We start from the raw sequence: 57,671 nt of genomic DNA on the forward strand, positions 1-57,671 counted from the left end.
CGCGTGTTGGCGATCGGCCGCCCGATCGGCACCGACACCCGCTCCGCCTCCCGCGAACAGTGCCAGGCGGTGACGTCCACCGCCGCCTCCGTCGGCCCATACAGGTTATGCAACTCCGCCTGCGGCAGCCGGCGGTAAAACTCCGCCACCAGCGCCGCCGGCAGCGCTTCCCCGCTGCACATCACCCGCACCACCTGGCCGCAGCGCGTCGCCGCCTGCCCGTCCGCCAGGAAGCTTTGCAGCATCGACGGCACGAAGTGCAGCGTGGTGACGCCGTACTGTTCGATCGCGCGGCTCAGGTAGTCCGGATCCTTGTGCCCTTCCGGCTTCGCCATCACCAGACGCGCGCCGACCATCAGCGGCCAGAAGAACTCCCACACTGAGACGTCGAAGCCGAACGGCGTTTTTTGCAGCACCGTGTCCGCCGCCGTCAGGCCGTAGGCTTCCTGCATCCACACCAGCCGGTTGACCACCCCGCGGTGCTCATTCATCGCGCCCTTCGGTTTACCGGTCGAGCCCGAGGTGTAAATCACGTACGCCAGGTGCGACGCCTGCGCGCGCCGTTCCGGGTTCTCGGCGCTCAGCGTATCCGGCAGCGCCGCCTCCAGCGCCAGCTGCGGCGTCGCAGGCTCGCCCAGCGCCGCCCGGCCGGCGGCATCCGCCAGCAGCAGCACCGGGTCGGCATCCTGCAGGATGTACTGCAGGCGTTCACCCGGATAGGCCGGATCGAGCGGCACATAGGCGCCGCCGGCCTTGAGGATACCGAACAGCGCCGTCACCATGTTCAGGCCGCGTTCGGCGCACACCGCCACCCGGCTGTCCGGGCCGACGCCGCGCGCTATCAGCGCGTGCGCCAGCCGGTTGGCGCGGGCGTTCAGCTGGGCGTAGCTCAGGCTTTCCGCTCCGCTCACCAGCGCGGTGGCGTCCGGCGTGCGGCGCACCTGCTGCTCGAACAGCGCCGCCAGCGTCTGATCCAGCGGGTAGTCACGCTCGGTGCGGTTCCAGCCATGCAGCAGCAGTTCGCGTTCCGCCTCCGGCACCACCGCCAGTGAACACACCGGCGTCTCCGGCGCCTGCTCCAGCGCTTGCGCCAGTGAGCTCAGCGCCTGCACCATATAGTCACACACCCGCTGAGCATCGACCGTCTCGGTCACCTGCGCCGTCACGCCCAGCGAATCGCCGCCGTCCTCCACCGATAACACGAACGGATAGTTGGTGCGCTCTTCGGCGCTCAGCAAGCTGACACCTTCCGGCAACGCCACTGCTTCGCCGTTGTTGTGGCGATAGTTGAGCAAGGCGCTGAACAGCGGCGCCCCAGGGCTGACGCCGCTGCAGCGCTGCGCCAATGCCAGCGGCGCATGTTCATGCGCCAGTAGCCCGCTCAGCCGCACGTGTGCCTCTCTTGCCGCCGTCTCCACGCCTCGCCGATCGATGTCCAGACGCAGCGGCAACGTGTTGATAAACAACCCCAATGCCCGTTCCGCGCCTTCGCCGCCCTGCAGACGCCCCAGCAATACGGTGCCGAACACGACCGCGTCTCGCCCGCTGACGCTCGCCAGCACCTGCGCCCAGGCCAGGTGGCACAGGCTGGCCAGGCTGACGCCCAGCCGCCGCGCCTGTCGCCGCAACCGCAGGTTCAGCGCCGAAGAGAGCGCCTGGTAGCGGCAGGCGATTTGCCGCCCTTCGCCGTGCACGTCGCTCAGGCCGAACGGCAGCACCGGCTCGCTGATATCCGCCAGCATGTCGCGGAAGAAGCTTTCGTGCTCCGCCTCGCTGAGAGCCAGGCGCGCCTGCGCCACCGCATTGCGGAACGGCTGGGCGACGCCCAACTGTGCCCCACGGCCGGCGAGGATCTCGCCGATCTCTTGCTCCATGAAGGCCAGAGTGGAGTGATCGCCAATCAGATGATGCCACTGCTGCAAGGCGCACCAGCTGCCGTCCTCCTCCTGCGTGACGGTAAAGTTGAGCAGCGGCGCGCGGGTCAGATCCTGCCGCTGCTGCAACGGATCAAAGCTGGCCGCCAGCTGTCGCCAAATCGGGCCGTCAGCCGGATCGAAACGCCGCTCGCTCAGCGCCAGCTCAGCCTTGCGCCACACCACCTGCACCGGCGAGGACATGCCCTGCGTGATGAACGCGGTGCGCAGAATGTCATGGCGCTCGATCACCTGCTGCACCGCCGCCAGCCAGGCGTCCAGGCGCGCACGGCTGTCGAAACGCAGCACCGCGGACAGCTGGTACGGGTCGCCCCGTTCCGCCAGCAGATGGTGGAACAAAATCCCCTCCTGCAGCGGCGACAAGGCGTAGATGTCCTGTACGTTGGCCACGCCGCCCGGCACCTGCGCCACCACCGTGTCGATCTCCGGCTGGCTCAGCGTCGCCAGCGGCAACATCTCCGGCGTAATGGAGGCCCCGCCCGGTAAAATCCGGTTTTCCGGTATGTCGACCTCACCTTGCGCGCTCATCGCCTGCGCCAGCGCCGACAGCGTCGGCGTTGAGAACAGCGTCTGCACGTTCGCTCCCCAACCGGCGCGCCGCAGCTGAGCCATCAGACTTGGTCAGACGCACCGCCAGCAGCGAGTGGCCCCCCAGCTCGAAGAAGTTATCGTGGCGCCCGACCCGCTCCACGTTCAGCAGCTCGCGCCAGATCGCCGCCAGCAGCGTTTCGTGTTCACCCTGCGGCGCTTCGTACGCCGCCTGGCTCTGCGCCCCCTGCGGCTCCGGCAACGCCCGCCGATCCAGTTTGCCATTCGGCGACAGCGGCAACGCCGCCACCACCACCCAGGCCGACGGCACCATATAGTCCGGCAGCGCCGCGCTCACATGCTGCCGCAGCGCGCCCGCCAGCGTTTCTTCCGCCACGTCCGCGGCCGGCACCACCCACGCCACCAGCCGTTTGTCGTCGCCCACCGCCCGTGCATCCACCACCGCTTCGCGCACCGCCGGGTGCGTCGCCAGCGCCGCCTCTATCTCCCCGCATTCGATGCGGAAGCCGCGGATTTTTACCTGCTGATCGTTGCGCCCCAGGTACTCAATGTCGCCGTTCGCCAGATAACGCGCCACGTCGCCGGTGCGGTACATCCGCCCGCCCGGCGCGAACGGATCGCTCAAGAAGCGCTCCGCCGTCAGTTCAGGCCGGTTCAGGTAGCCCCGCGCCACCTGCACCCCGCCGATATACAGCTCGCCCACCGCCCCCAGCGGCACCGGCTGCCCGCGCTCGTCCAGCAGGTAGATGCGCGTGTTGGCGATCGGCCGCCCGATCGGCACCGACACCCGCTCCGCCTCCCGCGAACAGTGCCAGGCGGTGACGTCCACCGCCGCCTCCGTCGGCCCATACAGGTTATGCAACTCCGCCTGCGGCAACCGGCGGTAAAACTCCGCCACCAGCGCCGCCGGCAGCGCTTCCCCGCTGCACATCACCCGCACCACCTGCCCGCAGCGCGTCGCCGCCTGCCCGTCCGCCAGGAAGCTTTGCAGCATCGACGGCACGAAGTGCAGCGTGGTGACGCCATACTGTTCGATGGCGCGGCTCAGGTAGTCCGGATCTTTGTGCCCTTCCGGCTTCGCCATCACCAGGCGCGCGCCGACCATCAACGGCCAGAAGAACTCCCACACCGAGACGTCGAAGCCGAACGGCGTTTTTTGCAGCACCGTGTCCGCCGCCGTCAGGCCGTAGGCCTCCTGCATCCACACCAGCCGGTTGACCACCCCGCGGTGTTCGTTCATCGCGCCCTTCGGTTTACCGGTCGAGCCCGAGGTGTAAATCACGTACGCCAGGTGCGACGCCTGCGCGCGCGGTGCCGGGTTCTCGGCGCTCAGCGTCTCCGGCAACACCGCCTCCAGCGCCAGCTGCGGCGTCGCAGGCTCGCCCAGCGCCGCCCGGCCGGCGGCGTCCGCCAGCAGCAGCACCGGGTCGGCATCCTGCAGGATGTACTGCAGGCGTTCGCCCGGATAGGCCGGATCGAGCGGCACATAGGCGCCGCCGGCCTTGAGGATACCGAACAGCGCCGTCACCATGTTCAGGCCGCGTTCGGCGCACACCGCCACCCGGCTGTCCGGGCCGACGCCGCGCGCTATCAGCGCGTGCGCCAGCCGGTTGGCGCGGGCGTTCAGCTGGGCGTAGCTCAGGCTTTCCGTGCCGCTCACCAGCGCGGTGGCGTGCGGCGTGCGGCGCACCTGCTGCTCGAACAGCGCCGCCAGCGTCTGATCCAGCGGGTAGTCACGCTCGGTGCGGTTCCAGCCATGCAGCAGATGCTCCCGTTCGGCGGGCGGCAACAAATCGATATGGGATACTGACCGTGGGCTATTCAGCGTCATCGCCCGCAGCGCCTGTACCAGGTAAACGCCGTAGCGTTCGGCGGTAGCGCGATCGAACAATGCCGTGGCGAAGTTCAGCGTACCGCTGATGCCTTCGCCGGTATCGGCCAGATCGAGCGTCAGATCAAACTTCGCCGCGCTGTATTCCAGCCCGGCCAGCTCGGCCTGCAGCCCAGGCAGCGGAATATCGCGCACCGAACCGTCCTGCCAGGCCAGCATCACCTGGAACAGCGGGGTATAGCCCAGATGACGCGGCGGATTGACCAGTTCCACCACCTGCTCGAACGGCAGATCGCGATTTTCCTGCGCCGTCAGCACCGTGTGGCGGATCCGCGCGATCAGCGTCGGCAGATCCGGATCGTCGCGAAGATCGATGCGCAGCGCCAGCGTGCTGACGAAGAAGCCGACCAACGATTCGGTTTCCAGCCGGCCACGGTTGGCCTCCGGCGTGCCGATCACCAGCTCCTGCTGCCCGGCCATGCGCGCCAGCACCAGGCTCCAGGCCGCCAGCACCGTCATGAACAGCGTGCCGCCATGCTGCCGGCTGAATTGCCGCAGCGCCTGCGTCAGCTCGGCGTCTATCGCGATCGGCACCTCCCCGCCGCTGAAAGACTGCACCGTCGGACGCGGCCGGTCAGTCGGCAGCGTCAGCAGCGCCGGCGCACCGATCAGCGTTTCGCGCCAGTATTGCGCCTGCGCCGCCAGCCGCTCCGGCGTCAGATAGCGACGCTGCCAGGCGGCATAATCCGGATATTGCAGCGTCAGCGGCGGCAACGGATCGGCATCGCCGCGACGCAAAGCACCGTACAACGCCCCCAGTTCACGCAGCAGAATGCCGGTCGACCAACCGTCGGAAATGATGTGATGACAGGTGAGCAGGAACAGGTGCTCCTCATCCGCCAGGCGGATCAGCGCGGCGCGCACCAGCGGCCCCTGCGTCAAATCGAACGGTTGAGTGGCCGCCTGACGGCACAGCTTGTCGGCTTGCGCGGGGTGACGTCGCAGATCGTGGAACGCAAGCGGCAGCCCGTTTGCCGGCAAAATCTGCACCTGTGGCCGATCTTCCCGGGTGATGAACCGGCTACGCAGCGATTCGTGACGCGCATAGAGCGCATCCAGACTATGTTGCAGCGCCTGCCGGTCCAACCGGCCATGCAGCCGCAGCGCCAGGGGGATATGGTAGGTTTCGCTCATCCCCTCCAACTGGGTCAGGAACCACAGGCGTTGCTGGGCGAACGACAGGGGCAAATCGCCGTCGCGCGCCACCGGCAGTATCGGCAGCGGTTCCTGAGCCGGCGCAACTTCCAGCGCCTGCGCCAGCACGTGCAGTACCGGGCTGGCGAACAGCGCCTGCAACGGTAACTGCCATCCGGCCTGTTGCACGCGGTTAGCCAGGCGCACCGCCATCAGCGAGTGCCCGCCCAGTTCGAAGAAGTGGTCATAGCGACCGACGCGCTCTATGCCCAGCAGCTCGCGCCAGATAGCCGCCAGCAGATTTTCTGCCTCGCCCTGCGGCGGCGCATAGGCTTCACGCACATAGGCGTCGACCTGCGGCACCGGCAGAGCCCGCTTGTCCAATTTGCCGTTGCCGGTCAGCGGCAACGCCTCCAGCCAAACGTAAGCCACCGGCACCATATAATCCGGCAGCCGCGCCTGCAGATGCTGACGCAGCCCGGTCGCCAGCGTAGCGCGTTCGGCTTCCGGCGCCGGAACCACCCACGCCACCAGTCGCTTGCCCCCGTCGCCATCGTCAATCGCGTCCACGGCTACGCTGCGCACGCGCGGATCGGTACTCAGCTGAGCCTCCACCTCGCCGCATTCGATGCGGAAACCGCGGATTTTTACCTGCTGGTCATTGCGCCCCAGGTATTCGATATCGCCACCCGGCAGATAGCGCGCCAGATCGCCGGTACGATACATGCGCGCACCCGGCGCCCGGTTGAAAGGATCATCGAGAAAACGTTCCGCCGTCAATTCGGGCCGGTTCAGGTAACCCCGCGCCACTCCTTCGCCGCCGACGAACAGTTCGCCGATCGCCCCCATCGGCACCGGTTCGCCGTCGGCGCCCAGCAGATACAAGCGCAAATCCGGGATGCGGCTGCCGATCGGACTGGTGGTGATCGCCGTATCCTGCGCCGACAGCGGTCGATAAGTCACATGCACCGTGGTCTCGGTGATACCGTACATGTTGATCAACCGTGTCTGCCGGTTCTCTGGACGAGCAAACCACGGCGCAAGATCGCAAGGCTTCAGCATTTCACCACCGAACACGATCTCGCGTAGCTGCTGGCGCGCTTCGCTGTGCGCCTGAGCCTGGATAAAGGCTTTGAAGGCGCTCGGCGTCTGGTTCAATACCGTGATGCCGCTGCGGCAGACGAAATGATAAAAATCCGGCGCCGAGCGGGCGATCGCCTGCGGTACGATGAACAGCTGGCCGCCATACAGCCAGGCGCCCCAGATCTCCCAGACCGAGAAGTCGAAGGCGAATGAGTGGAACAGGCACCACCTGTCGGCGGCGCTGAAGTTGAACCAGGCGTTCGTCGCGCTGAACAACCGCGCGACCTGCCGGTGCTCCACCATCACCCCTTTGGGTTTGCCGGTCGAGCCGGAGGTATAAATCACATATGCCAGGTGCGCCGGGCGCACCCCGACGTCCTGCAGATCGTCGCTTTCTCCCCTCAGTGGCTGTTCCAGCGCCAGCACCGGCACCTCGCAGTCACCCAGCGCTTGTCGGCCGAGCTCATCCGCCAACAGCAGCACCGGCGCTGAGTCCGCCAGGATGTACTGTAGCCGCTCGCCGCTATAGGCGGGATCCAGCGGCACATAGGCGCCGCCGGCTTTGAGGATCCCCAGCAGCCCGACCAGCATCGGCAGCCCGCGCCCGGCACACAGCGCCACCAGGCTGTCCGGCTGCACGCCAAGCTGTACCAGCCGATGGGCCCAGCGGTTCGCCTGGGTATTCAATTCCGCGTAGGTCAGGCTGTCATCGCCATACGTCACCGCGATCGCCTCCGGCGTCCGTTTGACCTGTGCTTCGAACAACCGGTGCAGACAGGCCGTCGGCGAATGTGAAGCGACGGTGTGGTTGAGGCCCTGCAGCAACTGCGCGCGTTCTTCCTCGGAAACCAGACTGAGTTCGCCGACGGTGCGACGATGAGAACCCGCCCTCACCGCGTCGTTGAGCAGCATCAGCAGATGTTGCGTCGCCCGCAACATCTGCTCGTCAGCCACGGAGGCGGCGTCGTAGACCCAACGGAAAGCGCTGTCAGCCTTGCAGATTTGCAATACCGCGCGCGAGCCGGAAGCCATGATGGCGGCAACCCCCTCGTCTTCAGGCTGCAAGCCCTGCGCCGAGCGCCGGCTGACGATCGATACCGCCGTCGGCCAAGTCTGAGGCGCTCGCAGGTCCGCATCGCGCGTCAGCAACGCGGGATGATAATCGGCATGAGCGCGCAGCTGGCTATATTCCTGTTCCAGCGCGGCCAACGCCTGCTGGAAATTGCCGGTGTGATCAACAGAGACCTGCAGCGGCAGCACGCGCGCGCTCAGGTGAGCCCAACGCCCCCAATTCCGATCGTCCGGGGTGATCCACCCCAGCTGAAAATCGGTTTCATTGCACATGCGCGCCAGATAAAGGGTTGCTGCCGCCAGCACCTGCTCGCCGGCAATTTTTTCCAGGCGCTGCCAGGCCGTCGCCTGCCAGCGTGCGGGAAGATCCGTCTGGCGGCCAGGCCCCGGCGGGAACGGCGCCGGATAATAACGCGTCAGGCGCGGTTGCCAAAAGGCGGCGCTATCGGCGCTGGCGCCATACGCCGCGCCTAACAGCGAGGCTTCGGCAGCGTTAATCGTCGGCAAGACCAAGCCGACAGACAGGCCGCAGGCCTGCGCCAGCGCATCGCCTGGCTGAGCCGAGCCGTCGGCGCGCAAGAACGGCCCGACGCGCACCACGCCGGGGTTCGCGGCAATTACCCAGCCGTCGGCCTCGACGTGCAGCAGGGTACCGGGTTCGGCCTGCCGCTCATCGCTCACCGCCTGCAGCGCCGTCACGCCCAACACGCGCTCCGCCAACAGCATCTTCGCCGCGCATCCCGCGCCATGGCTCAACGAGCTCACCAGGCGCTGCAGCGCCTCAGCCGGGCGATCCCAACGAATGATGCCGCCGGCAGGCGGTTGCCGACGGTTGGTGTAAAAGCTGCCGCCGGCTTCGGCATCCGCCAGCGCCGCCACTTGCCGATCCAACGCCTCGATCGTCCCCGCCGTTGATGCGTTCAGCGCCCGTAAAATAAACTGGAAACGGCGCTGCAAAACATCCAGATCGCCTAATGAATTTGCATAATCGGCGTCAGAAAAAGTGACGTCCAGCTCATTCGCCTGCTGGTCTTCATACAGCATAATCTGTAGATCGCCGGACGGAATATTCCCGCCATAATACCAACGGGTGCGGCATCCCCAGAAAGGATCGCCGTGGTCGAAAGAAACAATGTTAATTGAAGGGCCAAACCAGGCGGAATCCGTCGCGCCATTGTCACGCCGAATGTCCTCCCCACGATATAATTGATGACGAACCACTTTTGCTATTTCGGCTGCGACCTTTTGGATAAATTCGGCCAGACTCAGCTGGGGTTCAACCTTGATAATCAAAGGGACAACGTTAGAGGTCATACCAATACTGTTTCGTTCTCTCGTTCCGGTCACCGGCATGCTGAAATTAAGATATTCACTGCCGGTCAGGCTGTAGAAACATAATGCTACGGCGGCGGCCAATATATGTGCGCGGTGTACGCCGATATTGTCAGCTTGTTGCTGCAGCTGATCCAATGCCTCTTTTTCCAGCAGCTGCGTGTTGCGGTTCATCGCGGCGTCCGGGGTCAATATGGCTCTACGCGACAAACTCTGCGGCGCAGCGGCAGTATATTCCCGCCAAAAAGCCTGATCGGAAGAAAAGCGTGAGGAGTCGCGGTATTTGATGTCGTTTTCATAAAGCAGAGAGAAATTGCAGTTGGCGAATTCAGGGATGACGCCGCCGGACGCCAGCGCGTTATAGTAAGCCGCGATGCGCCGCATCACTTCCTCGGCACTGCGGCCGTCGGTGATCATATGGTGGAAACGCCGATAGAGGACATAGCGCTGCGGAGCGAGCGTAATCACATAAAAACTAAAAGGTTCCTCTCCCGTGGCGCGGCGCGGCAGCGCCGCATCCGCCACCATCCAGCGTCTGGCCGCCTGCAGGGGATCGGGTTCCTTACTGAGATCGAGTGTGAACAGCGGCTCATGTGTGCGTGGCGCGCGGTATTGATAAAGCTCACCGTCTTTTTCCACAAAATGCGCTTGCAGAGCCGGCGTTTCTTCGACGATAGCATCGATGGCTTGCCGCAGCAGCTTAACGTCGAGAGGCCCGTCAACCTGCCCATAGCCCCAGATATTGAACGACAACTCTTTGGAAATATTTTCCCCCAGCCAGAGTTCACGCTGGGCGATAGTCATTTCATGCAGTTCGACTTTCTCCGCCGCGGCCTGAGCACCCGTACGGAGTTCCCCACTCTTCACATCAGTTTGTTTGTTCATAATATTCTCTAGCACGTTTTCATTACGTTAATGAAAGGGACCGTCCGGATTTAGGCAAAGCCTGGCCGTCCGACAGTTCAGGTCAGAATAAAAAAACCGTAGAAAAGTTGGGTCTCCCCCCAACTAAGAAAGGATGAAATGGTTAATCCAGAGGTTCCCCCTGTGCCTCAATTTGTTGAGCTGTGAAGTATAGGAGAGGATATTTTTTTTGGCGAAATGTGCGAAAGGGAATAAATGACCATTTTATTTCCCCGATATTACTCAGGGATGACGAGCGTATTCCGCTTGTATTAATCTGAGATAATTAGAGAGGAACTCATATTCTTTTGTATTATTCACCGTAGTTAATGTGCAGCAATGCTTACGATAAGAGCCTCTCCATATCAATAAGTTATGCTTTATTGTTTTTATGGTAATAATTTATTGTTTAATTAATTCATTGCCATTTAAAATGAACGGCAATTTTGCTCGCGGCGCATCTATCGTTTTTTGTTATAACGATGGGAAAAATTATGCTGAAAAATTTCTTCGTTTTTTCGGGCGTCAATCAACGGCATCGTTCCCAATGCAGACAACGTAAAACGGGGCGGCAGAGCCCGCCCCGAGAGGTCTTACCACATCAGCCGACCGATCAGCGGCGCGGCCACCACCGTGATAATGCCGGCCAACATCATCACCAGGCTCGACACCACGCCCTCCTGCGGCCCCAGTTCATAAGCGCGGGCGGTGCCGGCGCCGTGCGACGAGGCGCCAAATCCGGCCCCCTTCGCCAGGCGGCTGCGCACCGCCAGCCGCAGAAACAGAATGTCGCCCACCGCCATGCCGAACACCCCGGTGATCACCACGAACAGCGCCACCAGATCCGGCTGCCCGCCCATCTGTTTGGCGGCCTCCAGCGCGAACGGCGTGGTAATCGAACGCACCGCCAGGCTGCGCTGCACCTCTTCCGGCAGCGTCAGCAGGCGCGCCAGCCACACCGAGCTGTACACCGCCACCAGCACCGCCGTCGTTACCCCGGCGGCCAGCGACAGCCAGTGGCGGCGGATGATGTGCAAATTCTCGTACACCGGCACCGCAAAGGCGATGGTCGCCGGCCCCAGCAGCCACAGCAGCCAGTGGGTTTCGCCGATATAGTCCTGATAGGAGATGTGGGTGACCACCAGCAGCAGCACCAGGATCATCGGCGTCAGCACCAGCGGCATCAGCAGTAACGTGCGGCGGCGGCGGTACAGCTTCTTGTTGGCGAAGTAAAGCGCCAGCGTCGCCAAAAAGCAGGCCAGGCTGAGGATAAAATCATTCATGGCGCTGCTTCCGCCGCTGCAGCCAAATCTCCAGCCGATACACCCTGTCCACCACCAGCCCGGTGGCGCCCAGCGTCAGCATGGTGCTGACCGCGATCACCAGAAAGATCTTCCAGCCCTCGACCATCAGCAGTTGGGCGTAGTTGACCACCGCCACCACCGCCGGCACGAAGAACAGCAGCATTTCCGCCAGCAGCCAGCGGGAACCGGCCTTGACCCAGCTCAGCGGCAGAATGCGCAGCAGGATCAGCGCCAGCAGAATCAGCATGCCGACGATATTGGCGGGGAGCGGCAGGTGGAATTGTTGCACCAGGCGATCGGCGATCAGGAACAGCGCCGCATACAACGCCACCTGAATCGGCACCTGCAAACGGGTCAGCAGGGAGGGGGCAACGCGACGTAACGCCAGAGACATGAAAGATGACCTCAAACAATAAATTGACGGCCTACAGTATACGCAGCCGGGAAACCACGCCTGAAATGAATTAAAATTATCGACATCATGCCGTCCGGGAATAGTTTCTCGCCGGTAGCGCCCTCAAGGAGGCCCCTAACGTGGATGTCCGCACCCTGCGCTACTTCGTTGAAGTGGTGCGCCAGCAAAGCTTCACCCGCGCCGCGGAAAAACTGTTCGTCACCCAGCCCACCATCAGCAAGATGCTGCGGCATCTGGAAGAGGAGCTGGAATGCACGCTGCTGATCCGCGAAGGCCGCAAGCTGCGCCTGACCGACAGCGGCCAGGCGGTGTATCAGCGCGGCCTGACGATCCTCGACGAATTCCGCCAGCTGGAGGCGGAGCTGGAAGACATCAGCTCGGTGAAAAAAGGCGTGCTGCGGCTGGGCATTCCGCCGATGGTGGGCAGGCAGATCGCCGATCTGATCCGCCGCTTTCGCCAGACCTATCCCGGCATCGAATTGAAAATTTCCGAGCTGGGCGGGCTGTCGGTCGAACAGGCGGTGATGTCCGGCGAACTGGATCTGGCGATGACGGTGCTGCCCTTCGATTCGGAACAGCCGCTGACCTTTCTGCCGCTGCTGGGCCACCCGATGTGCGTGGTGGCGCCGCGCACGCCGCAGTGGCTCAACCGCACCCGCATCAATATCGCCGAATTGGCCGACAGCCCGATCCTGATTTATAACGAAGACTTTGCGCTGTACAAGATGTTGATGAAGGCGTTTCGCCAGGCCGGTTTTGAACCGCAAATCGCGGTGCGCAGCGGCCAATGGGACTTTCTCGCCTCGATGGTGCAGGCCGGCGTGGGCATCGCCATGCTGCCGGAGCCGGTCTGCCGCTGGCTGGACAAGGAAAACCTGGTCTGGCTGCCGCTGGAGCCACGCATGGAGTGGAAAATCGGGCTGATCTGGCGCCAGGGCAGCTACCTGTCGCACAGCGCGCAGGCCTGGATCGCCTGCTGCCGCGACTACTGGCCGCCGCTCAAGTAGCCAAAAAACAAGGGCCGCGCAGGCGGCCCTTCGGGACAGAAATAGAGAGGAAAAACGTTAATTCCTCGTCTGAGGTTTAGCCTTCGCGCTCGATCAGCAGCGCTTCGAGCAAGTCGAGATCGTGCAGCAGTTTTTGCAGCGTCTCGTTGCTGATTTTCTGCGTGGCGCGCAGGTGGTACAGCTCGCCGCGCTCGGCGCGCAGCGCCGTCAGGCGGAAACGCCGCTCGAGGTTTTCCATCGCCAACGCATTCTCGATATCGTCTTTCGACGCAATGCGCCGCCGCAGCATGCCCGTCACCCGCGAACTGACCTCTTTCAACACCTGCGGATCGAGGTTCTCTTCGGTATCGGCAACCAGGCGCTCTTCCATTTTATTCACGCTCTCGATCGCCACTTCGGCCGCCATGGCGATCGCCATGCGCTCTTCGTGCTTGCTGGCGCTCTTGTCGGCCACCTGCACGCCGCGCAGCAGCAGCGGCAACGCCAGCACGCCGACGATCAACGACAGCAGGATCACCCCGGCGGCGATAAATACCAGCTGATAGCGCGCCGGGAAGGCGGTGCCGTCGCTCAGCAACAGCGGTATCGACAGCACACCGGCCAGGGTAATCGCCCCGCGCACCCCGGCGAACGACGCCACCCACAGCTCACGCGTGCTGTAGTCGCCGAACTGCAGCGGGCGCTTTTTCATAAAGCGGTTGCTGGCCTTCTTCATTACCCACAGCCAGGTGAAACGCAGCACCAGCAGCGCGGCGTAGATGGTGGCCACGTCGGCGAACAGGTACCAGGTCTGGATGGTCGGATCCAGCTCCGCCTGCAGAATGGAGGTCTCAAGAATGCCCGGCAGTTGCAGGCCCAACATGATGAATACCATGCCGTTGAACACGAATTCCAGCATCGCCCACACGCTGTTGGCGCGCAGGCGCATCGCCAGCGGCGCATTGCGGATCACGCCGGATTGGCTGATGGTCATCCCCGCCGCCACCGCCGCCAGGATGCCGGAAACGCCGATGTGTTCGGCGATCAGGTAAGAAGCGAACGGCAGCAGCAGCAGGAATACGATCTGGGTCGCCGGATCGTCGCCGCTCCAGCGGCTCATCACCCGCAGCGATTTACTGTAGGTCCAGGTGACCGCCACGCCGGCCAGCAGGCCGCCGATCGCCACTTTGAGGAACTCGAGGGTTGCGCCGCCCACGGTGAACACCATGGTGCCCATCGCCACCGCGATGGCGAACTTGAGCGACACCAGGCCGGACGCGTCGTTCATCAGCGCCTCGCCCTCGAGCACGCCCATGATCGGCTTGGGAATGCGCCCTTTGCCGACGATGCCGGACAGCGCCACGGCATCGGTCGGCGACAGCACCGCCGCCAGCGCGAAGGCCGCCACCAGCGGAATGCCCGGCACCATGGCGTAGATCAGATAACCGACGCCGACCACGGTGATCAGCACCAGCACCAGCGCCAGGCCGAGAATTTCACGCCCGTGGTGCAGGAATTCGCGCGTCGGCGTTTTCCAGCCGTCGGCGAACAGCAGCGGCGGGATGAACAGCACCAGGAACAGTTCGGGATCAAAGTCGACGTGCAGCCCGAAATGCGGCCAGGCCAACAGGGCCCCGATGGCGATTTGCATCAGCGGCAGCGGCACCTGGAACGGCAACATGCGCGTCACCACCCCGGACAGGGAGACCACCAGGATCAAAATGAGGATTGTAAAAAAGATTTCCATGCTTTCCTTAGACTCTACGATTCAGACGACATCGGCTCAGGGCCTGCGTTGGTCCCGATAGTAGATCACTTTTTTTACAGCCGTTAAAGCTTGTTGTGCCTTTCAAAACGCGGTGCAGAGCAGAAGAAGACTTATCTTAAGAAGGGAATTGCCGTGACAGCTTCCCTCGCCCGCCGGGCGAGGGAAACCCGAGGGCTTAGATCGCCCAGCCGCCGGCGTAGAACGCCACCAGCGCCACGGCGATCAGCACGGTGCCGATGTTCAGCTTGCGCCATTCGCCGGAGAAGATGCGGCCGATGACCAGCGAGCTGAAGCCCAGCATGATGCCGGTAACGATGTTGCAGGTCAGCACGATGAACACCGCGCACAGCAGGCCGGCCATCGCGTCGACGAAGTCGTTGAAGTCCAGCTTGGTGACGTTGCTCAGCATCAGCAGGCCGACGTACATCAGCGCCGGTGCGGTGGCATAGACCGGCACCAGATAGGCCAGCGGTGACAGGAACAGGATCAGCAGGAACAGAATGCCGACCACGGTGGCGGTCAGGCCGGTCTTGCCGCCCGCGGCGGTGCCGGCGGCGGATTCGATGTAGACCGCGGCGGGCGCGGCGCCCACCAGGCCGGAGAAGATGCTGCTCAGGGAATCCGAGGTCAGCGCCTTGCCGCCGTTGATGATCTGCCCGTCTTTATCCAGCAGGTTGGCCTGCCCGGCCACCGCGCGGATGGTACCGGTGGCGTCGAACACTGCGGTCATCACCAGCGCCAGCACGCTCGGCAACACCACCGGCTGCAACGCGCCCATGATATCCAGGCTGAAGATCAACGATTTGCCGTCCGCGTCCGCCAGGCTCGGCATGGCGAACAGCCCCTGGTATTTCACCGCCGGGTCGAAGATCAGGCCGATGATGGAAATGGCGATGATCACCAGCAGAATGCCGCCGGGCACGCGCAGTTTTTCCAGGCCGAAGATCACCGCCAGGCCGACCAGCGTCATTACCACCGGGAAGGAGGTGAACGCGCCGAGCGCCACCGGCAGGCCATCCAGCGGATTCTTCACCACCAGGCCGACGCCGTTGGCGGCGATCAGCAGCAGGAACAGACCGATACCGATGCCGGTGCCGTGCGCCACGCCCATCGGCAGGTTGCGCAGGATCCAGGCGCGGATACCGGTGACCGAGATGACGGTAAACAGTACGCCCATCAGGAACACCGCGCCCAGCGCCACCGGAATGCTGATGTGCTGGCCCAGCACCAGGCTGAAGGCGGTGAAGGCGGTCAACGAGATCGCACAGCCGATGGCCATCGGCAGGTTAGCCCACAACCCCATCAGCAGCGAGCCCAGACCGGCCACCAGGCAAGTGGAGACAAACACCGCCGCCGGCGGGAAGCCCGCTTTGCCCAGCATGCTCGGCACCACGATCACCGAGTACACCATCGCCAGGAAGGTGGTCAGCCCCGCCACCACCTCCTGGCGCACGCTGCTGCCGCGCGCGGAAATTTTAAAATAGCCATCAAGCCCGCCGGTTGGTTTTGCGGCGTGGTTCGCTTGAGAGTTCGACATAGGTTACTTCCCCTGTGTTTCATGAATCGGCCCGTCGCAGCAGGCCTGTAATCTCGCCCGCGCCCGATCGTCACGTAATCGTTTACGTCACGTTCCGCATCCGTGCCCTTCCGTCGCAGCGCCAACGGCGATGCGCACCAAGGCAAACGTTTAACTCGCAGCGCGCGGTACGGGTGATTTATGGTGGTTTATTCAAGGCAAACGATTATCCTGCCTTCCATAGCGTCTAATCAACTAAAGATCGCGGCAATTTATGCAGAAAGCGGCGGGAATAGCGCCAGCACAATAAAACCGGGGCGACGGGCGCCCCGGCGAACGCCGTCGCGGCAAGGTTATTGCGTCTGCACCGCAGCGGGATCCATATACATCAATTCCCAGATATGGCCATCCAGATCCTGAAAACCGTGGCCGTACATCACGCCGTAGTCCCGCGGCGGGTGGTAGATGTTGCCGCCGCCGGCGACCGCCTTGCGCACCAGTTCGTCCACCGCCGCCCGGCTGGGTTGCGACAGGCATACCAGCACTTCGGTGGCCTGCTTGGCGTCGCCGATCGGGTTCGGGGTAAACACCCTGAATTTGTCGTGGGTCAGCAACATCACGTAAATCGTGTCGCTGACCACCATGCACGCGGCGGTGTCATCGGTAAATTGCGGGTTGAAAGTGAAACCCAGGCGGGTGAAAAACGCCATCGAGGCGGGCAGATCGCGGACGGGCAGGTTAACGAAGATTTGCGTAGCCATGGGCTACCTCCGATGAAGAATGACCCCATCGAGTATAGCCCATCCGCTTAACTCAGCAGGTCGTAAGGACCGCCCTGCTCCAACGCCCGCTGGTAGGCGGGCCGGGCATGAATACGCTGCAGAAAGCCGCGCAGTTTCGGGCAATCATCCAACGCGCCGCGCGCCGCCATCGCCTCCAGCGGGAAGCTCATCTGAATGTCCGCCGCGCTGAAGTCGTTGCCGACAAACCAGCTGCCCTTGTTCAGGTGCTGTTCGAGGAACTCGCAGTGCGGCGCGATCTGCTTGTCGAGATATTCGCGCTGCACGCCCTTGCCGATCGCGCCGGCCACCGGCCGCAGCAGCCAGGGGATCGGCGGCTGGCCGAGCCGGCTGAACACCAGTTTCATCACCAACAGCGGCATCAGCGATCCTTCGGCGTAGTGCAGCCAGTAGCGGTATTGCTGGCGCGCGTGGAAGTCGGTCGGCATGAACATCCCTTGCGCGTCATAGGCTTCCTGCAGGTATTCGATGATGGCGCCGGATTCCGCCAGCGTCAGATCGCCGTCGACGATCACCGGTGATTTGCCCAGCGGATGGATCTTTTTCAGCGCCGCCGGCGCCAGCATAGTCTGCGGATCGCGTTCGTAGCGTTGCACCTGATAGGGCACGCCCAGCTCTTCCAGAAACCACAGAATGCGCTGCGAGCGCGAATGATTGAGATGATGAACAATGATCATAAAGAAGCTCCTGTCCGCTGCCACACCAGTTCGCCCACCTGCACGCCGTTGCCGAGCTGCAAGGGCACCGTGCGCAACGTCAGCCGATCGCCGCTGAAAGCGTAAAAACGCACCTGACGGCTGCCTACCCAGTTGGGGAACGAGCAGCCTTCGACCTGATGCACCACCCGCTGCTCGCTTTCCTCCACCTGATAGCGGCCGAAGTAGCAAATCATATTGATGAAGGCGGCGCGGATCTCCCGCTCTGACCCCTGCGCCAAATCGTCGGCGGCGAAACGCGGCCGCACGGCGCTGTAAAGCTGCGCCGCCATCGTGCCGTTGGCCTCATAATGGATGCGCCCCAGCACCTGCTCGCCCAGCGGGTAATTCAGCTCGCCGTCCTGGTTCTCAAATGCCGAGGACACCAGCGCCCAGCTGCCGATAAATGCGTTTACCGTCATTACGCTTCTCCGGTTAAGGATCGTCTGTAAAGGGTAGTGGCGATTTTTACCGCGCGCCAGCGGATGAAAAAACAATCAGTTTATTTGACAGAGATACTCAAAACTCTCCGATTTTTTATTCCAGCCTGTCGCACTACTATTTAATACATCGAGAGACAACGGGCTCTCATCCAATCAATACGCTGAGGAATACATCATGAAAAACGTCAAAATTTTTGCTACCGCTGCGCTGCTGGCTACCGCTTCTTTCGCTACCTTCGCCGCTGACCTGCCGTCCAGCCAACCCGCTGCAGACGCCCAGAAAATCGGCGTAGTCTCCGTTAGCGGCGCCAGCAACCTGAGCGCGCTGGAAAGCGAACTGGCCAGCAAAGCCGCTGCGTCAGGCGCCAGCTCATACCGCATCGTCGCCGCCGGCGGCCAGAACAAACTGTACGGCACCGCAGAAATCTTCAACTGATCGTCGAACAGCCAACCGACGGAAGAAAGAAGCCCCGCAAGGGGCTTTTCTCGTTGTGGGCAGGCAAAGCTCTTTGTGAACAGTGGCCGCCAGACATTTCACCGATACTGGGAATAACGCCTTACCCTCACCCACTTTGGAGAAATAACATGACCACAGCACAACCTCTGCATGGCAAAGTCGCGTTCGTCCAGGGCGGCTCACGCGGCATCGGCGCCGCCATCGTGAAACGGTTGGCGAGCGAAGGGGCCGCGGTCGCCTTTACCTACGCCGCCTCGGCCGATCGCGCCGAAGCGGTGGCAAGCGCCGTTACCGCCGCCGGCGGCAAAGCCCTCGCCATCAAGGCCGACAGCGCCGATGCGGCGGCACTGCAGCAGGCGGTGCGCCAGGCGGTCAGCCAGTTCGGCAATCTGGATATTCTGGTGAACAATGCCGGGGTGTTTACGCTGGGCAGCACCGAGGAGCTGGCGCTGGACGATCTGGATCGCATGCTGGCGGTCAACGTGCGCAGCGTGTTCGTCGCCAGCCAGGAAGCGGCGCGCCACATGAACGACGGCGGCCGCATCATTCACATCGGCAGCACCAACGCCGAGCGCGTGCCGTTCGGCGGCGCGGCGGTGTATGCGATGAGCAAATCGGCGCTGGTCGGCCTGACCAAAGGCATGGCGCGCGATCTCGGCCCGCGCGGCATCACCGTCAATAACGTGCAGCCCGGCCCGGTAGACACCGAGATGAACCCGGACGCCGGTGAGTTCGCCGAGCAGCTCAAGCAGCTGATGGCGATCGGCCGCTACGGCAAAGATGAAGAGATCGCCGGCTTCGTCGCCTACCTCGCCGGCCCGCAGGCGGGTTATATCACCGGCGCCAGCCTGAGCATCGACGGCGGCTTCTCGGCGTAACCATCCCTGAAATGCAAAAAGCCCCGTGAAGGGGCTTTTTTTTTGGCTGCAAACGGCCGGATATCAGAACGGGATATCGTCGTCGAAATCCATTGGCGGTTCGTTGCTGGTCGCCGGAGCGCTGTTCTGCGCCGGGCGCGACTGCTGCTGGCCGCCGCTGAACTGGTTGCCGCCCTGTGGCTGCTGAGGCTGGCCCCAACCGCCCTGGCCGCCGGCAGATTGACCGGCCGGTGCGCCGCCGCCCTGACGGCCGCCCAGCATCTGCATGGTGCCGCCGACGTTAACCACGATCTCGGTGGTGTAGCGATCCTGGCCGCTCTGATCCTGCCATTTACGGGTCTGCAGGGAGCCTTCGATGTAGACCTGAGAGCCTTTACGCAGGTATTCGCCCGCCACTTCGGCCAGTTTGCCGAACAGCACGACGCGGTGCCACTCGGTCTTCTCTTTCTGTTCGCCGGTCGCCTTGTCACGCCAGCTTTCGGAGGTCGCCAGGGTAATGTTGGCCACTGCGCCGCCGTTCGGCATGTAACGGACTTCTGGATCCTGACCCAGATTCCCGACCAGAATTACTTTGTTTACGCCTCTGCTGGCCATGAGCACTTCTCCCGATGATTGATTTCTACACAGTATAAACGCGTCAGTTTACCACGCTGAGTGCGAAACCACACCCGTGTTGATAAGTGCGAATTGCATTCCAGAATTGTCTTTTCGATCGACCTTGTTGCATTCGCATACTGGATATTCATTCAGGTTTTTTTGTGTCATAATTATGCGTTTCGACCTGGCTGTGCCGGTTTTTTGCGAGATCCATCACAAAATCCCCCGCAAAAATCGCGACAGGCGCGGTGTATCATCAAGACGGGAAGTGTAAATGGACAATATCGAAGTTCGTGGTGCTCGAACCCATAATCTGAAAAACATCAACCTGATCATCCCGCGTGACAAACTGATCGTCGTCACCGGCCTGTCCGGTTCCGGCAAGTCATCGCTGGCTTTCGATACGCTGTATGCCGAAGGGCAACGCCGCTACGTCGAATCGCTCTCCGCCTATGCGCGCCAGTTCCTGTCGCTGATGGAAAAACCGGACGTCGATCATATCGAGGGCCTGTCGCCGGCGATCTCCATCGAGCAGAAATCCACCTCGCACAACCCGCGATCCACGGTCGGCACCATCACCGAAATCCACGACTACCTGCGCCTGCTGTTCGCCCGCGTCGGCGAGCCGCGCTGCCCGGATCACCATGTGCCACTGGCGGCGCAAACCGTCAGCCAGATGGTCGATAACGTGCTGAGCCAGCCGGAAGGCAAACGCCTGATGCTGCTGGCGCCGGTGGTGAAAGACCGCAAGGGCGAGCACACCAAAACGCTGGAAAACCTGGCCGCCCAGGGCTATATCCGCGCGCGCATCGACGGTGAAGTGTGCGATCTGTCCGATCCGCCGAAGCTGGAGCTGCAGAAGAAACACACCATCGAAGTGGTGGTCGACCGGTTCAAGGTGCGCGAGGACATGGCGCAGCGCCTGGCCGAATCGTTCGAAACCGCGCTGGAGCTGTCCGGCGGCACCGCGGTGGTGGCGGACATGGACGACGAGAAAGCGGACGAGCTGCTGTTCTCCGCCAACTTCGCCTGCCCGATCTGCGGCTACAGCATGCGCGAGCTGGAACCGCGCCTGTTTTCCTTCAACAACCCGGCCGGCGCCTGCCCAACCTGCGACGGCCTGGGCGTGCAGCAGTTCTTCGATCCGGATCGCGTGGTGCAAAACCCCGAGCTGTCGCTGGCCGGCGGCGCGATCCGCGGCTGGGATCGCCGCAACTTCTATTACTTCCAGATGCTGCGCTCGCTGGCGGAGCACTATGAGTTCGATGTCGAAGCGCCGTTCAACACCCTGAGCGCCGACGTGCAGAAGGCGGTGCTGAGCGGCTCCGGCAAAGAGTCGATCGAATTCAAATACATCAACGATCGCGGTGATACCACCGTGCGCCGTCATCCGTTCGAAGGCGTGCTGCACAACATGGAGCGCCGCTATAAAGAGACCGAATCCAGCGCGGTGCGCGAAGAATTGGCGAAGTTCATCAGCAACCGCCCTTGCGCCTCGTGCCACGGCACTCGCCTGCGCGAAGAAGCGCGCAACGTGTTCGTCGAAGACACCACGCTGCCGGAGATCTCCGATCTGAGCATCGGCCATGCGATGACCTTCTTCCAGAACATGAAGCTCAGCGGCCAACGCGCCAAGATCGCCGAAAAAGTGCTGAAAGAGATCGGCGATCGCCTGAAATTCCTGGTGAACGTCGGCCTGAACTACCTGTCGCTGTCCCGCTCGGCGGAGACGCTCTCCGGCGGCGAAGCGCAGCGCATCCGTCTGGCCAGCCAGATCGGCGCCGGCCTGGTGGGCGTGATGTACGTACTGGATGAGCCGTCGATCGGCCTGCACCAGCGCGACAACGAGCGCCTGCTGGAAACGCTGATCCACCTGCGCAACCTCGGCAACACGGTGATCGTGGTGGAGCATGACGAAGACGCCATCCGCGCCGCCGACCACGTGATCGACATCGGCCCCGGCGCCGGCGTACACGGCGGCCAGGTGGTGGCGGAAGGCACCGTCGACGACATCATGGCGCAGCCGGACTCGCTGACCGGCCAGTTCCTCAGCGGCAAGCGCGAGATCGCCATCCCCGCACAGCGCGTGCAGGCCGATCCGACCAAGGTGCTGAAGCTGAGCGGCGCGCGCGGCAACAACCTGAAGGACGTGACGCTGACGCTGCCGGTCGGTCTGTTTACCTGCATCACCGGCGTTTCCGGCTCCGGCAAATCGACGCTGATCAACGATACGCTGTTCCCGATCGCTCAGCGCCAGCTCAACGGCGCCACCATCGCCGAACCGGCGCCATTCCGCGAAGTGACCGGCCTGGAACATTTCGACAAGGTGATCGACATCGATCAGAGCCCGATCGGCCGCACGCCGCGCTCCAACCCGGCCACCTACACCGGCATTTTTACCCCGGTGCGCGAGCTGTTCGCCGGCGTGCCGGAATCGCGCAGCCGCGGTTATACGCCGGGCCGTTTCAGCTTCAACGTCAAGGGCGGGCGCTGTGAAGCCTGCCAGGGCGACGGGGTGATCAAGGTCGAGATGCACTTCCTGCCGGACATCTACGTGCCGTGCGACCAATGCAAGGGCAAACGCTATAACCGCGAAACTCTGGAAGTGAAGTACAAGGGCAAAAGCATCCACGAAGTGCTGGAGATGACCATCGAAGAAGCGCGCGAGTTCTTCGACGCGGTGCCGGCGCTGGCGCGCAAGCTGCAGACCCTGATGGATGTCGGCCTGTCCTACATCCGCCTCGGCCAGTCGGCCACCACGCTCTCCGGCGGTGAGGCGCAGCGCGTCAAGCTGGCGCGCGAGCTGTCGAAGCGCGGCACCGGCCAGACGCTGTATATCCTCGACGAACCGACCACCGGCCTGCACTTCGCCGATATCCAACAGCTGTTGGCGGTGCTGCATCAGCTGCGCGATCAGGGCAACACCATCGTGGTCATCGAGCATAACCTGGACGTGATCAAAACCGCCGACTGGATCGTCGATCTGGGGCCGGAAGGCGGCAGCGGCGGCGGCGAGATCCTGGTCGCCGGCACGCCGGAAACCGTGGCCGAGTGTGAAAAATCGCACACCGCGCGCTTCCTGAAACCGCTGTTGAACAAGTAGTATCGCCGGCGTGCGGGCCGTCGCTCAGGCGGCCCGCACGCTGACCCGTTTCGCTGCAATCAAACAGAAACGGGCAAGGTTTCGACATTTTCAGGCATTTCCCTCCGCGCTCACCGCTTTTATCATCAATGTTCCCTCGGCGGCCGCCCTGTCTGATTCAGGCCGCGTCTCACCGGCACTCCGCTGCCGGCCAAGCGTTGTCCCCCATACATTGATAACTGGAGCGACCATGAACATTACCCATGCCTATGCCGCGCATGATGCGAAGTCTGCGCTGGTGCCTTTCGATTACCCACCGCGCGCCCTGCGCGACCACGATGTGCAAATTCAGGTGCTGTTCTGCGGCGTCTGCCACTCGGATCTGCACCAGGCGCGCAATGAATGGAGCAATACCATTTACCCGGTGGTGCCGGGCCACGAAATCGTCGGCCGCGTCAGCGCCGTCGGTGGCCATGTCTCGCGTTACCGGGTCGGCGATCTGGTCGGCGTCGGGTGCATGGTAGATTCCTGCCGCAGCTGCCCGAGCTGCGATGAGGGGCTGGAGCAGTATTGCGAGAACGGCTTCACCGGCACCTATAACGGTCAGGACCGCCAGACCGGCGCCGTGACCTACGGCGGCTACTCCACCGATCTGGTGGTGGATCAGGACTTCGTGCTGCGCGTGCCGGAGAATCTCGATCCGGCCGGGGTCGCGCCGCTGCTGTGCGCCGGCATCACCACCTATTCGCCGCTGCGCCAGTGGGGCGCGGGGCCAGGCAAAAAGGTCGGCATCGTCGGGCTCGGCGGGCTGGGGCACATGGGCGTCAAACTGGCGCGGGCGATGGGCGCGCACGTGGTGCTGTTCACCACCTCGCCGTCGAAAATCGAAGACGCTAAGCGTCTTGGCGCGCATGAAGTGGTGATTTCGCGCAACCCGGAGGAGATGGCGCAGCACGTCAACAGCTTCGACTTCATCCTCAACACGGTAGCGGCCCAGCACGATCTGAATCCGTTCCTCAACCTGCTGCGCCGCGACGGCACCCTGACGCTGGTCGGCGCGCCGGAGCACGATCATCCGTCGCCGCAGGTGTTCAATCTGATCATGAAGCGCCGCCGCATCGCCGGTTCGCTGATCGGCGGCATCGCGGAAACGCAAGAGATGCTGGACTTCTGCGGCCAACACGGCATCACGTCGGATATCGAGCTGATCCCGATGCAGCAGATTAATGAAGCCTATGAGCGCATGCTGAAAAGCGACGTGAAGTACCGCTTCGTGGTGGACATCGACTCGCTGCGGGTCTGATGACGGCGGGCGCCCAACGGCGCCCGTTTCTTATAGCTGCTTGATGATCCTGGCCGGGTTGCCGCCCACCACGCAATTGGCCGGCACGTCTTTGGTTACCACCGCGCCGGAGGCAACGACCGCATTGTCGCCGATGGTCACCCCCGGATTGATCACCGCGCGCCCGCCGATCCACACGTTGTCGCCAATCTTGACCGGTTTGCCGAACTCCGCGCCGCCGACGCGGGTCTCGGCGTCCAGCGGATGGGTCGCGGTGTAGATATGCACGCCCGGCGCCAGCAGGCAGTTGTCGCCGATATGCACCTCGCACACGTCGAGGATCACGCAGTCGAAGTTGGCGTAGAAGTTCTTGCCCAAATAGATGTTGTAGCCGTAGTCGCAGCGGAAGGTCGGCTCGATGGTGCCGCCCTGATAGCCGCCCAGCAGCTCGCCCAGCCACTGTTTGCGCAGCTCGCCCTCTTCCGGCGAGGAGTGGTTATAGCGATGCGTCAGCTGGCGCGCGCGCCGACGCTCGCTGCGCAGCAGGTCATCGCCGGCGTCGTACAGTTCCCCGGCGATCATCTTGCGCTTTTCTTCGCTGATGGCCATGTCGGCCTCCTTATTTTACCCGCGTTTCTTGAATGCCCAAGCGTAGCCGCTTTTGCCTGGCGAGAAAAAGGGAACGTTCCCAATTTAAAGCCGCGATCACGCTTTAACATGAAAAAGCAGGAGAAAACGGGCGGCGCCGCCGCCCGACAATCAGGCGCGCAGTTCCTGGCGCACGTGTTCGGGCAGGCCTTCCACCACCAGCTGATAGGAGCTGTCGATCAGCGTGTAAAACTGCGAGTTCGGCAGGTTGCCGTCAAGAAACACCGTGTTCCAGTGCGCCTTGTTCAGGCCGTCGCAGGCGACGATCTCCGGATGGTGTTCACGCAGGCTTTCCGCCAGCTCCGGGCTGGACTTGACCGCCAGCGCCGGCCGCCCTTCGACCTCGCACACCATGGCGAACATCACGTCGCCCACCTTGATCTGGCTGGCCTGCCACTGGTTCTGGTCGCTTTGTTCCGCGCCCGGCTTCGCCATGCAGTACTCCAGCAATGCGCTGTTATTCATTGGGTTATTCCCCCTGTAACGTGGCCACAATACGGCGTGCTCCGCCGTGGATGCGGTGCTCCCCCAGCCAGATGCCCTGCCATGTGCCCAACATCAGCCGCCCGTGCCTGACGGGCAGCGTCAGGGAAGCGCCCAGCAGCGAGGATTTGATGTGCGCCGGCATGTCGTCCGGCCCTTCGTAGTCATGCTGATAGGGTGCGTTTTCCGGCACCTGACGCAGGAAATGCTGCTCCATATCGGTTCGCACCGTGGGATCGCAGTTCTCGTTGAGCGTCAGCGAGGCCGAGGTATGCTGCAGCAACAGATGCAGCAGGCCGGTTTGCAGGCGGTGTAAGTGGGTTAACTGGTTGACGATCTCGTCGGTAACCAGATGAAAGCCACGCGCTTTTGCGCTGAGGATTAGCGTTTGCTGATGCCACATGAGTGAGCGCCCCTCAATCAGTATATTCTCTCTCCGGTTTGCGGCAACTTCGGCGGCGCGCCGGCAATAAAAAAGGAGCGATATCGCTATCGCTCCCCGATGAACGTCCGTTCAGACTAACAGGCGTTACTGCACCGCGGCAAACGCCTCGGCCACCTGACGCACGTTGTTGTGGTTCAGGCCGGCCACGCACATGCGGCCGCTGTGGATCAGGTAGACGCCAAACTCTTCACGCAGGCGATCGACCTGCGCCGCGCTGAAGCCGGTGTAGCTGAACATGCCGCGCTGCGCCAGCAGGTAATCGAAGTTGCGCTGCGGCAGCGCACTCTTCAGGGTATCCACCAGCGCGTGGCGCATCTCGAGAATGCGGGTGCGCATGCTCTCTACTTCGTCCAGCCACTGGGTTTTCAGCTGGGCGTCATTCAGCACCTTGGCCACCAGCTGCGCGCCGAAGTTCGGCGGGCTCGAGTAGTTGCGGCGCACGGTGGCCTTCAGCTGGCCCAGCACGCGCCCGGCCGCCTCTTCGCTTTCGCACACCACCGACAGGCCGCCGACGCGCTCGCCGTACAGCGAGAAGATCTTCGAGAACGAGTTGCTCACCAGGCACGGCAGGCCGGCCGCCGCGATGGCGCGAATGGCGTATGCATCCTGCTCCATGCCGCCGCCGAAGCCCTGATAGGCGATGTCGAGGAACGGAATGATTTCACGCTCGGCGATCACCTTGACCACCTCATCCCACTGGGCAGGGGTCAGGTCGGAACCGGTCGGGTTGTGGCAGCACGGGTGCAGCAGCGCGATGCTGTGCTTCGGCAGCTGTTTCAGCGCAGCGAGCATGGCGTCGAACTTCACGCCCAGGCTTTCGCTGTCGAAATACGGGTAGGTATTCACCTTGAAACCGGCGCCGCTGAAGATGGCGACATGGTTTTCCCAAGTCGGATCGCTGACCCACACCTGCGAATCCGGGAAGTAGCTTTTCAGGAAGTCGGCGCCCACTTTCAGCGCGCCGGAACCGCCGACGGTCTGAATGGTGGCGATGCGCCCCTGCTGCAGCATCGGGTGCTGCGCGCCGAACAGCAGCTGCTGGATGGCGGAACGGTAGGGTTGCAGCCCTTCCATCGGCAGGTATACCGAGGCGCCGTGCTCGACGCTGTTCAACTGCGCTTGCGCCGCGGCGACCGCCCGCATCTGCGGGATGATGCCCTGCGCATCGTAGTACAGGCCGATACTCAGGTTCACCTTGTGCGCGCGCGGGTCTTGTTTGAATTTTTCCATCAGCGACAGAATGGGATCGCCGGCATAGGCGTCAACGTTCTGGAACACGGGGGTTTTCTCCTGGTTTATTGTGGTTTGGGCACAGCGTTACGTTCCTAATATAGACGGAAAACCGCATTCGGTTTTAGCTTTATCTCGCCACCGGCAACAAACCGTTTTCCTTGATGCGATTGAGCACCACCGCCGTTTTGATATGCGCCACGCTTTTGTGCGGCGACAGCGTCTGGCTGATGAACTCGCTCAGCGCCGGCAGGTCCGCCACCGCCACTTTCAGCAGGTAATCGGCGTCGCCGGTGGTCTTGTAAGCGTCAAGGATCGCGTCCACCTCCTCCAGCATCTGATGAAAGCTGTCGATCTGCTCCTGCGCGTGCGTGATCAGGCTAACTTCGATCAGCCCCACCAGCCCCAGGCCGACCGCCTCCGGCGCCAGCCGCGCGTGGTAGCCGCGGATCAGCTGCGCCTGCTCCAGGCTGATGCGCCGCCGCGAACATTGGGAGGCGGAGAGCCCGACCAGCTCGCTCAGTTCCTGATTGGTCAGACGGCCGTTGGCCTGTAACAGCGTCAGGATTTTCATATCAAAATCGTCAATGTTGTACATAGCCACCTGTAAACTGTGTTAATAAATGTTGACGTTACAGCCTACCAGTTTTTTTACCGTTGCCGACGTCACACCCTGGCGCTCAAATCGCGTACAGCAGCAACGCCCGGCGTTTTCGCCGGTAAGCGGCATAAAAAACGGCTAACTCATGCAGGTAAACGACAATTAACGGCAAAGTAACGCATAAAACCACGAATGTATAAAAAGGACGCCAGATGAAAAAGCTACTCCCTCTCGCGCTGCTGCTCGCCGCCGGCGGCGCCGGCGCGCAATCCCACCTGGACAAGGTGCTGCAGCAAAAGACCCTGGAAGTCTGCACCACCGGCGACTACAAGCCCTATACCTTCCTCAAGGAAGACGGCGGCTATGAAGGCATCGACATCGATATGGCGGAGTCGCTGGCCAAGAGCCTGGGCGCCAAAGTGAAGTGGGTGAAAACCAGCTGGAAAACCCTGACGCCGGACTTCGTCGGCGGCAAGTGCGATATCGCGATGGGCGGCATCTCCGTCACGCTGGAGCGACAAAAACAGGTGTTCTTCGCCGACAAGCTGGATACCGACGGCAAAATCCCGCTGGTGCGCTGCACCGACGTGAAGAAATACCGCACTCTCGAGCAGATCAACAAACCGTCGGTGCGCCTGCTGGAGCCGGCGGGCGGCACCAACGAAGCCTTCGTGCACGCCTATCTACCGAAGGCCAAGCTGACGCTGACGCACGACAACATGAGCATTTTCCAGCAGTTGGTAGACCGCAAGGCGGACGTGATGATCACCGACGCCTCCGAGGCGCTGTACCAGCAGAAGCGCTATCCGAAGCTGTGCGCGGTGAATCCGAGCAAACCGATGCAGTACGGCGAGAAGGCTTACATGCTGCCGCGCGACGATCTGAGCTGGAAACTGTATGTGGATCAGTGGCTGCACCTGGCCAAGGCGACCGGCGAGTATCAGAAGATTATCGACAAGTGGTTGGCGGTAAAGAAGTAACTCGCTGAGAAACGGGGCCGACGCGCGTCGGCCCCTGCTGCGCATCAGTCGCCGATGTATTCCATCGCCACGCGCTGCGTGAGCTTGGTGATAAGTTCGTAAGCGCTGATGCCGGTGCAGGCGGCGATGCGCTCGACCGGCAGCGCCTGGCCCCACAGCACCGCTTCATCCCCCACCTTATCGGCGGCGTCCGGCCCGAGATCGACCGAAATCATGTCCATCGACACCCGGCCGACGATCGGCACTTCGCGGCCGTTGATCAGGATCGGCGTACCGGTCGGCGCGCTGCGCGGGTAGCCGTCGCCGTATCCCATCGCCACCACGCCCAGCCGGGTATCGCGCGGGCTTACCCAGGTGCCGCCGTAGCCGACCGCTTCGCCGGCCTTGTGCTCGCGTACCGCGATCAGGCTGGACTTCAGCGTCATCGCCGGCTGCAGCCCATGCTCGGCGCCGCTGCCGTTATCCAGAGGCGACACGCCGTACAAAATGATGCCGGGACGCACCCACTCGTTGTGGGCATCCGGCCACAGCAGCGTGCCGCCGGACGCGGCGACCGAGCGCTGGCCCGGTTTGCCGCGCGCGAACTGCTCGAAGCAGGCGATCTGTTTCAGGGTGGCGTCGGATTCCGGCTCATCGGCGCGGCTGAAGTGGCTCATGATATTGACCGGCTGCGCCACGTTGCGGCAGGCGCACAGGCGCTGATAAAACGCTTCCGCCTGTTCGGGGCGCACCCCCAGCCGATGCATGCCGGTATCGAGCTTCATCCACACCGGCACCGGGCGCGCCAGCTCGGCCTGCTCCAGCGCTTCGAGCTGTTCGATGCTGTGTACCGCGGTTTCGATGTTGTTCGCCACCAGCACCGGCAGATCTTCGGCACAGAAGAAACCTTCCAGCAGCAGGATCGGTTTGACGATGCCGCCGGAGCGCAGCATCAGCGCCTCGCCGATGCGCGCCACGCCGTAGCAGTCGGCGTCTTGCAGGGTGTGGGCTGTTTCCAGCAGGCCATGTCCATAAGCGTTTGCTTTCACAACGGCAATCAGGCGGCTTTGCGGCGCCTGGCGGCGCACCTGTTGCAGATTATGTCGCAGAGCGCGGCGGTCGATTACAGCGGTTGCCGCTTTCATTTCAGTTCCTTAGCTGATTATTCGTCATCGTATTGTGGCCCCGCGTAGTTATCGAAACGCGACCACTGGCCGTTAAAGGTAAGGCGCACGGTGCCGATCGGGCCGTTACGCTGCTTACCGATAATAATTTCCGCGATCCCTTTCAGATCGCTGTTCTCGTGATACACCTCATCACGATAGATGAACATAATCAGGTCGGCATCCTGCTCGATAGAGCCGGATTCACGCAGGTCGGAGTTGACCGGGCGCTTATCGGCGCGCTGCTCCAGGCTTCGGTTCAGCTGCGACAGCGCCACCACCGGCACCTGCAGCTCTTTCGCCAGCGCCTTCAGCGAGCGCGAAATCTCGGCGATCTCCAGCGTACGGTTGTCGGACAGGGCCGGCACGCGCATCAGCTGCAGGTAGTCGATCATGATCAGGCTAAGCCCGTCGTGCTCGCGGAAAATGCGCCGCGCGCGCGAGCGCACTTCGGTCGGCGTCAGGCCGGAGGAGTCGTCGATGTACATGTTGCGCTTCTCCAACAGGATACCCATGGTGCTGGAAATGCGCGCCCAGTCCTCGTCGTCGAGCTGGCCGGTACGGATGCGCGTCTGATCCACGCGCGACAGCGACGCCAGCATACGCATCATGATCTGCTCACCGGGCATCTCCAGGCTGAAGATCAGCACCGGTTTTTCCTGGGTCATCGCGGCGTTTTCGCACAGGTTCATGGCGAAGGTGGTTTTCCCCATCGAAGGACGGGCGGCGACGATGATCAGATCGGACTTTTGCATGCCCGCGGTTTTCTTGTTGAGGTCTTGATAGCCGGTATCGACCCCGGTCACGCCATCGTGCGGCTGCTGATACAGCTGCTCAATGCGCGACACGGTGTCTTCCAGAATACGCTCGATGCCCTTCGGGCCCTCGTCTTTGCTGGCGCGGTTCTCGGCGATTTGGAAGACGCGGGATTCCGCCAGATCGAGCAGGTCTTCGCTGCTGCGCCCCTGCGGATCGTAGCCGGCGTCGGCGATCTCGTTAGCCACCGAGATCATCTCGCGCACCACCGCGCGCTCGCGCACGATGTCGGCGTAGGCGCCGATGTTGGCGGCGCTCGGGGTGTTTTTCGACAGCTCGGCCAGGTAGGCGAAGCCGCCGACCGAGTCCAGTTCGCCCTTTTGTTCGAGCGATTCGGACAGGGTGATGAGGTCGATAGGCTTGCTCATCTCCAGCAGACGCTGCATCTCGGTAAAGATCAGGCGGTGCGGGCGGCTGAAGAAATCGTTGGCGACCACGCGCTCCGCCACGTTGTCCCAGCGCTCGTTATCCAGCATCAAACCGCCCAACACCGACTGCTCGGCCTCCAGCGAGTGCGGCGGCATCTTCAGCCCTTCCATCTGACGATCTCTGGAACGCTCTCTGGTTTCGTCCGCGTTTGTTTTGTTGGTTGGTTTTTTTCCTGCCATGAAACGTAGTCTTTATCCGGTTGCGAATGAAGGATCCTGACGCGAGAGTATACGTGATTTTTGCGCCATAACCGATGCAAAAAAGGTATTGAACCCCGCACGGGCAAACTGGATCTCCGAGACTAAAAAGAATAGGGTGAAATCAGACACTCCAACGAGGTAACGATATGGCCAAGCGCATTCAATTCTCCGCCACCGGCGGGCCGGAAGTCTTGCAATACGTTGATTTTACACCACTCGATCCGGCTGCCGGGGAAGTGCAGATCGAGAACAAGGCGATCGGCATCAACTACATCGACACCTATGTGCGCAGCGGGCTGTACGCGCCGGCCAGCCTGCCGAGCGGCCTCGGCACCGAGGCGGCCGGCGTGGTGGTCAAGGTCGGCGCCGGGGTCAGCGCGATCAAACCGGGCGACCGGGTGGTGTATGCGCAGTCGTCGCTCGGCGCCTACAGCGAGATCCACAATGTGCCGGAAGAAAAAGTGGCGCTGCTGCCGCACAACCTCAGCTTTGAGCAGGGCGCCGCCTCTTTCCTCAAAGGGCTGACGGTGCACTATCTGTTGCGCCAAACCCACGAAGTGCAGCCGGGAGAAGTGTTCCTGTTCCATGCCGCCGCCGGCGGGGTTGGCCTTATCGCCTGCCAATGGGCCAAAGCGCTGGGCGCGCGCCTGATCGGCAGCGTCGGCTCCGACGAGAAGGCCGCCCTGGCGAAACAGGCCGGCGCCTGGGCCACCATCAACTACCACAAAGAGGATATCGCCCAGCGGGTGGCCGAGCTGACGCACGGCGAGAAGGTTGGCGTAGTGTACGATTCGGTGGGGCAAAGCACCTGGCAGGCCTCGCTTAACAGCCTGAAACGCCGCGGCCTGATGGTCAGCTTCGGCAATGCCTCCGGCCCGGTGACCGGCGTCGATCTGGCGCTGCTCAACCAGAAAGGATCGCTGTACGTCACCCGCCCTTCCCTCAACGGCTACGTCACCAACCGCGCCGAACTGCAGTACGCCAGCAACGAGCTGTTCTCGCTGATCGGCAGCGGCGCCATTCGGGTGGAGGTGAGAGACGAGCAGAAATTTGCGCTGGCCGACGCCCAGCGGGCGCACCAGGTGCTGGAAAGCCGCAGCACCAGCGGCTCCAGCCTGCTGATCCCCTGATAGCGGCAAAAGAAAAGGGCTCCTTGCGGAGCCCTTTCTGTTACTGCGTTTTGTAGGGGTAGAGCAGAGTCCGCCAGAGACAGGGGGGTTGCTTTAGCAACACGAATTTTGGTTGTCTCTCACGGTGATGAAATCGGTCGCATCACTGCATCGCCCCACATCCTAACAGCCCCGTTCGGCAAAAAACACGCTTTATGTGCCACATCGCCGGGGAAAACTGCCAAGCTGTGATCGTTGCCGCATTCGCGGTGCGAAAAATTGTGCAAGTTTCAGTGTGACTGTCTGATTATTCAGCAAAAAATCAGTAACGCCTGGCCTGCGGTTTCTGCATCGCGCGGTAAATCCATACCCCGACCACCGCCAAAATCAGCCACGGCAGCAGCTTGATGACCACCGCGAACAACCCGCCCACCAGCATGAACGCCGCCGCCGCCAACAGCGCAGCGAAGATCCCCAGCAGCGAGATGCCGGTCACCATCAGCATCACCACAAAGCCAATGAGAAAGAAGATTTCCAACATGATTGCTCCTTTGCAACTCAACGTATCTGCAGAGTGAATTACAAGAAGCGTGCCAGAACGGCGAAAGTGCTAACCTATTGAAAAAACGGGGCAGGCATCCAGCAACGCGCCGAATGCCTGGCGAAAAAGACTAACTGTTGGTCAAAATTTTTGTGGGTTACGCCATTTCCACACGCGGCTGACGCACCAGCGCCAGCGCCTGCTCCACCACCCGCGCATCAGCGCCCGGCTTGTGGGCGTTCTCGCTCAGGTGGCGACGCCACTGGCGCGCGCCCGGCACGCCCTGGAACAAACCGAGGATGTGGCGGGTGATGTGGCCGAGATAGGTGCCGTTGGACAGCTCGCGCTCGATATACGGATACAGCGCTTCGACGATCGCCACGCTGTCCGGCACTGCGGTCTGCGCGCCGAACAGTTCGCTGTCGACCCGCGCCAGGATGCCCGGATTCTGGTACGCCTCGCGCCCCATCATCACGCCGTCCAGATGCTGCAGGTGCTGCCGCGCCTCCTCCAGCGTTTTCACCCCGCCGTTGATGGCGATGGTCAGCGCCGGAAAGTCCCGCTTCAGCTGATAAACGCGCGGGTAGTCCAGCGGCGGCACTTCGCGGTTCTCTTTCGGGCTGAGGCCGGAGAGCCAGGCCTTGCGCGCGTGAATGGTGAACATGTCGCACTCGCCGCGCCGGGCGACGGTCTCGATAAAGTCGCACAGGAAGGCGTAGCTGTCCTGATCGTCGATGCCGATGCGGGTCTTCACCGTCACCGGGATCGACACCACGTCGCGCATCGCCTTGATGCAGTCGGCGACCAGCGTCGCCTGCCCCATCAAACAGGCGCCGAACATGCCGTTTTGCACGCGATCGGACGGGCAGCCGACGTTGAGGTTAATCTCGTCGTAACCGCGCTGCTCCGCCAGTTTGGCGCAGTGCGCCAGCGCGGCCGGATCGCTACCGCCCAGCTGCAGCGCCACCGGATGCTCTTCTTCGCTGTAGGCCAGGTAGTCGCCTTTGCCGTGGATGATCGCGCCGGTGGTCACCATTTCGGTGTACAGCAGCGTTTCCTTGGTCAGCAGGCGGTGGAAGTAACGGCAATGACGATCGGTCCAGTCGAGCATCGGCGCGATGGAGAAACGATTGGCGGCGTAGGTTGGGGCGTGGTTGTCTTTCGTCATGCTGAGTTACTGGCTACCTGAGTCTGTCTGGGTTCAACGAACGGCGCGCGGCCGCAAACGGCTATTATAACGACAATCGGCGCCGTTGGGAAAACCGCCTTATCTGCGCCCTATTCCAACGCGCGGATAACCCGGCACGGCTGCCCCAGCGCCAGCACGTTGGCCGGGATGTCGCCGGTCACGATGCTGCCCGCGCCGATAGTGGTGCCGTCGCCGATGGTCACGCCCGGCAAGATCACCACGTTACCGCCGATCCACACATTGCTGCCGATGGACACCGGCTGCGCCGAGGTGCGGAAAGGGAAAGCCGGGTCACCGGTAAAGCGTTCACCGGCCTTCAGCGGATGACTCGGCGTGTAGATTTGCACGTTGGGGCCGATCAGCGTGTTGTCGCCGATGGTGATGGTATTGCAGTCGAGGAACACCGCATTGACGTTGATAAAACAGTTCTTGCCGATGCGGACATGTTGCCCGTAGTCGCACCAGAACGGCGTTTCGATCCAGCTCGCCTCGCCCCAGGCGCCGAACAGTTCGCCGAGCAGACGGTTTTTCTCGTCCGCCTGATGCGAATCCAGCTCGCCCAGGCTTTTGGTCAACGCTCTGGCCCGATGGTACATAGCAATCAATTCTTCATCGCGGCTGTTGTACACCTGGCCGCTTAACAGCTTCTCTCTTTCCGTCATCGCACAAAGCTCCTGCTCATCACGCGGGTGAAGCGCGTTATACCGCTCTCGCCCGCCGCTCTCCAGCGCTAAAACCGGCAATGTTGATTTGTCGCCCTGCGGCGGGGAAAAGTTGTGATGCATCTCTCTTTTAGCGCACTCTGCGCGCCTTTCCCTGCGCAATCCTCAGGGGAAAAGGGGGCAACTCTCGGCGATTCGCCGTAATCATGGTAAAATCGGCTTTTTTACGTACCGGGATATTTGCGATGAACTCAACCACCCAGGAAAAGCTGCTGGCGCAGGCGGAACGCCTCTGCCAACAACGCAATGTGCGATTGACGCCGCAACGGCTGGAAGTGCTGCGTCTGATGACTCAGCAACCCGGTGCAATCAGCGCTTATGACCTGCTCGATCTGCTGCGCGTCGCCGAACCGCAGGCCAAGCCGCCGACGGTCTATCGCGCGCTGGATTTTCTGCTGGAGCAAGGGTTTATCCATAGAGTGGAATCCGCCAACAGCTACGTGCTGTGCCACCATTTTGAACAGCCGATGCACACGTCCGCACTGTTTATCTGCGACCGCTGCGGCCAGGTGACCGAACGCACCACCGAAGGCGTAGAGGAAACGCTGCAGAAGCTGGCGCAGGAAGCCGGATTTGCGCTGCGCCACAGCGTGGTAGAAGCGCACGGTCTGTGCGCCGGCTGCGTGGAGGTTGAGGCGTGCGACAGCAAGCATGACTGCGCCGAACACGATCACAGCATCGCCATCAAGAAGAAGTAAGACGAAGTCAGGTACCTCCCTGTACCTGCGGCCGGGGCGCCAGAGGATGAGAGCGACGCCGGCCTGCGCTGGGCAAGCCGCCTTCAATGGCGGCCCTGCAAATTACCAGCGGTGTTTGGTGTGTTCTTCCCAGGCCTTCACCTCTTTCTCGGCCGCCTCTTTCTGGTAACCGTAGCGCTCCTGGATTTTGCCGACCAGCTGTTCGCGTTTCCCTTCGATGACCGTCAGATCGTCATCGGTCAGCTTGCCCCATTTTTCCTTCACTTTGCCTTTCAGCTGCTTCCAGTTACCGTCGGCTTGATCTTTATTCATAGTCTCTCCGTTAACCTGTGGTGAATCAGTGATCCCTGTCGCCGGCCGGGGTTAACCAGAAATTTTTCTGGCTGATGCTCCCTTCACCTTAAGGAGCACCGTTCCCCTTCATTTACCAGCCACATGATTCATTCTAGTTAAACGTGGAAATAAAAAAGCCAAAATACAGAACAAAAAACCATTAACTGACAAAATAAAAACAAAAAACGCCAGCAAACAACGAACTAACGCGAACGGGACCAGGCTGAAAACATGTAAGCAAACATGACAGAAAACATAAGAAAAACTAACCATTACCCCAACAGAATGCCCGGGTTAATGTGCGGTAAACCAGCTGCCGCGCACCTGGTGGCGGTGCCAAATCCAGCCCAACGCCACGCCGCGCAACGTCAGAAACACCGCCAGCGCCAGCCAAAGCCCGTGGTTGCCAAGCAGCGGCACGCTGAACAGCGTCAGACCATACCCTGCCGCAGCTACCGCCATGCTGTTACGCATCTCGGCGCCGCGCGTGGCGCCGATAAACATGCCGTCCAGCAAATAGCACCACACCCCGACCAGCGGCAGAATGACCTGCCACGGTAAATAATGGGCAGCCAACGCACGCAGCTCCGGCAAGGAGGTCAACGCCGCCACGATCTGCTGGCCGGTAACGGCATACGCCAGGCCGAAGACCAACGCGACCAGCCCCGCCTGCCTGCAGGCCGCGTGCCACACCTTACGCAGTTGGCTATCGTCCCGGGCGCCGTAGGCGTGGCCTGAATGGGCCTCCACCGCATAAGCGAAGCCGTCGAGCGCATAGGCGGTGAACGTCAGCAGATTCATCAATACCGCATTGACCGCCACCACCTCGCTCCCCAGGCGAGCGCCGAAAATGGTCAGCGACGCAAAGCACAGTTGCAGCAACAGTGAACGCAGCATGATATCGCGGTTGAGCGCCAGCAGGCGACGCAGATCGCCGCGCCAGGCCTGGCGCAGCATCGGCAGGGTAATACCGCGCAGGCGCATCACCCGCCACGCCAGCCACAGGCCGAGCAACAGCGTGGCGTATTCGGCGATGGCGGTGGCCGCCGCCGCCCCTCGCACGTTCCAGCCCAGGCCCATCACCAGCCAGATATCCAGTACGATATTCAGCAGGTTGCCGACGATCAGCAGGATCACCGGCGCCCGCACGTACTGCACGCCGAGCAGCCAGCCCAGCAGCACCAGATTGGCCAGCGCCGCCGGGGCGCTGAGCCAGCGGATCTCAAGAAAACGCCGCGCCTGTTCCAGCACTTCGCCATCGCCACCGACAATCCGCAGCGCCAGTTCGATCAGCGGATAACGCAGCAGGACGATCGCCGCTCCGGCCAGCAGCGCCAACAGCAGCGGTTGCATAAAGGCGCGCGCCAGCGCCTGCGGGTTCTGTGCCCCCAGCGCCTGCGCCGCCAGGCCGGTGGTGCTCATGCGCAGGAACAACAGCAGCATGAACAGGAAGCTGGTCGCCACCGCGCCGATCGCCACGCCCCCCAGATAGATCGGGCTGTCGAGGTGGCCGATCACCGCAGTGTCCACCAGCCCGAGCAGCGGCACGGTAATATTGGAGAAAATCATCGGCAGGGCCAGGCGCCACAGAGCTTTATCGGTGTCGCTGGTAAAGGCGGAAATCAAGCGCATGATGAGACGTTCCCGTAGCGGTGGCGAATGGCAAGGTCAGAAACAAAAACGCCCCAGAACAGGGGCGATTGATACAGGAGGCGGCACTGAGGGTGCGACGATTAAATCCAGTCGCCGTTGCGGATCACGCCGACCGCCAGCCCTTCGATAGTGAAATTCTGCTGACGCAGATCGACCACGATCGGTTGGAATTCGTTGTTCTCTGGCAGCAGTTCAACCACGTTGCCGTGCTTTTTCAGGCGCTTGACCGTCACTTCGTCTTCGATGCGCGCCACCACGACCTGGCCATTGCGCACGTCTTGCGTTTTGTGCACCGCCAGCAGATCGCCATCCAGAATGCCGATGTCGCGCATCGACATGCCGTTCACCCGCAGCAGGAAATCGGCGCTCGGTTTAAACAGGGAAGGATCCACCTGGTAGTGCCCTTCGATGTGCTGCTGCGCCAGCAGCGGCTCGCCGGCGGCGACGCGGCCGATCAGCGGCAGCCCCTCTTCTTCTTCCATCAGCAGGCGGATACCGCGCGAAGCACCGGAGACGATTTCGATCACGCCTTTGCGTGCCAGCGCCTTCAGGTGTTCTTCGGCGGCGTTAGGCGAACGGAACCCCAGACGCATCGCGATCTCGGCACGCGTTGGCGGCATGCCCGTTTGCGAAATGTGCTCGCGAATCAGGTCGTAGACCTCTTGCTGTCTGGTAGTTAGTGCTTTCATTCCGCCCCCTGTTTGTTTATACAGTCTTGCTGTGAGTATATACAGGTAAGCGCGGATTGGGAACCGAAGATTAAATAAAAATCAGTCAGTAGGCGCTTTTCGTCAGCCGAAGTGCTGCCATAAGACCGTGCCCCAAACGAACAGCGCGAGCACGATCGCCAGCGACACCGCCGCCGATCCCATGTCCTTGGCCCGGCCGGACAGCTCGTGATGTTCGCTGCCGATGCGATCCACCACCGCCTCGATCGCGCTGTTCAGGATCTCGACGATCATCACCAGCGCTACCGATCCGATCAATAAAATGCGCGCTATCGCACCCACATCCAGCCAGACAGCCAGTATGATAGCCAGGAGGGTGACCACCAGTTCCTGGCGGAACGCCGCTTCGTGTTGCCAGGCGGCGGAAAGCCCTTTATAGGAATAGCCGGCGGCCTTGATGATGCGGGTCAGGCCGGTTGCTTGGTTTGCCATGTTTTCGTGCCTTTCTCAGAGGTCGGTCATAATAAAAAGAGTCTAGAACAGTCCGCGCTGACGGCTCTCGGTTTTCGAACACCACAGATCTGCTACCCGGTTTCTGGTATGCTTGCGGCGCATTGCTAACAAGAGGCTTCACGTTGTTATGTCAGGTTGGCGTAAAATTTATTATAAGATATTGAATTTACCACTTAAATTGTTGGTAAGAAGTAAGGTCATCCCTTCAGATCCGGTTACCGAGCTAGGGTTGGATCCCTCACGGCCGATTTTGTATGTTTTACCTTACAATTCCAAGGCGGATTTGCTGACGCTGCGCACCCAGTGCCTGGCGCAGGATCTGCCCGATCCGCTCAACTCGCTGGAGATCGACGGCACCGTGCTGCCGAGCTACGTGTTCATTCACGACGGCCCGCGCGTGTTCCGCTATTACACCCCGAAAGAAGAGTCGGTAAAGCTGTTCCACGACTATCTGGATCTGCATCGCAGCAATCCGGATCTCGACATTCAGATGCTGCCGGTTTCGGTGATGTTCGGCCGCTCGCCGGGCCGCGAAGGCCACGGTACGCCGCACCTGCGTCTGTTGAACGGCGTGCAGAAATTCTTCGCCGTGCTGTGGCTCGGCCGCGACAGCTTCGTGCGTTTCTCCAACACCGTTTCGCTGCGCCGCATGGCCACCGAACACGGAACGGATAAAACCATCGCGCAGAAACTGGCGCGCGTGGCGCGCATGCACTTTTCGCGTCAGCGCCTGGCCGCCGTGGGCCCGAGCCTGCCGGCCCGTCAGGATCTGTTTAACAAGCTGTTGGCGTCCAAAGCGATCGAAAAAGCGGTCGAGGACGAAGCGCGCAGCAAGAAGATCTCACACGAGAAGGCCCAGCAAAACGCCATCGCGCTGATGGAAGAGATCGCCGCCGATTTCTCCTACGAAACCGTGCGCCTGTCCGACCGCGTGCTGAGCTGGACCTGGAACCGGCTGTATCAGGGCATCAACGTCACCAACGCCGAGCGCGTGCGCCAGCTGGCGCAGGACGGCCACGAGATCGTCTACGTGCCCTGCCACCGCAGCCACATGGACTATCTGCTGCTGTCCTACGTGCTGTATCACCAGGGCCTGGTGCCGCCGCACATCGCCGCCGGCATCAACCTCAACTTCTGGCCGGCCGGCCCGATCTTCCGTCGCCTGGGCGCGTTCTTCATCCGCCGCACCTTCAAGGGCAACAAGCTGTACTCGACGGTGTTCCGCGAATACCTCGGCGAGCTGTTCACCCGCGGTTACTCGGTGGAATACTTCGTGGAAGGCGGCCGTTCCCGCACCGGGCGCCTGCTGGAGCCGAAGACCGGCACCCTGTCGATGACCATCCAGGCGATGCTGCGCGGCGGCACCCGTCCGATCACGCTGGTGCCGATTTACATCGGTTACGAGCACGTGATGGAAGTGGGTACCTATGCCAAAGAGCTGCGCGGCGCCACCAAGGAAAAAGAGAGCCTGCCGCAGATGCTGCGCGGCCTGCGCAAGCTGCGCAACCTGGGCCAGGGTTACGTCAACTTCGGCGAACCGCTGCCGTTGACGGCTTACCTCAACCAGAACGTGCCGCAGTGGCGCGAGTCGATCGATCCGATCGAAGCCCAGCGCCCAAGCTGGCTGACGCCGACGGTCAACGATCTGGCCGGCCAGATCATGGTGCGCATCAACAACGCCGCCGCGGCCAACGCCATGAACCTGTGTTCCACCGCGCTGCTGGCCTCGCGTCAGCGTTCGCTGACCCGCGAACAGCTGATCGAACAGCTCGAGTGCTACCTGCAGCTGATGCGCAACGCGCCTTACGCGCGTGACGTCACCGTGCCGACGCAAACGCCGAACGAGCTGCTGGATCACGCGCTGAACATGAACAAGTTCGAGGTGGAGAAGGACAGCATCGGCGACATCATCATCCTGCCGCGCGAGCAGGCGGTGCTGATGACCTATTACCGCAACAACATCCACCACCTGCTGGTGCTGCCGTCGCTGATCGCCAGCATCGTGATGCATCACCGCCGGGTATCGCGCGCCGAGCTGCTGCGCCAAATCGGCATGATCTATCCGATGCTGAAAGCCGAGCTGTTCCTGCATAACGACAAGGAACAGCTGCCGGAGGTGCTGCGGCCGGTGATCGACGAGCTGATCCGTCAACAGCTGATCTGCGACAAAGGCGACGAGCTGGTGCTGAACCCGGCGCGCATTCGCCCGCTGCAGCTGCTGGCCGCCGGGGTGCGCGAAACCCTGCAACGCTACGCCATCACCATGTCGATCCTCAGCGCCAACCCGAGCATCAACCGCGGCGCGCTGGAGAAAGAGAGCCGCATCATGGCGCAGCGTCTGTCGGTGCTGCACGGCATCAACGCGCCGGAATTCTTCGACAAGGCGGTGTTCTCCACCCTGGTGGCAACGCTGCGCGAAGAAGGCTATATCAACGACAGCGGCGATGCGATCCGCGAGCACACCCTCGAGGTGTACAACATGCTGAGCGATCTGATCACGCCGGAGATCAAGCTGACCATCGAAAGCGTCAACATGCCGGAAGAAACCAACGCCCTGCCGCAATCCGATGCGGAAGAAGAGAAAGACGAGTGATTTCGCCCGGCGCTGAAACACAAAAGGCACCCTCGGGGTGCCTTTTTTCTTGCGGAAGGGAAGCGTTACGTCGGCAGATAGCTCAGCGCGATGCCGATGAACACCACCAGCCCCACATAGTTGTTCTGCAGGAAGGCCTTGAAGCAGGCCTCGCGCTCGCGGCCGGCGATCTGTTTCTGCTGGTGAATGAACAGCGCGCCCGCCAGCAGCAGTGACCAGTAAAACGCCCCGCCGAGCTGCGCCAGATAACCGACCCACACCAGCAGCAGCAGCGTCGCGAACTGCAGCAGCCCGACGATCAGCTTGTCATAACGGCCGAACAGGATAGCGGTGGATTTGATGCCGATCTTCAGGTCATCGTCGCGGTCGACCATCGCATACAGCGTGTCGTAGGCCACCGTCCAGCAGATGTTGGCCAGCAGCAGCAGCCAGCAGCTGAGCGGCAGCGATTCGCTGACCGCCGCATAGCCCATCGGAATGCCCCAGCCGAACGCGGCGCCCAGCACGAACTGCGGCAGGTTGGTCACCCGCTTCATGAACGGGTACGCCCAGGCCAGCGCCAGCGCCGCCAGCGACAGCCAAATGGTCATCGCATTGAGCGTCAACACCAGGCAGAACGAGACCAGCACCAGCACCACGAACAGCACCTTGGCCTCTTTCGCGCTCACCCGGCCGCTCGGCATCGGCCGCCCGGCGGTGCGTTTCACGTAGCCGTCCACCGCGCGATCGGCGTAATCATTCACCACGCAACCGGCGGCGCGCATCAGGAACACGCCGAGCACGAACACCAGCAAAATCGACAGCGGCGGCACGCCTTTCCCGGCCAGCCACAGCGCCCACAGCGTCGGCCACAGCAGCAACAGCGTGCCGATCGGTTTATCAATGCGCATCAAATGGCTGTAAGCCCGCCATTTACTTTGAGTCACGCTTCCCTCCAAGGTCTTGCTCTCCTCTCTTATGCAGGAACCGCTGAATACAGCGGCGAAGCCGGTAAAAACAGTTCGGTCAGCAACAGCGGTTTGCCCGCCAGCCGCAGCCGTGAACGGCGCGCCCACAGCGCGTCCTGCCGGCCGATATGAATATAGTCGCGGGTCAGCTCGCCGCTGCTGAACAGGTAGCGCCCCAGCGGCAGCGTGCCCAGATCCACCAGCGCCTGGTCGGGGCCGGTCAGCGTATTTTCCGGGATCACCGTGCGCCCCAGCAGCCAGGGCTGGTCGTCGCCCAGCAGCACCACTTCGCGCAGCCAGTAGCGCGGGCTGTCGGGCAGGTGCTTCGCCTCGTCGCCCAGCGCCTCGCGCGTGACGAAGCATTCGCGCTGCGGTTCGACGCGCACCTGGGCGCAATGGCGTTCAAATCGGCGGGTCATGGAGCCTAACTCCATCAGCCAGTCGCTGACGGCGGCGGGCGCCGGAGGATCCTGTTCGGACAACCACTCCAGCGGCGGCAGGATGGAATCCCTGATGCCAGACATTGCTTTACTCCTCGCCTGAACCGCAGCCGGTACGGCGCGCCAGACGATACAAACTGTTAACAGGCCCCCATTGTAGCGCAGAAATGCGAAAGCGGCAGGCTGATTCGTGGCGAAAACGGCAGGCCTATCGGCCGGAAAAACCGGGGTTCTGTCATCTTTTTGCCATCCGTATTCTCTATCTTCGTTCCCCGGCACGATGACGATTCTGTGATCGCCTGCAAAGTTTCATCTTTGTCGCGTTGTTCTATCTACGCGCGTAGATACTCTGACACCGCAGCGTTGAATCGCCATGCGTCCGACATCATTTGTCGGCACACCTTTGTTGCCGGCACCAGGGAAACCATCTTTAACCGCGCCCCTCCAGGCGCAGAACAAAAGAGGATAGCACCGTCATGAGCGAAACAACGCTTGCCACTCCACAGACCGCCGACGCCGCGCTGGCGGCCGATGAACGCCTGGCAACCAAAGAGGGGCGCAGCCAATTTTGGCGCGCCACCTTCTCCTGCTGGCTCGGCACCGCCATGGAATACGTCGACTTCGCGCTGTACGGCCTGGCGGCCGGCATGGTGTTCGGCGATGTGTTCTTCCCCGAGGCCACGCCGCTGGTCGCTCTGCTGGCCAGCTTCGCTACCTACTCAGTCGGTTTCGTCGCGCGGCCGATCGGCGCGCTGGTGTTCGGCTGGATCGGCGATCGCAAAGGCCGCCGCGTGGTGCTGATCACCACCGTGGCGCTGATGGGCATTTCTACCACGCTGATCGGCCTGATCCCGTCCTATGCGCAAATCGGCGTCTGGGCGCCCACCTGCCTGGTGATCCTGCGCTTCGCGCAGGGATTCGGCGCCGGCGCGGAGCTGTCCGGCGGCGCGGTGATGCTGGCGGAATACGCGCCGGCCAAGCGGCGCGGGCTGGTGGCCTCGATCATCGCCATCGGCTCCAACAGCGGCACCCTGCTGGCGTCGCTGGTATGGCTGCTGGTGCTGCAACTCGACAAGGAAGATCTGATGAGCTGGGGCTGGCGCATTCCGTTCCTCGCCAGCATTCTGATCGCCGGGGTGGCGCTGTACCTGCGCCGTCACGTGCGCGAAACGCCGGTGTTCGAGCGCGAGCTGCAACAAAACCACCAGCGCATGCTGGACGCCGCTCAGGCCGCGCCGGACTCACGCAGCTACCTGCAGCGCACCAAAGCGTTCTGGGTGATGCTCGGCCTGCGCATCGGCGAAAACGGCCCCTCCTATCTGTGCCAGGGCTTTATCGTCGGCTACGTCGCCAAGGTGCTGATGGTCGATAAATCGGTGCCGGCGCTGGCGGTGCTGATCGCCTCGCTGTGCGGTTTTCTGGTGATCCCGCTGGCCGGCTGGCTGTCCGATCGCTTCGGCCGCCGCGTCACCTACCGCTGGTTCTGCCTGCTGCTGGTGCTGTACGCCTTCCCGGCGTTCTGGCTGCTCGACAGCCGTGAACCGGCGATCGTCATCTCGGTGATCGTGGTCGGCATGTGCATCGCATCGCTGGGGATCTTCGGCGTGCAGGCGGCCTACGGCGTCGAACTGTTCGGCGTGAAGAACCGCTACTCCAAGATGGCGTTCGCCAAGGAGCTCGGCTCGATCCTCTCCGGCGGCACCGCGCCGCTGATCGCCACCGCGCTGCTCTCCGGCTTCGGTCACTGGTGGCCTGTCGCCGCCTATTTTGTTGTAATGGCGGGCATCGGCTTAATCACCACCTTCTTTGCTCCCGAAACCCGCGGCCGCGATCTCAATCTGCCGCAGGATGCCGCGTAGCGAGAAGGCGAACAGGATCTCAATTTGGATAATCACTCCGCGCGACGCGTTACCCGCGCCGACGTGGCCCGCGTAGCGGGCACCTCCGTCGCCGTGGTCAGCTACGTGATCAACAACGGCCCGCGCCCGGTGGCGGAAGCCACCCGGCTGCGCGTGCTGGCGGCGATCGAGCAGACCGGCTACCGGCCGAACGACATCGCGCGGGCGCTGGCCTCCGGCAGCACGCAAACCTACGGGCTGGTGGTGCCGGATATTTCCAACCCGTTCTTCGCCACTCTGGCGCGGGCGCTGCAGCAGGAAGCCTTCAGCCGCGGCCGCGTGCTGCTGCTGGGCGATGCCGGCGACGATCGTCAGCGCGAGTATGAGCTTATCAACAACCTGCTGCGCCGCCAGGTCGATGGCCTGCTGTACACCAGCGTCGATCGCCACCCGTGGTTCGATCTGATCCGCGCTTCCGGCACTCCCTGCGTGATGATAGACACCATCGATAGCCAGGCCGGCGTTTGCGCCATCCGCGTCGACGAGCGCGACGCCGCTTGTCAGGCGACCCGCCATCTGCTGCAGCACGGCTATCGCGACATCGGCATTTTTATCGGTCCGCTGACCATGCTCAACGCGCAGGATCGCCTGAACGGCTGGCGCGATGCGCTGCTGGAGGCGGGCATCGCGCCACGCGACGAATGGATTTTCGAAGCGCCCTACACCCGCCAGGGCGGTTACCAGGCCACCCAGCGCCTGGTGCAAGGCCCGCGCCCGCGCGCCGTTTTCACCTCCAACGAGCAGCAGGCGCTCGGCTGCCTGTCGGCGCTGGCGGAGCATGGGCTGCGCGCGCCGGACGATCTGGCGCTGATCTGTTTTAACGGCACACAGCAATCCGAATTCAGCGTGCCGCCGCTCAGCGCGGTCGAGCAGCCGATCGACGCCATGGCCAAGCGGGCCATCGCCATGCTGGCCGCCGGCGCCGCGCCCGCCGAGCTGCATGAATTCGCTTTTCAACTGCGCATCCGCCGTTCGTGCGGCTGTTAGCGGTTTTTCAGGACACCTTATATGCGTTTAATCATTGATTGCGATCCCGGCAACGGCGTTCCCGGCGCCAACGTCGACGACGGCCTGGCGCTAGCCCTGGCGCTGGCAGCCAAACCGCAGCTGCAGCTGGAGTTGATCAGCATCGTGGCCGGCAACACCCCGCGCGAAGTGGGCTTCGCCGTCGCTACCGACCTGCTGGCGCAGAGCGGCTATCAGGTGCCGGTCGCCCTCGGCGCGGCGCGCGCCCTGAGCGAACCGCCGGAGCCGTGGCGCGCACACCTGGACCGCCCGATCGCCGATCCTAAGCTGGCGGCGCTGTGGCGTGACCTGCCCGCGCCCTCGCTGGCCAACGCGCCCGCGCCGGACGCCGCCATCGCCATCGGCGAACTGATCTGCCGGCATCCCGGCGAGATCACGCTGGCGGCGATCGGCCCGCTGACCAACGTTGCGCACGCCATGCAGCTTTACCCGCAGATGGCGCAGGCGGTGAAAGAGATCGTGATCATGGGCGGCGTGTTCAACGTTGAGGGATATATCAAGGACACCAATTTCGGCCTGGATCCGGAAGCGGCGCGGCTGGTGTTGAACAGCGGCGCCGCTATCACGCTGGCGCCGCTGGACGTCACCACCCAGACCATGCTGACCCAGGCGGATCTGGCCGCGTTGACCCAGCCGGATACCCCGCTGTGCCGCTATTTGCGCGCCACGACGCAGCCGTGGATCGACTATTCGCGCCATACGCGGCGCCTGCCGGGCTGCTGGATCCATGATGCGCTGGTGATCGCCTGGCTGCTGGCACCGCAGCTGGTCACCACCGAGATGTTTCATGTGGATGTGGCGCTGGAAGGGGCGTTGACGCGCGGCAGCTCACGCCGCTGGCGGCCGGACAGCCTGCGCCTGACGGTCGGCATGCCGGCGCCGCAGGGCAAGCCGGTGCGCGTCATGCAGCAGGTGGACAACGCCCGTCTGCTGGCGTTGATCGGCGCAACGCTGGCCCGCGGATGAAAAAAGGTGCGCCAAAGCGCACCAATCATCGAGCCAGCATCGGCAGCGCCGGGTGTTACCCCTTGCCTTTAACGCTGCTGATAAACGTTTTACGCGCGGTGGTCGAGCCCAGTTTCTCGGCCTCATTCATCAGCTTCAGCGCCTTGTCGATATCGCCCGCCTTCACCGCCTGCTTGATGCCGTTATTGAAGTAGCTTTCGGTATCGTTGAGCATCGGCTCCGCCGGTTTCTCCGGCGCTGGCGCAGGCGCCGCCACGGCGGCAGGGGCGCTCGAGCCCACCACCACCGGCGCCACGGTCGGCGCAGGCTGCAGCATGCCGATCATCACGTTGCCGGTGCCCTGTTCCGCGGTCACCTTAAGCTTCAGCGTGCCGGTCGTCGCGTGGCCGGCGATCGGATCCGGGATATCCGGCACCGCGTTGCCCACGCCCTGCGCATAGGCCTTGGCCGGGTTGGTCAGCTGCGTGGTTTTCGCCAAGTCCTGACGGGTGGTGTACACCAGCAGGTAAATCTGTTTTTGACCGAGCGCCGGCGTCAGTTTCAGCGTGCCTTCGAGGCGATCGGAGGACATCGCCCCCGGCGGCTGATACGGGAAATAGCTGCTCGGGTAATACGCCGCCGGGCGCAGATGCTCATCCAGCACCAGCACGCTCGGCGCGTACAGCGAATTGTTTTTGGCGAGGCTGCTCAGCGTCACTTCCAGCGAACCGCGATCGGCCGGCAGCGTATAGGCGGCGATCGCCCCCTGAATTTCGCCCTGATTGAGCTGCGGGCTGACGGCGTCGAGCTTCACCTCTTGCGACACCGGCGGCTGCAGCGGCTGCCACGGCAGGCTTTGCAGCGTGGCGGCGCTGATGGCCGGCGCGACGGAAACGTTGGCCGGCGTGTCGGCGTTGGCCGCCAAAGGCGCGCCGACGGTCAGCGCCAGCGACAGGCAGAGTGACAGCAGATTCTTTTTCATCGTTATATCCTCTTTCAGCGCCGCGGCGGATCAGGCAAGAGATCCGGCCGCGGCGAATGCGGTTGGGGGAGAGCCGATAGCCCTCCCCGCCCTGTCGTCGTTACCACCAAATTTCCATCTGGGCGCCGAAGGTGACTTCGTCATCCTTGCCGCGGCTGAAGGTATGCATGCTGGTGTCGTTGTAAGCGGTGCCGGTGTTATACCCGGTGTCGTCACCGGTGGCGTAGCCCCACTTCTCATCCCACTTGGCGTAGGTGGCGAACAGACGGATGGCCGGACGCGACCAGATGCTGTTGCCCGCCTGCCACTGCTGCGCCAGGGTCACTTTATACTGGCCGTTGCGATCGCCGGTGCGCTGGGATTTGACGTTGTCATAGCCGGCTTCCAGCAGGGTGCTCATGATCGGCGTCCATTTGTACATCGGGCGCACGCCCACGGTGTACCAGGTGGTGCCGTTGTTGTTATCGCGGTCGATGTCCTGGAACATGGCGACGTACATCAGCGCCCATTGATCGTTGAAGTCGATGGCGCCGTGATCCAGCACGCGGATCATCTTGCCGTTGTTATCGATGGTGGCGCCTTCGTTGCGGCCGTTGTTCTGCGAGGTCATCGAGTCGGTGGCGTACTGCAGCACGAATTTGTTGTAGCCGTTCAGGATGCTCTGCGTGTGTTCCGCAGTGAACATCCAGCCGTCTTTGCTGGCGCCGTCGGCCAGGCGATAGTTATCCTGCGCATTGGCGCGGCCGTAGTCCACGCCCAGCTCCAGGGTGCCGCCCGGGTTCAGCTCCAGGCCGGCCAGACGCAGGTCGAAGGTGTCGTTGACGGTTGGGCGCTGTTTCCATTCGTTATCCAGGTAGCCGTAAGAGCCGCCGGATTCGGAGTTGCGGGTCACGGCGGCGGACAGCTTGCCGAAGCCCAGATCGATGTTTTCCAGACCGGCGCCCGGGCCGGAGATATCCCAGTAGTAGAAGTCGATCATGTGAACGTCATGACGCTGATAGAAGCGCTTACCGGCCCACAGCGTGGAGCCCGGCAGCCAGTCGATCAGGTTTTTACCCTGCACGTTGACTTCGCGGAAGCCCGGGGTCACGTCTTCCCAGTCGGAACGTTGCGAGACCGAATAGGCCAGGTTGGTGTCGAAATAGAAGCTCTTGTCGCCTTCTTTCCACACTTCCTGCCCCAGTTTCAGTTCGGCGTAGGTTTCGCATTCGTTGCCGAGACGGTATTTGCTCGCGGCACCGGTGGCCTTGAAGCACTGTTGCTCACCGCCGCTGCCGGTCCAGCCGATGCCGGAACGGGCGTAACCGTGAAAATCCACGGCCAGCGCCTGGGTAGAGAGAACACCGGCGGCGACAGCCAGTGCCAGAGGAAGTTTGCGCAGAGTAGTCATCATTATTCTCCTGTTATACCGACTTTGATGCTTTAAACGCCCGGCTCCTGGTGCAGCCGTTTACATGCCGTACCGTCTTCACGGAACAGGTGGCAACGATGAGGCGGCAGGCCGATGGCGAATGTGGCACCTTCTTCTACCAGCACCACGTCATTCTGGCGGTACACCAGGTTTTGACGGATGGCCGGGATTTGGATGTGGATTTGCGTCTCGTTGCCGAGCTGCTCCACCACCTGTACGTCGCCGGTAAGCCGCACTTCTGAGGCTTCGCCGGGCAGCAGATGTTCAGGGCGAATGCCCAGTGACAGGTTGGCGCCGGGCTGAACGCCCTCGCCTTCCACCGGCAGCCAGACCAGCTGGCGGTTGGGCAGTTCGACCTGCACCTGTTGCGGCTGCGCCGCGGTCACCTTGACCGGCAGGAAGTTCATCTTCGGCGAGCCGATAAACCCGGCGACGAAGCGGTTGGCCGGGTAGTGATACAGCTCCAGCGGCTTGCCGACCTGCGCCACGCGACCGGCGTCGAGCACCACGATCTTGTCGGCCAGCGTCATCGCTTCGACCTGATCGTGGGTGACGTAAATCATGGTGCGCTGCAGGCGCTTGTGCAGACGGGAGATCTCGATGCGCATCTGCACCCGTAGCGCGGCGTCGAGGTTGGACAGCGGTTCGTCGAGCAGGAACACGTCCGGCTCGGCCACCAGCGTGCGGCCGATCGCCACGCGCTGACGCTGCCCGCCGGACAGCGCCTTCGGCCGCCGATCGAGCAGGTGCGCCAGCTGCAGCACCTCGGAAACCTGATTCACCCGTTGATTGATTTCCGCTTTCCTGGCGCCGGCCAGCTTCAGGCCGAACGACATGTTGTCCGCCACCGACAGGTGCGGATACAGCGCGTAGGACTGGAACACCATGCCGATGCCGCGCTCGGAAGGCGGCACCTCATTCATGCGTTTCTCGCCGATCAGCAGGTCGCCGGAGGTGATGTCCTCCAGCCCGGCGATCATGCGCAGCAGCGTCGATTTACCGCAGCCCGACGGCCCGACAAACACCACAAACTCGCCGTCTTCGATGGTCAGATTGACGTCTTTGGAAATCACGGCCTCACCGAAGGCCTTATAAACGCTGCGCAGTGTCACGCTAGCCATGCGTTACTCCCCTGCTTTCGCAGTTAACATGTCGTGTGAAAATGGCGGAGGCAAAGCCCGCCAAAACCCATTGATGACCCTCTTGCTGCGCGCCGTGCTGCCATGCCAACGGCAAGGTCGCCTCAGACGGCGCGGCCGCCTGAGTATAAGGCTGCAGGTTTATCAGCGCTTCAAGGCATTGATCCTGATGGGTAATAAGTAAGCGCACCACGCCGTCCCGCTGGCTGATCGCGTTCAATTCGCCGCGCTGGATGAGCGGCGAACGGCGCAGGGCCAACAGCGCCTGGCAGTAACGTAAGGTGGAGTGGCTGTCGTGCTGTTGGCGGCTGATGGCCAATGCGCGGTGTTCGATCGCCACCTGTTGATACCAGCTGATTTCGCCGGCGGTGACCTGTTCGGGGGCTTCATGCCACGGCATCGGCGTTTGCGCGCCGCGCGGATCCTGCAGCCCGGCGGCATGCGGCAGCCCCAGCTCCTCGCCCTGGTACAGGCAGATCGGCGCCGGCAACATCGCCAACAGCGTCAAAAAGGCGGCGGCGGAACGCAGGTCGCCCTGCCCCCAGCGGCTGACCACTCTTGGCTGATCGGCGTCGCCGGTGCTCCACAGGCTGTCCACCAACGTGGCGCGGCGGGCGTGTAGCACCGCCACCAGCTTCTCCGCGCTGAACGGCATCACGTCCAGCGCCAGCGCGCCGTGGACGAACCGCTGTGGCGCAACGGCATTGCGAACGCGGTTGGCTTCATCGCCATACCACAGCGTCAGCCCTTCGGCCGTCACCGTCGCCTCGGCCTCCGGCGCCAGCATCTGCGGCAGCAACAGGCCGTCGATCGACAGCGCTTTCAGGTACGGCAGCGCCGCCAGCATGCCGTGCGCGTCGCCCACGCCGTCCCCGTTTCCGTCACGGAAACTGGCCGGATGGATCCGGTACAGGGTGGGCTGAGTGGCGATAGGCATTGACGACATAAATCCGATATCCCTGCTGCGCGTGGCGTTAAAAATCAATGGGCCGATAGTGCGGGAGTCGCCGGAAAGGGTAATCATCCGTAACAGGATTTTTCATGGGGGAGGAGGCGGGAGGATGAGAGAACGACCGCGGCGATGAGAAGTTCCGCGCTTAAGGCAAATCTGTGATCCGTCTGGCAAAAATCGCCCCCCTATTTTGTGCCTGACGCCACAGAATAGAGCGCAACGTTAACTGGATCACACTCCTCATCTCAGGGGCGTAGAGGGGGGGAGGATGAGAATATGTCGCGTTGTGACCCACTATTACCGCGAAACGTCACTCCTTGATTTATGTGCCCACAAAAAGAAGGACTGGATTATGACTCGCAGCATTACCCTCGCCCGCACGCTGGCGCTCTCGGCACTGGCCACCCTGGTGCTCTCTTCTTCCGCCTTCGCCAAGATCGAGGAAGGCAAACTGGTTATCTGGATCAATGGCGACAAGGGCTATAACGGCCTGGCCGAAGTCGGCAAGAAATTCGAAAAAGACACCGGCATCAAGGTTACCGTCGAACACCCGGACAAGCTGGAAGAAAAATACCCGCAGGTGGCCGCCACCGGCGACGGCCCTGACATCATTTTCTGGGCCCACGACCGCTTCGGCGGCTATGCGCAGTCCGGCCTGCTGGCCGAAATCCACCCGTCCAAAGCCTTCCAGGACAAGCTGTTTCCGTTCACCTGGGACGCCGTGCGTTATGACGGCAAGCTGATCGGCTACCCGATCGCCGTCGAGGCGCTGTCGCTGATTTACAACAAAGACCTGGTCAAACAGCCGCCGAAGACCTGGGAAGAGATCCCGGCGCTGGACAAGCAGCTGCGCGCCAACGGCAAGAGCGCCATCATGTGGAACCTGCAGGAACCCTACTTCACCTGGCCTATCATCGCCGCCGACGGCGGTTATGCCTTCAAGTATGAAAACGGTAAATACAACATCAAGGATGTCGGCGTCGCCAACGCCGGTTCGCAGGCAGGTCTGCAGTTCATCGTCGATCTGGTGAAAAACAAGCACATCAACGCCGATACCGATTACTCGATCGCCGAAGCCGCGTTCAACAAAGGCCAGACCGCGATGACCATCAACGGGCCGTGGGCCTGGAACAACATCGAGCAGAGCAAAATCAACTACGGCGTGACGCTGCTGCCGACCTTCAAAGGCAAACCGTCCAAGCCGTTCGTCGGCGTGCTGACCGCCGGCATCAACGCCGCCAGCCCGAATAAAGAACTGGCGACCGAGTTCCTCGAGAACTACCTGCTGACCAACGAAGGGCTGGCGGACGTCAACAAAGACAAGCCGCTGGGCGCGGTGGCACTGAAGTCCTACCAGGAAACGCTGGCCAAAGATCCGAAGATCGCCGCCACCATGCAGAACTCGCAAAACGGGGAAATCATGCCGAACATCCCGCAGATGAGCGCCTTCTGGTACGCCGAACGCAGCGCGGTGATCAACGCCGTCAGCGGCCGTCAGACGGTGAAAGCCGCGCTGGACGACGTGCAGACCCGCATCACCAAGTAACGACGTCGTGCGGGGTGCCACGGTGCCCCGCCGTTGCTTCACAGAAAGGAACGCCCTATGCAATTCGCTCACGCCGGGACGCCTGCGCGTAAAAAATCGAAGTGGTGGCAAAGCGACGCGCTGAAATGGCTGGTAGTCAGCCTGTTCAGCCTGGTGACCTGCTACCTGATTGTGTTGATGTATGCACAGGGTGAATACCTGTTCGCCATCCTGACGCTGATCCTGGTCAGCGCCGGGCTTTACGTCTTCGCCAACCGCCGCGCCTACGCCTGGCGCTATGTGTATCCCGGCGTCGCCGGCATGGGGCTGTTCGTCCTGTTCCCGCTGATTTGCACCATCGCCATCGCCTTCACCAACTACAGCAGCACCAACCAACTGACCTTCGAGCGCGCGCAATCGGTGCTGATGCAGCGCCAGTTCCAGAGCGGCAAAACCTTTACCTTCGGCCTCTACCCGGCGGAAAACCAGCAGTGGCGCCTGCAGCTGACGCCGCCGGACGGCGAAGCACCGCTGATCTCCGAGCCTTTCCGCCTCGACGCCGCCGCGCCGCAAACCCTGAAACTGACGGCACAGAGCGCCGCGCCGCAGGGCGAGCGCGCCACGCTGCGGATGATCACCCAGAACCGGCAGGCGCTGAGCCAGCTGGTGGCGCAGCTGCCCGACGGCGGTGAATTGCGCATGAGCTCCCTGCGCCAGTTCTCCGGCACCCGCCCGCTGTATGCGCTGGACCAAGACGGCAGCACGCTGACCAATAACCAGACCCAGGTGCGCTACCGGCCGAACGGCGACACCGGCTTCTATCAGGCGATCAACGCCGACGGCGGCTGGGCGCAGGAAACCCTGAGCCCAGGCTATACCGTCACCACCGGCTGGAAGAACTTCCTGCGGGTGCTGCAGGACGAGGGCATCAAGAAACCGTTCGTGTCGATCTTCATCTGGACCATCGTGTTCTCGGTGATGACGGTGATCCTCACCGTGGCGGTCGGCATGGTGTTGGCCTGCGTGGTGCAGTGGGAGGCGCTGAAAGGCAAGGCGATCTACCGTGTGCTGCTGATCCTGCCCTATGCGGTGCCGTCATTCATCTCGATCCTGATCTTCAAAGGTTTGTTCAACCAGAGCTTCGGCGAGATCAACATGATGCTCAGCCATCTGTTCGGCATCAAACCGGCCTGGTTCAGCGATCCGCTCACCGCCAAGAGCATGATCCTGATCGTCAACACCTGGCTCGGCTACCCGTACATGATGATCCTGTGCATGGGGCTGCTGAAGGCGATCCCGGACGATCTGTACGAGGCCTCGGCGATGGACGGCGCCAACCCGTGGCAAAACTTCTTCCGCATCACCTTACCGCTGCTGATCAAGCCGCTGACGCCGCTGATGATCGCCAGCTTCGCCTTCAACTTTAACAACTTCGTGCTGATCCAGCTGCTGACCAACGGCGGCCCGGACATGATCGGCACCACCACGCCGGCCGGCTATACCGATCTGTTGGTCAGCTACACCTACCGCATCGCCTTCGAAGGCGGCGGCGGGCAAGACTTCGGGCTGGCGGCCGCCATCGCCACGCTGATCTTCCTGTTGGTGGGCGCGCTGGCGATCCTGAATTTGAAAGCCAGCAAGATGAACTTCGATTAGGGAGAATGACGATGGCCATGGTTCAACCCAAATCCCAGCGCCTGCGCCTGTGGATCACCCATATTTTGATGCTGTGCTTTATCGCCCTGATCATGTTCCCGCTGCTGATGGTGGTCGCCATCTCGCTGCGCTCCGGCAACTTCGCCACCGGCAGCCTGATACCGGAAACCCTCTCCTGGGATCACTGGCGGCTGGCGCTCGGCTTCAGCGTCACCCACGCCGACGGCAGCGTGACGCCGCCGCCGTTCCCGGTGCTGCTGTGGCTGTGGAACTCAGTCAAGATCGCGGCGATCACCGCCATCGGCATCGTGACGCTGTCTACCACCTGCGCCTACGCCTTTGCCCGCATGCGCTTTCGCGGCAAGAGCACGCTGCTGAAAAGCATGCTGATCTTCCAGATGTTCCCGGCGGTGCTGTCGCTGGTGGCGCTGTACGCCCTGTTCGATCGCCTGGGCCAGTACATTCCGTTTATCGGCCTGAACACCCACGGCGGCGTGATCTTCGCCTACATGGGTGGCATCGCGCTGCACGTCTGGACCATCAAGGGCTATTTCGAAACCATCGACAACTCGCTGGAAGAGGCGGCGGCGCTGGACGGCGCCACGCCGTGGCAGGCGTTCCGTCTGGTGTTGCTGCCGCTGTCGGTGCCGATTCTGGCGGTGGTATTCATTCTGTCGTTTATCGCCGCCATCACCGAAGTGCCGGTGGCGTCGCTGCTGCTGCGCGATGTGAACAGCTACACGCTGGCGGTGGGGATGCAGCAATATCTCAACCCGCAGAACTACCTGTGGGGCGACTTCGCCGCCGCCGCGGTGCTGTCGGCGATACCGATCACCGCCGTGTTCCTGCTGGCGCAGCGCTGGCTGGTGGGCGGCCTGACGGCCGGCGGCGTGAAGGGGTAATTTGTGCCACTGCAGTGCGTTTGATGTCTTTCCGCGATAGCGGTAATCCTGTGTCTTTGGCGGCCTCTGGCCGCCATTTTTATCTCCGCTACTCCCGTTTCAGCCGATCGGTGTTTGCCAGATAAAGCGTCACCACCAGCACCAATATCGCCGCGGCGTAGATCAGGGTATCGATGGGGTTTTTGTGATCTACGATAATCAAACGAATAATCGCGGTAATGCCAATGTAAATAAAATAGCGCAGCGGGAAATGATAACCCGACTCAAAATACTTGACGATCAAGGCGATAAATTCAAAGTACAGGAAATAAATCACAATGCCTTCAATCAACAGGTAAGAGGACGACTCTTCGCTGTTGATAAATAACACCTTCGCCAGGTGGAGGGTTTCCTTGACCAGAAACACCACCAGAATGGCCGCCAGCAGCAGCAAGCCCACGTTCAGCACCCGCTGCAGCCCCTTCGCTATCATTATCGAACGCGACGTTTTTGCCATAAAACCTCTCTCTGAATACCGCGTATATGATTCAACCGTGCCAATATAGGCATTGTCCTAAAAATTCCACCCCTCGCGAAAGCACTTTAAACCCCATTTAATTCATCACGTTATAATAAGATGTTTCTGACCTATAGATTTGTAGCAAATCGAAATGTCAACTATCATGGGACACAGAGATCTTTACATAAAACCAATAACCTCGAATTAACAAGGGAATTCTTTATGCGCGCTAAACTTAACGGACTGGTCGCTGCGGGCCTGTTTACCTGTGCATTGTCCGGCCACGCCGCCGGCCTGGTAGCCCCTGACAACGATCTGCGTAACGATCTCGCCTGGCTGTCTGACCGCGGCGTCATCAACGTCAGCCTGTCCACCTGGCCGCTGAGCCAGGAAGAGATCAGCTCCGTTATCGCGCAGGCCAAGCCGGTGACCAACACCGAGAAAAACGTTATCGACCGCGTACAACGCCGCGTCGATGCCCTGAAAGCCAACATTCGCGTCAGCGGTTACGCCTCGACCGATAAACCCGGCACCCCGCAGGGCTTCGGCCAAAACGAATACGCCGACGATCGCCTGACCATCGGCGCCGGCGCCAACGGCGAGTTCTGGGACGTGCGTCTGCAGGGCTCGGTGGAAGGCGATCAGCGCGTCAGCGACGGCTCCAAATTCAACATGAACGGCTCCTACGGCGCGGTGAAAATCTGGAACCAATGGCTCTCCTTCGGCGAGGTTTCCCAGTGGTGGGGCCCGGGCTACGACGGCAGCCTGATCCGCTCCGACGCCGCGCGCCCGGTGGCCGGCTTTATGCTGCAGCGCGCCGACCAATCGCCGTTTGAAACCCCGTGGCTGTCGTGGATCGGCCGCTGGCAATACCAGTTGTCCGCCGGCCAGCTGTCGCAGTACGCTGCCGTGCCGGACACCAAGCTGATCGGTGGCCGCCTGACCATGATGCCGACCGACTTCCTGGAGTTGGGCGCTTCGCGCGTCATGATGTGGGGTGGTGATGGCCGTCCGCACTCCTGGAGTTCCTTCTGGGATGGCGTCACCGGCAACGACAATACCGGCGATCCGAAAAACGATCCGGGCAACCAGTTGGGCGGTTTTGACTTCAAACTCAAGCTGCAGCCGCTCATCGGCATGCCGGTCAGCCTGTATGGCCAGATCACCGGTGAAGATGAAGCAGGCATGTTGCCTTCGCATAACGCCTACATGCTGGGGCTTGAAGGCCATCCGGAATGGGGCCCGACCACGATCAACTGGCATATCGAAGGTACTGATACCCGCTCTAACGGCAACGCCAACAACGTGATGTACAACCACTACATCTATCGGGGCGGTTACTACCAGCAAGGTTACCCGCTGGGCCATGCGATGGGCGGCGACGGTCAGATGCTGTCCGGCCGCGTGGAAATGGTGCTGGACGACGGCCAGCGTTGGAGCACCCGTCTGGTGTACGCCAAGGTGAATCCGAACAACCAAACCATCAACCGGGCGTTCCCGCGTTCCGATACGCTGAAAGGCATTCAGCTCGGCTGGGGTTACAGCTTCGATTCTCAGGTTAAATTCGATACCAGCCTGTGGTACACCAACAGCGATCACAGCACCGCCGACGACGTGGGCGCCGGCGTCAGCTTCGAAGTGCCGATCAACCTGTAATTTTTTGCAGACGTAAAAAAACCCGCCGCGGCGGGTTTTTTATTGGCTTCAGCTCAGGCGCTTAGCGCCATTCCTTGAAGCGGTTGATCAGCGCATTGGTCGAGCTGTCGTGGCTGCTGATTTTCTCGCTGCCCGCCAGCTCCGGCAGGATGCGGTTAGCCAGCTGTTTGCCCAGCTCCACGCCCCACTGATCGAAGGTGAAGATGTTCAGGATCGCGCCCTGGGTGAAGATCTTGTGCTCGTACAGCGCGATCAGGCTGCCCAGGCTGAACGGGGTGATTTCGCGCAGCAGGATCGAGTTGGTCGGGCGGTTGCCTTCAAACACTTTGAACGGCGCCACGTGCTTGACCTGCTCAGGGGTTTTACCCTGCGCCGCGAACTCGGCCTCCACCACGTCCAGCGACTTGCCGAACGCCAGCGCTTCGGTCTGAGCGAAGAAGTTGGACAGCAGTTTGGCGTGATGATCGCCCAGCGGATTATGGCTGATGGCCGGCGCGATGAAGTCGCAAGGCACCAGCTTGGTGCCCTGGTGGATCAGCTGGTAGAACGCATGCTGGCCGTTGGTGCCCGGCTCGCCCCA

48 protein-coding genes (1 of these 48 running past the window's edge) are annotated in these 57,671 nt (G+C 62.1%); 16 read left to right on the forward strand and 32 right to left on the reverse strand.

All coding sequences use genetic code 11. The features are described 5' to 3' along the window. The 4 genes from ACSBQQ_RS23435 to ACSBQQ_RS23450 form a co-directional block, all read right to left on the reverse strand. Window positions 1-2,510 (reverse strand): AMP-binding protein (locus ACSBQQ_RS23435; protein ID WP_435013475.1); only part of this gene is annotated, 2,510 nt, incomplete at its 3' end. After that, window positions 2,446-9,879 (reverse strand): amino acid adenylation domain-containing protein, encoded by a 7,434-nt coding sequence (locus tag ACSBQQ_RS23440; protein ID WP_435013476.1) that lies wholly within the window; start codon window positions 9,877-9,879, stop codon window positions 2,446-2,448. The genes ACSBQQ_RS23440 and ACSBQQ_RS23435, both read right to left, overlap by 65 nt. A gap of 611 nt (window positions 9,880-10,490) precedes the next feature. Further along, complete coding sequence (locus tag ACSBQQ_RS23445; RefSeq protein ID WP_033649720.1) at window positions 10,491-11,180, reverse strand: LrgB family protein; 690 nt, start codon at window positions 11,178-11,180, stop codon at window positions 10,491-10,493. Next, on the reverse strand, window positions 11,173-11,595 hold the full coding sequence (locus tag ACSBQQ_RS23450; RefSeq protein WP_060428842.1) for a CidA/LrgA family protein: 423 nt from the start codon (window positions 11,593-11,595) through the stop codon (window positions 11,173-11,175). The genes ACSBQQ_RS23445 and ACSBQQ_RS23450 overlap by 8 nt, the downstream gene beginning before the upstream one ends. Before the next feature lie 140 nt (window positions 11,596-11,735). Here ACSBQQ_RS23450 and ACSBQQ_RS23455 point away from each other — a divergent pair, with 140 nt between their 5' ends. Beyond that, the gene (locus ACSBQQ_RS23455) at window positions 11,736-12,623 is read left to right on the forward strand and encodes a LysR family transcriptional regulator (RefSeq protein ID WP_025304429.1); all 888 of its coding nucleotides are present in this window, start codon (window positions 11,736-11,738) and stop codon (window positions 12,621-12,623) included. Window positions 12,624-12,699: 76 nt separating this feature from the next. On the opposite strand, the gene ACSBQQ_RS23460 is transcribed toward ACSBQQ_RS23455, so the two are convergent. From ACSBQQ_RS23460 to ACSBQQ_RS23480, 5 genes are all read right to left on the reverse strand, one after another. Then, window positions 12,700-14,349 carry a Na+/H+ antiporter gene (locus tag ACSBQQ_RS23460; RefSeq protein ID WP_025304430.1) on the reverse strand — a complete coding sequence of 550 codons (1,650 nt, stop codon included), beginning with the start codon at window positions 14,347-14,349 and terminating at the stop codon, window positions 12,700-12,702. A gap of 196 nt (window positions 14,350-14,545) precedes the next feature. Then, the gene (locus ACSBQQ_RS23465; RefSeq protein ID WP_033636185.1) at window positions 14,546-15,907 is read right to left on the reverse strand and encodes an NCS2 family permease; all 1,362 of its coding nucleotides are present in this window, start codon (window positions 15,905-15,907) and stop codon (window positions 14,546-14,548) included. Between the two features lie 332 nt (window positions 15,908-16,239). Next, window positions 16,240-16,647, reverse strand: a complete 408-nt coding sequence (locus ACSBQQ_RS23470; RefSeq protein WP_060428834.1) for a VOC family protein — start codon at window positions 16,645-16,647, stop codon at window positions 16,240-16,242. A 47-nt stretch (window positions 16,648-16,694) separates the two neighbouring features. Then, a complete protein-coding gene (locus ACSBQQ_RS23475; RefSeq protein WP_049201475.1) occupies window positions 16,695-17,363 on the reverse strand; it encodes a glutathione S-transferase family protein in 669 nt (222 codons plus the stop codon). Next, complete coding sequence (locus ACSBQQ_RS23480) at window positions 17,360-17,803, reverse strand: lipocalin-like domain-containing protein (RefSeq protein ID WP_033636188.1); 444 nt, start codon at window positions 17,801-17,803, stop codon at window positions 17,360-17,362. Before ACSBQQ_RS23480 ends, ACSBQQ_RS23475 begins: the two co-directional genes overlap by 4 nt. A 196-nt stretch (window positions 17,804-17,999) precedes the next feature. Here ACSBQQ_RS23480 and bhsA point away from each other — a divergent pair, with 196 nt between their 5' ends. Both bhsA and ACSBQQ_RS23490 read left to right on the forward strand, forming a co-directional pair. Then, window positions 18,000-18,260, forward strand: a complete 261-nt coding sequence (gene bhsA / locus ACSBQQ_RS23485; protein ID WP_033636189.1) for a multiple stress resistance protein BhsA — start codon at window positions 18,000-18,002, stop codon at window positions 18,258-18,260. A gap of 149 nt (window positions 18,261-18,409) precedes the next feature. Further along, window positions 18,410-19,159, forward strand: a complete 750-nt coding sequence (locus tag ACSBQQ_RS23490) for a 3-oxoacyl-ACP reductase family protein (protein ID WP_033649717.1) — start codon at window positions 18,410-18,412, stop codon at window positions 19,157-19,159. Window positions 19,160-19,222: 63 nt separating this feature from the next. Here ACSBQQ_RS23490 and ssb1 read toward each other — a convergent pair whose 3' ends face one another. Then, window positions 19,223-19,753 carry a single-stranded DNA-binding protein SSB1 gene (ssb1, locus tag ACSBQQ_RS23495; protein WP_004936793.1) on the reverse strand — a complete coding sequence of 177 codons (531 nt, stop codon included), beginning with the start codon at window positions 19,751-19,753 and terminating at the stop codon, window positions 19,223-19,225. 277 nt (window positions 19,754-20,030) lie between these two features. Between ssb1 and uvrA the strand changes: the two genes are divergently transcribed. Together uvrA and ACSBQQ_RS23505 are read left to right on the forward strand one after the other, a co-directional pair. Next, window positions 20,031-22,859: an excinuclease ABC subunit UvrA gene (gene uvrA, locus ACSBQQ_RS23500; protein ID WP_060427051.1), complete on the forward strand. Its 2,829-nt coding sequence runs from the start codon at window positions 20,031-20,033 to the stop codon at window positions 22,857-22,859. A 229-nt stretch (window positions 22,860-23,088) separates the two neighbouring features. Then, a complete protein-coding gene (locus ACSBQQ_RS23505) occupies window positions 23,089-24,141 on the forward strand; it encodes an NAD(P)-dependent alcohol dehydrogenase (protein ID WP_060428833.1) in 1,053 nt (350 codons plus the stop codon). 30 nt (window positions 24,142-24,171) lie between these two features. Here the strand turns inward: ACSBQQ_RS23505 and maa are convergent, their stop codons facing one another. The 5 genes from maa to ACSBQQ_RS23530 form a co-directional block, all read right to left on the reverse strand. Beyond that, the gene (maa, locus tag ACSBQQ_RS23510; RefSeq protein ID WP_039569636.1) at window positions 24,172-24,729 is read right to left on the reverse strand and encodes a maltose O-acetyltransferase; all 558 of its coding nucleotides are present in this window, start codon (window positions 24,727-24,729) and stop codon (window positions 24,172-24,174) included. 150 nt (window positions 24,730-24,879) lie between these two features. Then, entirely contained in the window at window positions 24,880-25,233 is a 354-nt protein-coding gene (locus ACSBQQ_RS23515) for an MmcQ/YjbR family DNA-binding protein (RefSeq protein WP_019453210.1), read from the reverse strand. A gap of 4 nt (window positions 25,234-25,237) precedes the next feature. Beyond that, a complete protein-coding gene (locus ACSBQQ_RS23520; protein ID WP_060427047.1) occupies window positions 25,238-25,654 on the reverse strand; it encodes a secondary thiamine-phosphate synthase enzyme YjbQ in 417 nt (138 codons plus the stop codon). A 126-nt stretch (window positions 25,655-25,780) separates the two neighbouring features. After that, the gene (locus ACSBQQ_RS23525) at window positions 25,781-26,974 is read right to left on the reverse strand and encodes an amino acid aminotransferase (RefSeq protein ID WP_049195296.1); all 1,194 of its coding nucleotides are present in this window, start codon (window positions 26,972-26,974) and stop codon (window positions 25,781-25,783) included. Between the two features lie 82 nt (window positions 26,975-27,056). Next, entirely contained in the window at window positions 27,057-27,524 is a 468-nt protein-coding gene (locus ACSBQQ_RS23530; protein ID WP_004936775.1) for an Lrp/AsnC family transcriptional regulator, read from the reverse strand. Window positions 27,525-27,739: 215 nt separating this feature from the next. Here ACSBQQ_RS23530 and ACSBQQ_RS23535 point away from each other — a divergent pair, with 215 nt between their 5' ends. Continuing rightward, window positions 27,740-28,507, forward strand: coding sequence for a transporter substrate-binding domain-containing protein (locus tag ACSBQQ_RS23535; RefSeq protein WP_039569645.1), 768 nt, complete (start codon window positions 27,740-27,742; stop codon window positions 28,505-28,507). A gap of 44 nt (window positions 28,508-28,551) precedes the next feature. Here the strand turns inward: ACSBQQ_RS23535 and alr are convergent, their stop codons facing one another. Both alr and dnaB read right to left on the reverse strand, forming a co-directional pair. Then, window positions 28,552-29,631 carry an alanine racemase gene (gene alr, locus ACSBQQ_RS23540; protein WP_039569648.1) on the reverse strand — a complete coding sequence of 360 codons (1,080 nt, stop codon included), beginning with the start codon at window positions 29,629-29,631 and terminating at the stop codon, window positions 28,552-28,554. A 17-nt stretch (window positions 29,632-29,648) separates the two neighbouring features. Beyond that, a complete protein-coding gene (dnaB, locus tag ACSBQQ_RS23545; protein WP_025160134.1) occupies window positions 29,649-31,073 on the reverse strand; it encodes a replicative DNA helicase in 1,425 nt (474 codons plus the stop codon). 167 nt (window positions 31,074-31,240) lie between these two features. Here dnaB and ACSBQQ_RS23550 point away from each other — a divergent pair, with 167 nt between their 5' ends. Beyond that, window positions 31,241-32,224: a quinone oxidoreductase gene (locus tag ACSBQQ_RS23550; RefSeq protein ID WP_033654713.1), complete on the forward strand. Its 984-nt coding sequence runs from the start codon at window positions 31,241-31,243 to the stop codon at window positions 32,222-32,224. A 301-nt stretch (window positions 32,225-32,525) separates the two neighbouring features. On the opposite strand, the gene pspG is transcribed toward ACSBQQ_RS23550, so the two are convergent. From pspG to ACSBQQ_RS23565, 3 genes are all read right to left on the reverse strand, one after another. Further along, window positions 32,526-32,744 (reverse strand): envelope stress response protein PspG, encoded by a 219-nt coding sequence (gene pspG, locus ACSBQQ_RS23555; protein ID WP_033636200.1) that lies wholly within the window; start codon window positions 32,742-32,744, stop codon window positions 32,526-32,528. A 157-nt stretch (window positions 32,745-32,901) separates the two neighbouring features. Beyond that, window positions 32,902-33,912, reverse strand: a complete 1,011-nt coding sequence (gene dusA, locus ACSBQQ_RS23560) for a tRNA dihydrouridine(20/20a) synthase DusA (protein WP_060428832.1) — start codon at window positions 33,910-33,912, stop codon at window positions 32,902-32,904. A 110-nt stretch (window positions 33,913-34,022) separates the two neighbouring features. Continuing rightward, entirely contained in the window at window positions 34,023-34,595 is a 573-nt protein-coding gene (locus ACSBQQ_RS23565; RefSeq protein ID WP_033649710.1) for a sugar O-acetyltransferase, read from the reverse strand. Window positions 34,596-34,840: 245 nt separating this feature from the next. Here ACSBQQ_RS23565 and zur point away from each other — a divergent pair, with 245 nt between their 5' ends. Then, complete coding sequence (zur, locus tag ACSBQQ_RS23570; RefSeq protein WP_015379223.1) at window positions 34,841-35,353, forward strand: zinc uptake transcriptional repressor Zur; 513 nt, start codon at window positions 34,841-34,843, stop codon at window positions 35,351-35,353. Between the two features lie 102 nt (window positions 35,354-35,455). Here the strand turns inward: zur and ACSBQQ_RS23575 are convergent, their stop codons facing one another. The 4 genes from ACSBQQ_RS23575 to ACSBQQ_RS23590 all read right to left on the reverse strand — a co-directional run bounded on the left by ACSBQQ_RS23575 (window position 35,456) and on the right by ACSBQQ_RS23590 (window position 38,499). Further along, the gene (locus tag ACSBQQ_RS23575; protein ID WP_033636203.1) at window positions 35,456-35,665 is read right to left on the reverse strand and encodes a CsbD family protein; all 210 of its coding nucleotides are present in this window, start codon (window positions 35,663-35,665) and stop codon (window positions 35,456-35,458) included. A gap of 315 nt (window positions 35,666-35,980) precedes the next feature. Beyond that, window positions 35,981-37,318 carry an MATE family efflux transporter DinF gene (gene dinF / locus ACSBQQ_RS23580; RefSeq protein ID WP_033649709.1) on the reverse strand — a complete coding sequence of 446 codons (1,338 nt, stop codon included), beginning with the start codon at window positions 37,316-37,318 and terminating at the stop codon, window positions 35,981-35,983. 101 nt (window positions 37,319-37,419) lie between these two features. After that, on the reverse strand, window positions 37,420-38,028 hold the full coding sequence (gene lexA, locus ACSBQQ_RS23585) for a transcriptional repressor LexA (protein WP_004936736.1): 609 nt from the start codon (window positions 38,026-38,028) through the stop codon (window positions 37,420-37,422). Window positions 38,029-38,130: 102 nt separating this feature from the next. Continuing rightward, on the reverse strand, window positions 38,131-38,499 hold the full coding sequence (locus ACSBQQ_RS23590; protein WP_015379225.1) for a diacylglycerol kinase: 369 nt from the start codon (window positions 38,497-38,499) through the stop codon (window positions 38,131-38,133). Between the two features lie 148 nt (window positions 38,500-38,647). Between ACSBQQ_RS23590 and plsB the strand changes: the two genes are divergently transcribed. Further along, on the forward strand, window positions 38,648-41,113 hold the full coding sequence (plsB, locus tag ACSBQQ_RS23595; protein ID WP_060388483.1) for a glycerol-3-phosphate 1-O-acyltransferase PlsB: 2,466 nt from the start codon (window positions 38,648-38,650) through the stop codon (window positions 41,111-41,113). 65 nt (window positions 41,114-41,178) lie between these two features. Here plsB and ubiA read toward each other — a convergent pair whose 3' ends face one another. Together ubiA and ubiC are read right to left on the reverse strand one after the other, a co-directional pair. Then, a complete protein-coding gene (gene ubiA, locus ACSBQQ_RS23600; protein WP_033654716.1) occupies window positions 41,179-42,051 on the reverse strand; it encodes a 4-hydroxybenzoate octaprenyltransferase in 873 nt (290 codons plus the stop codon). Window positions 42,052-42,068: 17 nt separating this feature from the next. Then, a complete protein-coding gene (gene ubiC, locus ACSBQQ_RS23605) occupies window positions 42,069-42,584 on the reverse strand; it encodes a chorismate lyase (RefSeq protein WP_033636208.1) in 516 nt (171 codons plus the stop codon). A 392-nt stretch (window positions 42,585-42,976) separates the two neighbouring features. On the opposite strand from ubiC, the gene ACSBQQ_RS23610 reads away from it, so the two are divergent. Genes ACSBQQ_RS23610 through ACSBQQ_RS23620 form a run of 3 tightly spaced genes read left to right on the forward strand, consistent with a single transcriptional unit; the run spans window position 42,977 to window position 46,390 of the window. Beyond that, window positions 42,977-44,359, forward strand: a complete 1,383-nt coding sequence (locus ACSBQQ_RS23610; RefSeq protein WP_033654718.1) for an MFS transporter — start codon at window positions 42,977-42,979, stop codon at window positions 44,357-44,359. A 24-nt stretch (window positions 44,360-44,383) separates the two neighbouring features. Then, window positions 44,384-45,385: a LacI family DNA-binding transcriptional regulator gene (locus tag ACSBQQ_RS23615; protein ID WP_060428831.1), complete on the forward strand. Its 1,002-nt coding sequence runs from the start codon at window positions 44,384-44,386 to the stop codon at window positions 45,383-45,385. Between the two features lie 21 nt (window positions 45,386-45,406). Then, window positions 45,407-46,390, forward strand: coding sequence for a nucleoside hydrolase (locus tag ACSBQQ_RS23620; RefSeq protein ID WP_039569666.1), 984 nt, complete (start codon window positions 45,407-45,409; stop codon window positions 46,388-46,390). Between the two features lie 55 nt (window positions 46,391-46,445). Here the strand turns inward: ACSBQQ_RS23620 and malM are convergent, their stop codons facing one another. From malM to ACSBQQ_RS23640, 4 genes are all read right to left on the reverse strand, one after another. Further along, the gene (gene malM, locus ACSBQQ_RS23625) at window positions 46,446-47,351 is read right to left on the reverse strand and encodes a maltose operon protein MalM (protein WP_043148086.1); all 906 of its coding nucleotides are present in this window, start codon (window positions 47,349-47,351) and stop codon (window positions 46,446-46,448) included. 100 nt (window positions 47,352-47,451) lie between these two features. Beyond that, entirely contained in the window at window positions 47,452-48,741 is a 1,290-nt protein-coding gene (locus ACSBQQ_RS23630; RefSeq protein WP_033649704.1) for a maltoporin, read from the reverse strand. A 32-nt stretch (window positions 48,742-48,773) separates the two neighbouring features. Next, on the reverse strand, window positions 48,774-49,883 hold the full coding sequence (gene malK / locus ACSBQQ_RS23635; RefSeq protein ID WP_033636214.1) for a maltose/maltodextrin ABC transporter ATP-binding protein MalK: 1,110 nt from the start codon (window positions 49,881-49,883) through the stop codon (window positions 48,774-48,776). Next, window positions 49,876-50,847 carry an alpha-amylase family glycosyl hydrolase gene (locus ACSBQQ_RS23640; RefSeq protein ID WP_060428906.1) on the reverse strand — a complete coding sequence of 324 codons (972 nt, stop codon included), beginning with the start codon at window positions 50,845-50,847 and terminating at the stop codon, window positions 49,876-49,878. The genes malK and ACSBQQ_RS23640 overlap by 8 nt, the downstream gene beginning before the upstream one ends. Window positions 50,848-51,205: 358 nt before the next feature. Between ACSBQQ_RS23640 and malE the strand changes: the two genes are divergently transcribed. From malE to malG, 3 genes are read left to right on the forward strand one after another with little or no spacing between them, the layout of a single operon-like run. Further along, window positions 51,206-52,399 (forward strand): maltose/maltodextrin ABC transporter substrate-binding protein MalE, encoded by a 1,194-nt coding sequence (gene malE, locus ACSBQQ_RS23645; protein WP_033636215.1) that lies wholly within the window; start codon window positions 51,206-51,208, stop codon window positions 52,397-52,399. 57 nt (window positions 52,400-52,456) lie between these two features. Beyond that, window positions 52,457-54,034, forward strand: a complete 1,578-nt coding sequence (gene malF / locus ACSBQQ_RS23650) for a maltose ABC transporter permease MalF (RefSeq protein WP_033649703.1) — start codon at window positions 52,457-52,459, stop codon at window positions 54,032-54,034. Window positions 54,035-54,045: 11 nt separating this feature from the next. Further along, window positions 54,046-54,936, forward strand: a complete 891-nt coding sequence (malG, locus tag ACSBQQ_RS23655; protein WP_021505147.1) for a maltose ABC transporter permease MalG — start codon at window positions 54,046-54,048, stop codon at window positions 54,934-54,936. An 88-nt stretch (window positions 54,937-55,024) separates the two neighbouring features. Here the strand turns inward: malG and psiE are convergent, their stop codons facing one another. After that, window positions 55,025-55,432, reverse strand: a complete 408-nt coding sequence (psiE, locus tag ACSBQQ_RS23660; protein ID WP_033636217.1) for a phosphate-starvation-inducible protein PsiE — start codon at window positions 55,430-55,432, stop codon at window positions 55,025-55,027. A gap of 225 nt (window positions 55,433-55,657) precedes the next feature. Between psiE and ACSBQQ_RS23665 the strand changes: the two genes are divergently transcribed. Beyond that, window positions 55,658-57,091: a capsule assembly Wzi family protein gene (locus tag ACSBQQ_RS23665; RefSeq protein ID WP_033636218.1), complete on the forward strand. Its 1,434-nt coding sequence runs from the start codon at window positions 55,658-55,660 to the stop codon at window positions 57,089-57,091. Window positions 57,092-57,152: 61 nt separating this feature from the next. Here the strand turns inward: ACSBQQ_RS23665 and pgi are convergent, their stop codons facing one another. Further along, a protein-coding gene (pgi, locus tag ACSBQQ_RS23670; protein ID WP_060427040.1) for a glucose-6-phosphate isomerase crosses the window boundary here: on the reverse strand, window positions 57,153-57,671 show its end. Its footprint extends 1,128 nt past the window's final position; 519 of the gene's 1,647 nt are visible here — the last part of the coding sequence; the start codon falls outside the window, past its right edge — the gene reads right to left on this strand; the stop codon is at window positions 57,153-57,155.

The sequence above is a fragment of the Serratia sp. G204Y genome, assembly GCF_051172435.1.
GTDB lineage: Bacteria > Pseudomonadota > Gammaproteobacteria > Enterobacterales > Enterobacteriaceae > Serratia > Serratia sarumanii.

Coding starts and splice junctions, on each gene's coding strand:
- ACSBQQ_RS23440 (WP_435013476.1), bottom strand. CDS start 9,879: ATGAACAAACAAACTGATGTGAAGAGTGGGGAACTCCGTACGGGTGCT.
- ACSBQQ_RS23445 (WP_033649720.1), bottom strand. CDS start 11,180: ATGAATGATTTTATCCTCAGCCTGGCCTGCTTTTTGGCGACGCTGGCG.
- ACSBQQ_RS23450 (WP_060428842.1), bottom strand. CDS start 11,595: ATGTCTCTGGCGTTACGTCGCGTTGCCCCCTCCCTGCTGACCCGTTTG.
- ACSBQQ_RS23460 (WP_025304430.1), bottom strand. CDS start 14,349: ATGGAAATCTTTTTTACAATCCTCATTTTGATCCTGGTGGTCTCCCTG.
- ACSBQQ_RS23465 (WP_033636185.1), bottom strand. CDS start 15,907: ATGTCGAACTCTCAAGCGAACCACGCCGCAAAACCAACCGGCGGGCTT.
- ACSBQQ_RS23470 (WP_060428834.1), bottom strand. CDS start 16,647: ATGGCTACGCAAATCTTCGTTAACCTGCCCGTCCGCGATCTGCCCGCC.
- ACSBQQ_RS23475 (WP_049201475.1), bottom strand. CDS start 17,363: ATGATCATTGTTCATCATCTCAATCATTCGCGCTCGCAGCGCATTCTG.
- ACSBQQ_RS23480 (WP_033636188.1), bottom strand. CDS start 17,803: ATGACGGTAAACGCATTTATCGGCAGCTGGGCGCTGGTGTCCTCGGCA.
- bhsA (WP_033636189.1), top strand. CDS start 18,000: ATGAAAAACGTCAAAATTTTTGCTACCGCTGCGCTGCTGGCTACCGCT.
- ACSBQQ_RS23490 (WP_033649717.1), top strand. CDS start 18,410: ATGACCACAGCACAACCTCTGCATGGCAAAGTCGCGTTCGTCCAGGGC.
- ssb1 (WP_004936793.1), bottom strand. CDS start 19,753: ATGGCCAGCAGAGGCGTAAACAAAGTAATTCTGGTCGGGAATCTGGGT.
- uvrA (WP_060427051.1), top strand. CDS start 20,031: ATGGACAATATCGAAGTTCGTGGTGCTCGAACCCATAATCTGAAAAAC.
- ACSBQQ_RS23505 (WP_060428833.1), top strand. CDS start 23,089: ATGAACATTACCCATGCCTATGCCGCGCATGATGCGAAGTCTGCGCTG.
- maa (WP_039569636.1), bottom strand. CDS start 24,729: ATGGCCATCAGCGAAGAAAAGCGCAAGATGATCGCCGGGGAACTGTAC.
- ACSBQQ_RS23515 (WP_019453210.1), bottom strand. CDS start 25,233: ATGAATAACAGCGCATTGCTGGAGTACTGCATGGCGAAGCCGGGCGCG.
- ACSBQQ_RS23520 (WP_060427047.1), bottom strand. CDS start 25,654: ATGTGGCATCAGCAAACGCTAATCCTCAGCGCAAAAGCGCGTGGCTTT.
- ACSBQQ_RS23530 (WP_004936775.1), bottom strand. CDS start 27,524: ATGTACAACATTGACGATTTTGATATGAAAATCCTGACGCTGTTACAG.
- ACSBQQ_RS23535 (WP_039569645.1), top strand. CDS start 27,740: ATGAAAAAGCTACTCCCTCTCGCGCTGCTGCTCGCCGCCGGCGGCGCC.
- alr (WP_039569648.1), bottom strand. CDS start 29,631: ATGAAAGCGGCAACCGCTGTAATCGACCGCCGCGCTCTGCGACATAAT.
- dnaB (WP_025160134.1), bottom strand. CDS start 31,073: ATGGCAGGAAAAAAACCAACCAACAAAACAAACGCGGACGAAACCAGA.
- ACSBQQ_RS23550 (WP_033654713.1), top strand. CDS start 31,241: ATGGCCAAGCGCATTCAATTCTCCGCCACCGGCGGGCCGGAAGTCTTG.
- pspG (WP_033636200.1), bottom strand. CDS start 32,744: ATGTTGGAAATCTTCTTTCTCATTGGCTTTGTGGTGATGCTGATGGTG.
- dusA (WP_060428832.1), bottom strand. CDS start 33,912: ATGACGAAAGACAACCACGCCCCAACCTACGCCGCCAATCGTTTCTCC.
- ACSBQQ_RS23565 (WP_033649710.1), bottom strand. CDS start 34,595: ATGACGGAAAGAGAGAAGCTGTTAAGCGGCCAGGTGTACAACAGCCGC.
- zur (WP_015379223.1), top strand. CDS start 34,841: ATGAACTCAACCACCCAGGAAAAGCTGCTGGCGCAGGCGGAACGCCTC.
- ACSBQQ_RS23575 (WP_033636203.1), bottom strand. CDS start 35,665: ATGAATAAAGATCAAGCCGACGGTAACTGGAAGCAGCTGAAAGGCAAA.
- dinF (WP_033649709.1), bottom strand. CDS start 37,318: ATGCGCTTGATTTCCGCCTTTACCAGCGACACCGATAAAGCTCTGTGG.
- lexA (WP_004936736.1), bottom strand. CDS start 38,028: ATGAAAGCACTAACTACCAGACAGCAAGAGGTCTACGACCTGATTCGC.
- ACSBQQ_RS23590 (WP_015379225.1), bottom strand. CDS start 38,499: ATGGCAAACCAAGCAACCGGCCTGACCCGCATCATCAAGGCCGCCGGC.
- plsB (WP_060388483.1), top strand. CDS start 38,648: ATGTCAGGTTGGCGTAAAATTTATTATAAGATATTGAATTTACCACTT.
- ubiC (WP_033636208.1), bottom strand. CDS start 42,584: ATGTCTGGCATCAGGGATTCCATCCTGCCGCCGCTGGAGTGGTTGTCC.
- ACSBQQ_RS23610 (WP_033654718.1), top strand. CDS start 42,977: ATGAGCGAAACAACGCTTGCCACTCCACAGACCGCCGACGCCGCGCTG.
- ACSBQQ_RS23620 (WP_039569666.1), top strand. CDS start 45,407: ATGCGTTTAATCATTGATTGCGATCCCGGCAACGGCGTTCCCGGCGCC.
- malM (WP_043148086.1), bottom strand. CDS start 47,351: ATGAAAAAGAATCTGCTGTCACTCTGCCTGTCGCTGGCGCTGACCGTC.
- ACSBQQ_RS23630 (WP_033649704.1), bottom strand. CDS start 48,741: ATGACTACTCTGCGCAAACTTCCTCTGGCACTGGCTGTCGCCGCCGGT.
- malK (WP_033636214.1), bottom strand. CDS start 49,883: ATGGCTAGCGTGACACTGCGCAGCGTTTATAAGGCCTTCGGTGAGGCC.
- ACSBQQ_RS23640 (WP_060428906.1), bottom strand. CDS start 50,847: ATGTCGTCAATGCCTATCGCCACTCAGCCCACCCTGTACCGGATCCAT.
- malE (WP_033636215.1), top strand. CDS start 51,206: ATGACTCGCAGCATTACCCTCGCCCGCACGCTGGCGCTCTCGGCACTG.
- malF (WP_033649703.1), top strand. CDS start 52,457: ATGCAATTCGCTCACGCCGGGACGCCTGCGCGTAAAAAATCGAAGTGG.
- malG (WP_021505147.1), top strand. CDS start 54,046: ATGGCCATGGTTCAACCCAAATCCCAGCGCCTGCGCCTGTGGATCACC.
- psiE (WP_033636217.1), bottom strand. CDS start 55,432: ATGGCAAAAACGTCGCGTTCGATAATGATAGCGAAGGGGCTGCAGCGG.
- ACSBQQ_RS23665 (WP_033636218.1), top strand. CDS start 55,658: ATGCGCGCTAAACTTAACGGACTGGTCGCTGCGGGCCTGTTTACCTGT.